The organism is Pseudomonas sp. MWU13-2100 (assembly GCF_023242365.1).
GTDB lineage: Bacteria > Pseudomonadota > Gammaproteobacteria > Pseudomonadales > Pseudomonadaceae > Aquipseudomonas.
In genome coordinates this window covers 1-56,753 of record NZ_JALLIX010000040.1, presented here as the reverse complement: position 1 = coordinate 56,753, position 56,753 = coordinate 1, and the positions used below count along the sequence as shown (strand labels likewise).

Here is a 56,753-nt window from a genome sequence, read left to right as displayed (position 1 = left end):
ATTCATGGGTAGTCCATCACAACGTTCAATGAAAGGGTTATGCCGTTACAGGCGGGCCAATATTTCCCTGATCGATCAGAAAAGTGCATACGCAATCAGCCCTCCGTCTTCTGACGAACATCAACTTTATAAAGACTGATGACTTTCAATATTTCAGAGACGAATAAAATAAAAATCATCATGAATGCCTGCTTCAGCTGAAAAAGACTGATCATCCAAGGAATGAAGGACAACGAAGGCACGGAAAAACACAAACGAAATGGAACCTGCACATAGGCAACAAAACGCGCCCACGGGTGCTGTTTAAAGAGCATCCACATCGTCATGTGAATTGAAACCGTCAGTAACATGGAACCGACAAAAAACAACGTCAGCAAATTTTCTCCAAACTGCAGATTTACTTGCGCAAATGAAAGCACATCGTCATACAGCGGAATCCGTCCACGACTAAGATTCAAATACAAAAAACCCAGCACATATAAAAAATCCATCACACCCCAAAACAAAAACACAAACTTCTTATTCATGAACACTCTCATTCCTCGACTTCGAATACTTTATTGGCGATGACGGGCTTCCAGTACCATGAGCTGCCGCTAATCGCCCATTGATCATCACCTTCGAGGTACTGCTGCCGTATACGCCGGGTTTCGCCATATGTATGCGTCATGGAGGTTTGCAACAATGACAACGGCGCATCTTCGGGAAGTGGCTGCCACTCCTGTATGACATCCCTCATGGTATTTTTCAGGTCCCTGCCATCACTGCCAAACACCCGCCCTTGATCCCCCATGGAGGTAACCCGGTTGAGCAATCCGATGGCTAAATTAGCCATCCCCAGATAATCATATTCCTGGGTTACCCAGACGCCTGGCCCTGACGCCTGCGTCGGGTATTGCACTGTTGACGGCTGCGCCTCCATCAACAAAACATAAGAAGGCCAGGGTTGATCGGGCTCAGGCTCAGGAAGTTGGTACTGCACACGCGCCGGACTTTCAGGAACCACTCTGTGTAGAGCGTGACCTTGCTCGTCCAGATGGCCTTGCAGTACTTGGCCGTTATCGAAGGTCAGGACATAAGGCACGCCTGCAATGGGTTGTGCCATTGCATCAAAAAAATTCAGCAGAAGTCGGTTAGGCTCGTCACCCAAAGGCTCGGCCATGGGAACAGGCGCTGTTTTCAACCTGGCCGCAGTCTGTATATAGTCAAAATGAGGTGACTTGATCTCAACTTCACCCGGTGAGCCGATCTCGATGCGATAGGGGTCGAGGGTTATATAGTTGCTGCCGGAATTTAGGGTGATTTTCTTTTTCGCGGTGATTCGAATTTCATCCTCGGTACTGCTGATATCCAGACCCTGCCGGGCCAGTAATTCCATACGGTCGTTCTGCGCCTGGATCGACACTGCGCCCTGATTGGCAATGAACTTCATCCCCAGCTTTTGTGCGAACAGACCAATGGCATGGCCGGCAGCCACGGTAAAGCGCTTCAATACACTGAAGTCGGTATTGTTGTTTACGGCAGAGAAGGTCTGGCCAGCCGCCAGTTGCAAATGCTCCGGTGTCACCAGGGCCATACCGGCAGGAGCGGAGACCAGAAAACCCGCTTCCTTCAATTGCCCCAGCACCCCCTTCAGGTGCTCCGGCACCGCACTGTCCGCTTCTAGAGCCCCTGTCGCTGCAGCATTACGGGCCAATCCCTGCACGCGCTGGAGTGCCTCTTCCAATTGCGCCAGGGCCTCACGCATGCTGAGCATTTCGCCCTGCGCTTTCGACTGTTTGTCAGCGCTAATGAAAATGCCGCTACCACCCCGGATGGCGGCATGACCGTCCGTGCGCAGTTCAGCGCCCTCGCCACGCTTTTGCTTCTCGGCATCCACCAAATGCCCCAAGTTGAGCTGGCTCTTGCCGGCGTATTCGGTGCTGAGTTTGACGTGCTCCTGGCCGCGCCGATCTTCCATGCGCAGCTTGTTGTTGGCCGGGGTGCGCAACACGTTGCGGGTGTAGTTGCGCTTGCCCAGGGTCACGTGATCCGGGTGTCGACTGTCGTGCAGGGCATGGGCGATATAGGGCCGGTCCGGGTCGCCCTGCTCGAAGGCCACCGCCACTTCGGTGCCGGGAATCAGCGGCAGGTGCAGGCCATGGATGTCGCCGGCGTAAGGCCGCGCCAACCGCAACCACAGACTTTCCTGCCCGGGCTTCCAGCTGTCACGATCAAACAGGAAGTTGACCTTGTAGCGCCCTTCCAGATCGATATGCCCGTAGGGATCGTTGGCCTGCGGGCTGGTGACACGGGCCGGGACGGTGCCGGCCATTTTCGGCTTGTCTAGTAACGGCGGACGGAAGCACACCGTTTCCGAGTAGGGAATCGCCTCGAAGGTGGCTTCCAAGCTGCTATCACGCGCGGCGCGGGTGGTCAATTGGATGATCACCGCTCTTGAAGCGAAGGCCCGCGGCGCGCCGCCGGTGATGTTGAGCTGTTGGCCGGGCGCCAGGGTGGCGCTGCTGCTGGCGCCACTGAGTTGGGTCTGACCATTGAGGTAACGTTCATGACGCAGACGCGCATAGAAGTAGCCGCTTTCGCTTTGCAGGTCTTCGTCCTGGAGAATCGGGTCGCCAAGGACCCGGTAGGGTTCAGCGTAGAGATAGGCCTCGCCGTAGGTGGTCTTGGCCCCTCGCGTCTGGTCCACCTCACCGTCAAGCCAGGCGCTGGCGTCGCGGTGGTGGTAGGTGCGAATATTGACGTGCCGCTCCACCACCTGATGGCTCGATTGCAGTTTCCACACGCCATCCTGCCCAGTGCTGCCCAGTCCGGATTGCGGACGATACGGCAGCTCGACAGGGGGCTTGGCGTAGTGACGCTGGTCGTCATGGAATTCGACGACATCGATACTCAGGCGTTCGTCACTGGTAAAGCGATACCAGATACCGACCTCGGCCAGCAGCCGGGCGATAAAGGCCAGGTCGCTTTCGTCGTACTGCATGACCTGTTCACGCTTGGGGTAGTCGCGCACCAGCTTGAAGAGAAAATCCTGGCCCTCGAAGTCGTGGCGACCGCGCAAAATACTCTCGACGATTTCCGGCACCGACTGGTGCTGGTAAATACGGAACTGTTTGCCTCGACCGAGCAGCGCCAGACGCGGCTCCAGGGTGACTTCGTAGCAGGCCTGGTCGTTGGAACTGGACAAACGCTTGAAAGCGGTGATCACGCCGTACAACAGCCGCAGCGGTTTGACCTCCGGCGTGGACAGGCCGGGCAACGCCACGGGTAGCTTGTGCGGTGCGGTGTGCAGGCTGAAACGGGCATCCTGGCCGAGCATCTGTTCGGCGGCGATATCACCGTCGGTGCTGGTGAGCTCCACCCTGTATTTGAATGGCCGACTCAGGCCTTCCTCGCCCTCGAAGGCCAGCACATCGAGCACGGCGCCGACATTACGGACCCAGAGTTTATGGCGGCTGTGGTCGAAGAAAGTGCGCAGTTCGTTAAGCATGGTCAAGCCTCCATGACCACCACTTGTGCCGCGTCCTCTACGTCAGTGAAATGCAGGGTGATGCCTTCAGCCTCGCTGTAACCCAGGGTCACACCCTGGGTTTTGCGCTGGGCCGCCTGGCGTTGCAGCAACTGTTGGCTGAGCACCGGCAGGATCTGCTGATTGAGCAGGCTGTCGATATTGCGCGCGCCGCTGTCGGGTAACAGGCAGGCGGCAACCAGGGCATCGTTGAGGCCCACGTCGACTTGACAGTCCAGGCCGTAGTGGCGCTGCAAGCGCTGGGTGACCTGGGCGAGCTTGATCGCAACAATGCGCTTGAGGGCGTCGGCTTGCAGCGGGCGGTAGATCAGGGTCTGGAAGCGCGCCAGCAGGGCCGGCTGGAAGTGCTCGCGCAGAATCGGTCGCAGTAACTCCTGCAGGGTGTCGTCCGGCGCGTCAGGGTGCTCGTGCAGGCAGGCTTGCAGTTCATCGCTGCCAAGATTGGAAGTCATGACAATGACCGTGTTGCGGAAGTCGATTTCACGCCCTTCGCCGTCGCGCATAAAGCCGCGATCAAACACCTGGTAAAACAGGTTGAGTACGTCGCGATGGGCCTTTTCCACTTCGTCGAGCAGCACCACGCTGTAGGGCCGTTGCCGTACCGCTTCGGTCAGCACACCGCCCTGGCCATAACCGACGTAGCCCGGCGGCGAGCCTTTGAGTTGACTGACCGTGTGGGCTTCCTGGTACTCGGAGAAGTTGAGGGTGATCAGCGACTTCTCGCCACCGAACAGGCTGTCGGCCAGGGCCAGGGCGGTTTCGGTCTTGCCGATACCGCTGCTGCCTACCAGCAGAAACACCCCCAGCGGGGCCTTTTCGTCCGTCAGCCCGGTCTTGGCGGCGCGCAGGCGCTGGGCCAGGGCGTTCAGCGCAGGGCTCTGACCGATGACGCGCTCACCCAATTGCTGCTCCAGCGCCAGCAGGTTGGCGTGTTCGTCCTTGAGCAGGCTGCCCAGCGGCACACCGGTCCAGTCGGCCACCACTTCGGCCACGCTGCAGGCGTCGACGTCGAGGGACAGCAGCGGTTGCGAGCCTTGAATCTGGACCCGTTGTTGTTGCAACGAGGCACAGGCGTCCAGCTGCACAGGTTCGGCCTGGCGAGCGTCGAGCAGTTGCCGTATCAGGTCGAGTTCGGACCGGTATTGCTGCTCCAGTTCGCGTTGCTGGTCATGCAGCTCGGCCTGCTGCACGGCAATCGTCACCAAACGCTCTTCAGCGCCGCTGCCGCCAAGCTGCTGATCCTCTTCCAGGGTCTTGCGTTCCAACTCCAGGGCGGTCTGCCGGGCCTTGAGCCGGAGCAACGCCTGGGGTTCGCAATCGAGGCTCATGCGCACCCGGGCGCTGGCGGTGTCGAGCAGGTCGACGGCCTTGTCCGGCAACTGCCGACCCGTCAGGTAGCGCCGCGACAAGCTCACCGCGGCCTGAATCGCCGCATCCTGGATATGCACGCCATGATGGCTGGCATAGCGTGCCTTGAGACCGCGCAACATGAGACTCGCGTTGACGTCGTCCGGCTCGTCGACCTTGATGATCTGGAAGCGCCGCTCCAACGCGGCATCGCGTTCGAAGTACTGTTTGTACTCGCTCCAGGTGGTGGCGGCGATGGTACGCAACTCGCCGCGAGCCAGGGCCGGCTTGAGCAGATTCGCCGCGTCGGCACCGCCCGCCTGATTGCCGGCACCAATCAGCGTATGGGCTTCGTCGATGAACAGCAGTACCGGTTTTTCTGACTGCTGCACGGCGTCGATCAGGTTTTTCAGGCGTTGTTCAAATTCGCCTTTGACGCCGGCACCCGCTTGCAGCAGGCCCAGGTCGAGGCTGCGTACGCTGACCGACTTGAGGCTGTCGGGAACGTTGCCCTCGGCGATGCGCAACGCCAGGCCTTCAACCAGGGCGGTCTTGCCCACCCCGGGTTCACCCACCAGGATCGGGTTGTTCTTGCGTCGACGGCTGAGGATATCGATCACCTGGCGGATTTCATCGTCACGCCCGAAAACCGGGTCAATCTGCCCTTCCCCGGCCTTGGCGGTCAGGTCCTGGGTGAACCTTTCCAGCACGGCTTGCGAAGCCTCGTGCCTGGGTCGGCTGGCGGGGGGCGTGGCGATTTCGTCCGTAGATACTTCTGTTCGATCGTGGTCGATGTCCCGCTGCACCTGGGGACGCTCTTCGGAAGTTTGATCGAGCAGCGCAAACAGATTCCGCAACTGAACCTGACTGAGACTGAGTAGCGGCCATGCGGCTTCGCACGTCAGTAGACCGGGGGTTTCCATCAACGCGCCGAGCAAGTGTGCCGAACGCAGGTGGTCGTTGTTGTCATCCAGCGATGCGCGCAACCAGGCGTTCCTGATCAGCTGCTGCAACTTGTCGCACAGCTGCGGCTTGCCCTGCACACTGCGCGGCAGGTTGTCGAGATGGTTGAGCAGCCCGCACCAGAGCGCGTCCATATCCCAGTCGTAGCGGCGTGCGATAACGGTCAGGTCGCCCTCGCCCTGCCCCAGCAGTTTGAGCAGCCAGTGCTCGATGCTGATCCGGGCATGGACCCGGCTTTGGCACAACGAAGCCGCCGCGCTCAATGCCTGAGCGCAGTAGGGATTGAGGCGGCGAAGCAAACGGGTGGAACTCTGTGCCATGCGGATGCGTCCTTGTTCTGGATTTTCGGCGGGGTTTGGCTGGGCAAGCGATGAGAGCTTGAAACTCGATGTGCATGGCTGGGCGCCCGCGAACGGACGCTCAACCCTGGATACCGGGAGCCGGCAGACCGAAGCCTGTCTGCCGGCCTTCTCGCGTCAGGCGCTCTGGCGCTCGCTCCAGGCGTCCGAGTGAATGATGTTGCCGTCCTTGTAGGTCCAGGTGATCTTCTCGTAACGCAGTTCGATCTCCTCCAGGTGGTTGTGCTTCTCCTTGTCCGGGTCCTTGACGTCGTGCATTTTCGGCGCGACTTTCACGACCTTCACATTTTCCAGCTTGGCAATGAAGTACTCGACTTCCTGCCCGGCATCGTCGATGCGGTACCACTTGAACTCGGCGCTATTAAGGGTCTGTCCGGAGGTCACTGCCTTGTACAGGTAGGGACTGGAGGCATCGATTTCCTTGGAGAACAGAAACGGGGCATGAACCCGCGCACCGGTCAACTTGCCGGTGTTGTTGTCGGTGGGGATGTACAAGCTGTGCTCCTGGGCGAGCACTTCGATACTGCCCTCGCGCTTTTGCACATCCACTGAACCTTTGATGTGATTGCCGCCGTCATCTGTCAGCCACAGGTAAATAGGAATGGCCATGTGAAGCTCCTTGTCTCGAAAATTAACTGCCGCCGAATGCGACAGGGGGTTGCCTGTCCGGCCCCGCGATGGGCAACGCACAGGCCCCCACCTCCGGTACCAGACGGATATCGACGCGACGGTTGGCCGCGCGCCCGACTTCGGTGTCATTACTCGCGATCGGCTGACTGGCGCCAAAACCCTGAACCGCAAAACAGCTGTCGGGGAGATCGCCCATGCGTTGCATCCAGTCGTGTACCGCCGCCGCCCTGGCACGTGACAGCTTGAGATTGTGTTCGGCGTTGCCCGTGGCATCGGTATGCCCGGCGATGACTATCAGCCAGCCTGGCTGGGCCTTGATGTCGACCAGCGCATTGATCAGGACCTTGATCGAGTCCGGCTTGAGCTCGGCGCTCCCGGCACCGAAGAGCGACAGGCTGTCCAGGCGCACCGGATTGGGGACCTGCGCCGGTCTTTGCGCGAGCGGCGGCGGCCGGTGATTGGCAATCGCCGCCAACACCGGCGCCCGCAGGTGTTCGCCGCGATACAGCCCCAGGCCCAGCATCATGGGTTCGCCGTGGCGGTAGTAGTGGTCCAGGCGTTGGGCATCCTGATGGAGCACGCTCATCGCCTGTTCACGCAGGGCGAATTCGGGCTGGCTACGATGTTCCAACAGGGAAATGGAGGAGTAGCGACGCAGGTCATCACTGACCTGGCGGGCCAGCAAGGTGTTCTGCCAGGCCGAGCTGGCCAGGGCGACCATAGCCGCCAGCGCGAACAGCCACAGCGCCAACACGCTCGCGCGTTTTGTCGAGGAATGCCGGACCTGCGTCGGGAATACCGTCAGCAATGGATCCGGGAAGGGTAACGCCCTATCCGCATCAGACCGCGCCTGGCGGGTGTCCACCAGCGCGACCCTGTCGCGCAGCCATTGCTGCCACAGGTTACCCGCCACCGCCTGGGGCAGCGCCGGGACCAGGGTAAAGGCGCAGGCCACCGGCGGACTGACGGCACGACCGGCGTCATGAACCGCGTAGTACGGGAGGACCTTTTCCGCCAGCCAACTCGCCGCACTGCTCAGTTGAATACTGGTCTGCAAACGGGCGCCGCGCGCTGCGGTGCTGGCGGCCTGCCGTTGCCAAGCGGCCAGGCTGACGCACGCACCGGCCTCGCGCACGCAAGGGCGGGGCTGGCCCGCCTCCCAACTGAACCATGGCCCTTCGCCCCGCGACGCTTGCAGGTAGCTCACCAACAGCAGCGGCAACGCCATGCCGCGCTTGCGAATGATCGTCAGTTGGTAACAGAAGGTGCGTACCTTGGCGGCCAGTACCGCGTCGTCGGTGTGCTCAACCGGATTGGTGACAAACATGACGCTGAGCTGCCCGCCCCAGTCCGCCCGCAATGCCAGCAAACCCGTAGTCACCGTCGTCAACTGCGCAAGGTCCGGTACCCGCACATAGCAACCGTGCTCGGTGACGCGCAGGGCCAGTCGCTCAGTCGCGATCGCGCCAAACAGACCCGCCAGCCCATCACCACAAACCAGGACCACGGGCTTGCGGTAGGACGCCGGCGGCAGGGACATGTTGTCGGCCAGAACCAGTGATTCACTCTGACGCGCTGCACGCCGGCCCGCCCGGATCCAGGCCACGGCGACCAGGCACACAAGGGTCAGTGCCGCCATCGCCCGTGTCCCGCCGGCCAGCGGAAGGGCCGCCAGCAGCGTCAGAACCAAGGTCCCGGCCCATAGCCAAAGGGTTCGTATCAGCTTGAGAGTCATCATCACGCCTGGCCAGACAACAGCGTGGCAATCAGACCACCCAACCAGTGGTCCAACCCCCGCCAGACACCGACAAGCAACAGCCCCACCAGAAAGAAATGCGCCAGAGGGGATCGCCACCCACGCAGGGGGTTCAACTCTTGGCGAACATTCGCCTGGGTCGTGAACCCGTGGTTGAGTGCCAAGGGAGGAACCCGTGCCGTCAGCGCCTCCAGCAATTGCTCACGCTCAGGGTCGTTCACATCGCGATAACGGCCCTGGAAGCCCAGCATCAAGACCCGTTGGAATACCGTCAGCACCCACGGATCGGGCGCGGGCTCGCGCAGTACTTCGCGCAGGTCTTCATACAAAAACTCTCCCGCCTGGTGATGACCGAAGAACTTCGCCTGCAGGGGCTCGCTGGCCCAACTTGAGTGGACGTCACCCGCGGTACAGCCGAGCACGGTTTCATCCAGCAAGGCGCATTGAGCGTGGCTGATGTGGTCGATACCGCGAGGGCCAAGGTCGGCCTGTTCGAGCTGTTGCCGAACGTGCTCGATCTGCTCCACGCAAAGCGCCCAGAGAGCCTCGCCGTCCTGCGCCTTGCTGTCCTGGCGCAACTCAACCACCAGCAGGTAGCTGTCCTGCAACAGCGCGTCGATATCCACCGCCGGGGTGGTCTGTTTCCTGGATGCGATCAGATTCATGTGCGCAGCACCGCGAATAGTTCAAGCTTCACGTCGGCCAGCGTGCTCGGCACGTAGAAGGCACAAACGGCTCCGTCCAACATGGCCTGGCCCTTGGGATGACTGAGGTCGAGAGCGAAGTACTGGTTCTCCAGACGCAATGGAATAGCCGCGGGTACATGGCTGAGCGACTGCAACGGGACACCGTCGAGGGCAGCGTTGATCAACTGATTGACCTCGTCCGGCGTACCCACTTTGCATAGGCGCGGAAACTGCTTCTGCAGTTGCGCGGCAGGCATCCGGCAACGCACCGACAGATAGAAATCGGCGCCGTCAGGCTCACGCAAGCGAGCATCGTCGAGACTCACCTGCCAACGGTTGGCACCCTTCTCCTCCAGTACGAGGGCAACGACCCGCGACGGCAGACTGGCTTCCAGCAAGGTCGAGATCATGCGCATCAAAGGTGGAAACACGTTTCCCAGGTGCTCGTGCCGATAGGCGGGAATCTTGTCGAGATCGTGTTCCAGTGAAAAAGTCAGCAGGCTCCCGGCCAACTTGACCAGTTCCAGATACACCTGCTCGGGGTGGCGCGCCGGGTATGCCTTGAGATCAGCCAACACCGGCTGATAGGTATTCAACGCATTGAGCAACCAGAACAACGACACATCGGCCACGGCAAAGTCAGCCATGCGCTGGTTGCTCTCGCGACGCATGCCCATCAATCGTTGACGCTTGGCGGACAACTGGGTCAACAGATTGTCCAGCTGTGTCAGCAATCCTGAATGAGCGGCGAAGTTGAGCAGCGGCGGCACATAGGTTGAATCCAGCCCCCAGGCCCCCTGCCCATCGCGTACCAGACGCGCGACCGGGCAGGTCAGGTAATCAGCGTTGTCGTCGCTCTCCAGCCGCAGGCTCAAGGCGTGCTCCAGCACGCCAATCGACTGCACCTCGTCTGCGTAGATGTCCTGTACCTGGCGCCAATCCTGGCGATAACGCGTCGGCCGTTCAGCCGTGCCCGCGTCAAACAGACAGTTGTTGCCGTTGGCCTGCTCCAATGGCAAGGCCAGAAGCAGGGTGGCGTCCTGGGCGTTATCGGACAGCAGTCGGGACAACTCCAACGCCGGCGGCAGTCGATCCACCTGTTCGCTATCGATCAAGGTGCCATCAGGCATGCGCAAACGCAGTTGGGTAGCCTTGAGCTTACCCAGGCTCAAGGCCTGCGGGTCAAATGCCACTGCCTGGACACCCCAAGGGTGTACCCAGGACAGATGAGCAAGATGTTGGTTGGCCCAGGCTTCCCAGCGCGCCTGCTGTTGGAATTGCTGCGGAGACAGCAGAACCCCCGCAGCCCACAAGGGGCGGTCGATCTTCATGACATCGTTTCCCTACGAGTAAATCAGGCTTTCGCTTTGGGCATCTGCGAAACCAACGACAGATTGACGTCCATGCCTTCAACCTGGAAATGCGGTACGGCGTACAATTTGACGCGGAAGAAACCGGGGTTGTCCTCGATGTCCTCGACGCTCACCTTCGCATCGCGCAACGGGTGTGAAGCCTGCAAGTCGTCGCCCGGATCGGTCATTTCAGTCACCAACCCACCGACCCACTTGTTCAACTCCAGTTCCAGCACACGCCGGTCCTTGGTGGTTCCGATGTTTTCGCGCTGAATCAGCTTCAGGTAATGGGCAATGCGCGACAGTAGAAAGATATACGGCAAACGCGCATTGATTCGGCTGTTGGCGGTGGCATCGGCAGTGTCATACAGCGCCGGCTTCTGGGTGGAGTTGGCGGAAAAGAAACAGGCGTAATCCCGGTTCTTGTAGTACGACAGGGGAATAAAACCGAGATTGGCAAATTCAAATTCGCGGGTCTCCGGAATCATCACCTCGGAGGGGATTTTTACCTGGTTACCCGTGCCGAGGTCGTATAAGTGAATCGGCAAATCGGTGACCGCGCCGCCTGACTGTGGCCCACGAATCTGCACGCACCAGCCGTTGGTGACAAAGCTCTTCACCATGTTTATCGCGAAGGCAAACGAGGCGTTGGTCCAAAGGTACTTGCCGTGATCAGGTCCCTTGACGCTCTCGATGTAGTTGAAACTGCGCACCGGGATGGTATCCGGGCCATAGGGCAAACGTCCCAGGACGCGCGGCAGAACCAGGCCGATGTAACGGGCATCGTCACTGTCGCGGAAGGCTTTCCACTTGAGGTACTCGGCGCGGTCAAAATAGTTGCCGATGTCCTTGATCGCGGCTACGTCCTCCATCGACTCCTTGCCAAAAAAAGCAGGGCCAACGGCGCCGATAAAAGGCATGTGTGCTGCCGCCGACACTTTTGAAATGTTGCGCAGCAAGGCAATATCCTGCGGACCACGATCAAACTCGTAGTTGGAAATGGCCGCTGCAATCGGCTCCCCACCCGGGGTGTCGTACTCCTGGGTATAAGTGTGCAAATAGAGGCCGCTCTGGGCTATTTCCGGAGCATCTTCGAAATCTTGTACCAGATGATCTTTACTGATATCCAAGAGTTCGATACGAACGTTCTGACGAAAGTCGGTCTGATCAATCAACGACTTTACGCCGCGCCAGGTTGACTCGACTCGTTGGAAATCCGAATGGTGCATCACGGCATCCAGTTGACGACTGATCTGCGCATCCAACGACGCGATATGCTCGTCCAACAGCGTCCGATCCAGGCGCTCGACTTTCTGCGACGACTGTTTGAGCAGCCTCAGGAACACGCTGACGGCGGCCGTCACTCGCTCATCGGCGGAAGCATCGGATAATGCCTCGGTATTTTGAAAAGCATCAATACTGCCCAACTCCGCAATCGGGCTGAGGTTGATCTTGTTGAACAGGGTGGTGTAAACGCTTTGTTTTTCTTCAGACAGCACTACAGCGCCGCCAGATTGTGCGGATGAATGTTCTACGGACATAAAGGAACTACCTATGAAGCGAACCGGAGGAAATTAACGACCTTCTTGTGGTGCCAGCGCGGCCAGTTCGGCGCGCAGTTCGTCACTCAGCGCATCATCCTTGAGGATGCGCTCCAATTCATGACGAAAGGTCACGTTATCCAACAGGTTCGACTTGAGATCGCGCAGCAGGTTGCGCATCGCCAGCAGCGCACGCAGCTGCGGTATCTGCCGCGCCACCTGCTCAGGCTCGAAATCCTTCATATTCTTGAAATTCAACACGACAGCGGTGTCGGTATCGTCGTCAACCAAAGTGTCTTGCACCGTCAGATTCAGGTGCGGAGAAAATCCCCCAAGGACGCTGTCGAAGTTGTTCTTGTTGATATCGACCTTGCTTCTTTCAGACAGCGGTCGCTGTTCCCTGCCGTTGCTGTAGTCGCCCATCAGCATTAACTTCAGCGGCAACTCCACCTTTTTCTGCGCACCGCCGGTATGCAGATCGAGCTTGATATTGACTCGAGCCTTCGGCACTTCATTCTGAAAACTATTTGCAGCCATATCCCCCCCAGAGGTCCTTCTTCTCAACAGCTAATGCCATCACAAAAAATAAAGCAAGATTGGAATTTACAACTGTAGTCACTCACAAAGCCTTGTCGACCAAATCCACAGAAAATAAACATTTTTAAATATTTTTACGTTTCTTACATGAGATATGTGTTCATCTCATGGATCCAATAGTGAATTATCTCAAGCGACTGTGCCACCCTCCTCAGCACATAAAGCAAAAGCCCACTCGATTCAGCGAAACGGACTACAACCATCTACCGATAGATGTCCTTGAATTGAGGAAAATCGAACCATTATTCGATTCTCCTGCACCCTTGGGAGGACAGATATCAATGACAGATTCTTGCGTGCCAACTGAAGGGCACTCATGCAGAAATAGCGCCTACGGTGCAGGCCTACAACTTGAAAAGGGTTATCAAAGGCGCTGGGAGCGCAAAAGCTGATGGCATTGCCGGATTGGGAGGTCGCTGTTTATTTGATGTCAGAAACGCAAATGCCCCGACAAGTCGGGGCATTTGTTTTTAGCCTGGGCAGACCGTGTTTTTACACGACCTGATCACTGCAGGCTTTTTCTTCTATCTGGCTCCACAACCTGGACTCGAACCAGGGACCCAGTGATTAACAGTCACTTGCTCTACCAACTGAGCTATTGCGGAATGGCATGTATGTTACTGATATAAAAAGAGAAGTCAAGCTTTGTATAAGTCAGCGCCGACGATCAGTTCGCCGGCCAGCCAGTTGGCAAGCAGCGCTCCGGCCTTGGCAATGCCGCTGGTTTCACCGAGGCGTTCGACGAGCCATTCGCAGAGTCCGGAAAAACTGCCGTTCTCCTGCAAGTGCAGCAGCGCCTGGTGTTCCAGCATTTCGACGGGGCGCAGGCGCACCGTCAACTGCCGACGCCAGACCAGCAGGCCCGCCGCCTCGGCCAGACGCTCAGGCGCGGGCGGCGGCAGCCCTTCGCTGAGGGCCGACCAGATCGATTCGGCGTTGCTGCTCAGGGCATGACTCCTGAGGGATGGCGCAAGCCTCAGGCAGGCCGTCTCCCAATCGACGCCCGCCAGCGCTTCCACGGACAGCGGCTCGGCATCGGCGGCCACGAACGACTCGTCGAGTGCCCGCTCGATCCAGGCCAGCTCGTGCACCTCGGGGTTATCGGGAAACCGCCTTGCCAGGGTCTGGTCGAACCCTTGCGGATAGGCATCCAGGGTCCAGGCATGGGGCGGGCACTGATCGATATGGGTAACGGCCGCCGCAAAAAAAGCCTCGGTGCCGATCCAGGCACGGACCTGGGGAAACGCCTCTTCAAGGCATCCCAGCAACTGTGTGCGGTAGTTGTTCTGATAGACGGACAACCCGGCCTTGGCACCAAGGTTGGCAGCCGTTTCCGCCGAGGCACTGACCAGCCAGTTGCGCAGCTCACGCTGCCATTGCCCCAGGTTCATAGCCCACTCCGCGTGCAGGCCCGTCCATCGAGACCGCCGAGGGTCCGGGCTATCGTCAGCTCCTTGAGCAGATCGGCCAGCGGCGGGATCCGCTCGTCGCGCTCGATCATCGTCGCCAGCGGGCCGAAGCGGGCCATCGCCAAGGTGTATAACGCCCAGACCTCGGCACAGACCGGGCTGTCATGGGTATCGATCAGCAGTTCCTTGCCCTGGCTGTGGCCGGCCAGGTGGATCTGGCGCACCCGGTCAGCCGGCAGACCATCGAGAAACGCCAGGGCATCGAAGCGGTGATTGCTCGCACTGACAAAGAGGTTGTTGACATCGAGCAGCAGCTCACAGCCGGTGCGCCTGGACATGGCCGTGATAAATTCCCACTCGCTCATCGAGGCCCCATCGAAGGCCAGGTAGCTGGAGGGATTTTCAAAGAGCATCGTGCGGCCCAGGACATCCTGGGCGCGGGAAATATTGTCGCAGACCCGATCCAGGGCCTCGTCGGTGTAGGGCACGGGCAGCAGGTCATGGGAATTGAAGTGATCGATGCGCGACCAGCTCAGGTGGTCGGACACGAACAGCGGTTCGATCTCATCGACCAGTGCCTTCAAGCGCTTCAGGTAAGCGCAGTCGAGCCCGTCCGCCGAACCGATGGACATCGAGACACCGTGCAATGCGACCGGATGACGCTCGCGGACCTGGCGCAGGATATGCCGCGGCTGACCACCGTCGACCATGAAGTTCTCCGAGATCACTTCGACAAAATCAACCGGGACCCGGGTCTCCAGGAAGTCCCGATAGTGTTCCTTGCGCAGACCCAGGCCGTAACCCGAGAAGGTGGAAGTGGACATCGCATGTACTCGGCTTGAAAGAGGAAAACCGTCTTGAAAACACCGTCTGAGCTGTAGAAGCCTGGCTTGCCTGCCAGTTGAGGAGATCTGAAGCCGGGTGCGTCCCTGTGGCGAGCGGGCTTGCCCGCGCTCGGCTGCGTAGCAGTCGTGATACCTGTGACTGCGTTCTGCCTGACACAATGAAGTCGCTGATTTCAGGGCCGCTTCGCGGCCCAGCGCGGGCAAGCCCGCTCGCCACAAAACCGTGCCTGGCTTCAGATCTCCTTAATTACCAGCAAGCCCTGGCCTTACTTCGCCTCGGTCAGGGTGCCGCCGGCCTTGAGGCACTCGCTCGGGGTCTTGACGATAACGCCCTGCCCCTTGCAACTGTTCAACCCCTTGCAGTCATTCTTGGCGGTGGCACAGAGGCTTTCGCCCTTGCAACTGTTGACGCCGTAGCAACGACCCGGCTGCTCTTTCTCGGCGGCACTGGCCGATACGGCAAACGAAGCGGACGCCAGTGCGATCAATGCGGCGGCGGTGGCAATGCTCAAACGGGATGCGGTGTTAGCCATGATATTTCTCCAGATTCAGTCAGGGGGACAGCAGTGATGCTTACGATATGGGCGAGCGTTACTTGACGCTCAACGCGGCCTGCTCGATGACTTTCGCCACCGCCTCGGCCTGAGAGATGTACAGCGTGTGACTGCCCTTGATCTCGGTGACCACGGAGCCTGCACGCTTGTACATCCAGCGCTGCAGGTCTGGATTGAGGGCCTTGTCCTCGGTGGCGACGATCCCGTAGCTCGGCTTCTGGTGCCAGGCCGCGGCCCAGGTCCGCGTGCCGAAGGTCGCGGCGGTCGCCGGCACTTGCGAAGCCGCGAGGAAATCGCTGCGATTGCTGGTCTGATCGGCGGCGAAGTCTTCGCCGAACCTCGCGCGGTCGACAAACAGGTGCCCGTCACGGGTGGCGTGGATGTCGTTGTTCGGCGTCGGCATGGAGTCCAGCAACTGGGTCAGGCTTTCGCCCACTTCCGGTTGCAGCGCGGCGACATACACCAGCGCCTTGACCTTGTCGCGCTCGCCGGCCATGCCGATGACCGCACCGCCGGAGCTGTGGCCGACCAGCACCACCGGACCGACCTGTTGGTCGAGAACCAGCCGGGCAGCGGCGATGTCCTCGTCCATACTGGTCGCTGGCTGGTGCACGACGGTGACCTTGTAGCCCTTGTGGATCAGGATGTCGTGAACGACCCGCCAGCCCGATCCGTCGACAAAGGAGCCGTGGACGATGACGATGTTTTTCGCGCCAGCAGGTGGCGTCGTACCGGCGGCGCCGGCAAACATCGGTGTTGCCAGGGCCAGTGCGGCCAGGGCCAGGGTTGGAAGCTTGCGCATGGTGTTTCCCCACAGGCCGCCAGGGCCTGATGTGATGGTGGATGATGGGTGGTGCGTTACCGGCGTTGGCGCTGCAACAGCGCATCGAGCGACCAGCGACCGCCGCCATGAGCGATCAGTGGCAACAGCAGAGCGGCCCACGTCAGATGCGTCGGCCAGGCACCGGGATAAACGAAGACCTCGATGACCAGGGTCATTCCCAGCAGTGCGGCGGCGGCCGGGCGTGTCAGCAGGCCCAGCACCAGCAGGATCGGAAACAGGTGTTCGGCATAGGTCGCCAGGTGCGCCGCCAGGTCGGACGGGATCAACGGCAACACGTACTCCGAACGGAACAGCACGTAGGTCGATGGCTTGATCGTCAACAGGCCTTGCACCTTGGTGCGCCCGGAAAGAAAGAACACCGAGGCGATGCCCAGGCGCGCCACCAGCAGCAACAGTGGCTCAGGCAGCAGCCGCGTCAGGCCGGCAGTCGCGCCGCTGTTGCCGCGACTCATGGCTGCTCCGCCAGGGAGCCGAAGCCCTTGGGCGTCTTGATCCGGGTGCAGGTGCCCTTGTCCACCAGTACCCAGGCATTGCCCTGGTAGTCGGCCTCGGCGGTGCCGGCACATGAGGTGCCTTTGCCGGCGGCACAATCGTTCTGGCCGGCCTTGGACACGCCGTAGCATTTTTCCTTGGGGCTCTCATCAGCGGCATGGGCGGCGCTGGCGAGGACCGTCAGCGAAAGTGCGAGGGTGGCGGCAAGGGCCGCGTAGGGGCGCTTCATGGACATCTCCCGGTCAACAATGGATGGCGCGAATCAGCAGCGTCGCGGGCTGCGTTGTTCGACCAGCAAAGTTAATCGCGAGCGTGTATCCCTTCTGTGTCGCGAAAGCGGGCAGGAAGTCGCGGGATGTATCAGCCGTCGCTTCGTACACACTGTGATACACGGTGTCACATGCGCGCAGAGCCAGCGTGCCGCAGAGTCGAGCCGACGGCCCAGCCAGAGACCGTCATATAAGCTTCATATTCCGCAGATAGCATTGTGCCTTCACCTCGCCCGGCGACCTCAGCATGCGCGCAGAAAATTTCCCCTTTATGCGTCCACAGCGACCTAGAGATCATCGCTGCGCCGGTGACTTGTGCATTGAGGTACCGGTGATTGATTCCAGCAGCACCAACGCCCTGGTGATGGAAACCTTCAATTCGCACAAAGAGATCGTCTGCCTGGCGGTACTCGAAGACGAGCGCCCCATCGGCCTGATCAACCGCAACATCTTCCTGTCGATGATGAGCAAACCGTTTCACCGCGAGCTGTACGACAAGAAAAGCTGCATTGCCTTCATGGACAAGGAGCCGTTGATCGTCGATGCCGGGATGAGCATTGAAGAATTGACGTTCAAGACCGTGGAGTTTGGCGAAAAGACCCTGGCGGACGGTTTTATCATCACCCGCGACGGCCAATTCGCCGGCTTGGGCAATGGCCTGCAGTTGATGGAAGTGGTCGCGGCCATGCAGGCCGAGAAAAATCGCCAGATCATGCAGAGCATCGAGTATGCGAGCGTTATCCAGCGCGCCATGCTGCGCGCCTCGCGGGATGCCCTGAAGTCGACCCTGGACGATGCCATCCTGCTGTGGGAACCGCGGGATGTGGTCGGGGGCGACTTCTATCATTTCTGCGCCTACCCCGATGGCTGGTTCGGAGCGATTGCCGACTGTACCGGTCACGGCGTTCCCGGCGCCTTCATGACCCTGATCGCCTCCTCCTCGCTGACCCAGGCGCTGGTCAAACTCGGGCCGCGTGATCCCGGCGCACTGTTATCGGCGGTGAATAAAAGCGTCAAGGAATTGTTGGGACAGGTCCAGGGCGTCGATGAAACCCCCGAGTCCGACGATGGCCTGGATGCGGCTTTCTTCTGGTTCGACAGCGCCAGCCAGACCCTGAGTTTTGCCGGCGCGCGCATGTCGCTCTACCTCTTGCCACCTGACGCCCAGCAGTTGGAAACCCTTGCCGGCCAACGGGTAGGCGTCGGCTACGTGGACAGCGACATCGACTACCAATGGCCGGTGAGCCACGTGACAGTGGCGCCGGCCAGCCTGGTGTTCATTGCCACCGATGGCTTGACCGACCAGATTGGCGGCCCACGCAATATTGCGTTCGGCAAGAGCAAGGCCTTCGACACCATACTGGAACACCGCAATCAGCCAGCGACCGTCATCTGCGAAGCCCTGCAACGCACGCTGGCCAATTGGCAGGGAGAGCAAACCCGGCGTGACGACCTCACCCTCTTCTGCGCGCGTCTTGGAAACAATCATGATTAACTCGAATACGACCCACCCCGATTGCCATTTCTTCGACCTGGCCCAGCAGCGCAATGTGATTTTCTATCACATGGGTTATTTCTCGCACACCATCATTACCGCCATGGCCGAGGTGGTCAGGCTGCAGCTGGAAATCTCGGGGGTGAACGGGCCGACGCGACGCAAGCTGTTTTCCTCCTTCGTCGAGCTTTCGCAAAACATCATTCACTATTCCTCCGACTCGTTGCCCACCGAGCCGCACGATGAATCGTCTTTGCGCCAGGGCGCGGTGTGCATCAGCGCCGAGGGTGATCGACACTTGATGCTCTGTGCCAATCCGATTGCCACCAGCGATGTCGACCGCCTGCGGGAAAAGCTCGAACCCTTGCGCAACATGTCGCTTGAAGAGATCAAGCAAGCTTACAAAGTGACCTTGCGCGCCGAAACCCCGGTGGACAGCAAGGGCGCCGGCCTGGGTTTCCTGACAATGGCGCGCGATGCCTGCGCCCCGCTGGAATTCGATTTCTACCCAAGAGCGGACGAGCCGGGAACCACGCTGTTCTGCCTTAAAGCCACTATCTAAGTAGAGTGACGCAATCGCCATGGATAATTTCTACATTGAAGCAACCGCCACATCACCGGAAGTCGACTTTCGTTTCGATCAGAATCTGCTGACGATAAAAGGCGAGTCCTACCCGGAAAATGCCGCCGCCTTCTATGCCCCCGTTCTCCAGCAACTGCGCACCTACCTCGCCGCCCGCGAGGACACCACCATCACCATTCATATTGCCCTGGCCTACTTCAACAGCTCCAGTACCAAGATGCTGTTCAGCATCTTCGACGCTCTGGACAAGGCCGCTCAATCGGGTAACGAGATGCAGGTGAACTGGTATCACGATGAAGAGGATGAAACGATCTTCGAGTTCGGTGAAGAGTTGAAGGCCGACTTTACCGCCATCATCTTCAACGACCACGCAACGACTCTCCAATGACTCCTGGAGAAGGATGATGAGCATGAGCGCTTCAGTCACTTCCGCCGGCGTACAGGATGACGCGGCACACGACCTGTTCAGAAGCGAAACTGACGCCCTTGAACACGCCCGTTCCATTCTGGCCCTGACTGAAGCTGACGCCCCGGTGTACCAGCAGGCCCTCGGCGAGTTGACCGTGCATTTCGAACGACTCATGCGCGAGACACGCCGGCTGATACGCCGCAGCGACCGCGCCGAGCGCGAAATGAACACCCTCAACGCCCAGTTGCAAACCCTGGCCCGGCAACTCGAATACCGCGCCACCCACGATGCGCTGACTGATGTGCTGAACCGTGGTGCGGTGATTGACCTGACCGTGCAAGCGCTGCGCAAAACCGGAGCGGCGATGGTGGTGCTGGACATCGACCACTTCAAGCAAGTCAACGACGAGTTCGGCCATCCGGCGGGCGACGCGGTGATTCAAGGCATCGTCGGCTGCTTGCGCCGTGCCGTGGGCAGTGCCGGATTCATTGGTCGCGTGGGCGGAGAGGAATTTACCGTACTGATTCCCGCCGGCACGCTCGAGGAAGGCCTGAGCCTGGCCGAGGCGCTGCGTGACTGCATTGCCGCACATGTGTTCGGGGCACCGGTGAACCGGCAGATCACCGCGAGTTTCGGGGTCAGCGCCAGCCCCATGGGCACCAGTTTCGACACGGCCTATGGCCTGGCGGATGCGGCCTTGTACCAGGCCAAGCGCTCGGGCAGGAATCGCGTCGAGGCGGCGCGGCCAGGCACGGATGCCTGCCCGCTGGAGCAACAGGAAGAAGAGCGCCCGAGCCCTCCTCTTCCCACCCTGTGATCAGAAGATCGAGATAGGGTAATCGGCGATCAGGCGCACTTCGTTGATGTTGCCGTCCGGCTGGTCGGCATTGGCCCGGTGGAACGACTGGCGCAGGCGCAGCGAAAGATCCCTCGCCGGACCGCTTTGCACCACGTATTTGGCTTCCAGGTCGATCTCATGGTGCGTGCCATTGGCGCCGTAGTGCAGCGCGTTATACGCACTGTTCGCCGCCATCTTGGTGCCGTTGATATCGTCACCGTAGACATAGCGAGTCATGAAGCTCAGGCCCGGCACCCCATAGGTCAACATGTTCAGGTCATAACGCGCCTGCCAGGATTTCTCGCCCGGACCGTTGAAGTCCGAGTACTGCACGGAGTTGGCCAGAAGGATCGAATCACCACCGTCACCCCGCCCGTTGGTGCCGAAGCCGACATAGTCGAACGGCGTGTCGCCGTGGATCTTCTGGAATGCCAGGGTCACGGTGTGCGCGGTCAGGAAGGTGTAGGCCGTGGCGAAGGAGAACGCGGTGTTGTTGATCGGGCCGGCCTTGGCCGCCCCTTCGTCATTGGTCTTGTACAGGTTGAAGTCGAAGTTCAGCGACTGACCCGGCGAGAGCGCCAGGGTGTAGTTGCCGTTGGTGTAGTACTGGCGCCAGACATCTTCGAACTCGGCGCCGTAGAGGCTGAAGTTCAACTTGTCGTTGACCTTGTACTTGCCGCCAAGGTAGTTGACGGCGGTGGTGCTCACGTTCGCGTAACTGGCATATAGCTCATGATCGTTGCTGGTGGTGACCACACCGGTACCACTGGTGAAATGCCCGGCGTCCAGGTCCAGATCCTTGATCTCGCTGCTCAGCAGGTTGAAGCCGGTGGCGGTTTGCGGAATCAGGCGGACACCACCGGCGGCGAAGACCGGTGCGGTGGGCTGCATATCGCCGTAGAGCAATTCGGTCTTGGAGATCCGCATCTTCACCGCGCCGCCGGCCTTGCCGTAATCGCTCTCCGGCTCACCGCTACGACTCACCGGCAAGTTACCCGTATTGCCCGTACCCGCCCCGCCATCGAGCTTGATCCCCCAGTAACCGAAGGCATCCACGCCGAAACCGACGGTGCCCTGGGTGAAACCGGAGCTGTAGTTGCCGAAGATGCCCTGGGTCCAGTCCTTCTGGTCCGCCGGGCCGTTCTTCACATCACGGTTCCAGTATTGATTCTTCAAGTGCAGTGTGAGGCTGCTGTCCTCGACGAAACCCTTGGCGTCGTTTTGATCCGTGACGGTAGTCGCCATGGCCGCCTGGGCCATGCCCAGCGAGACCGCCAGCGTCAGCAAGTTGAGTTTGGTCGACATCATTGTAATTCCCCTGGTTAATAATGTTTCACCCTCTTGTTAGTGCGAACGACGGGTACAGTCCGTCCTCCGCGCGAAGGGGTGGAAACGTAAAGCGGTAAAGGGCAGAAAGTGCCCGAAGGCAAGAACAATCTTCGTGTCAGCGAAGGAGGTGGCGGGTGCAGCATTGGCGATTCCCGGGTGTGTCGACGACACCCCGCAGCCCTTTGAACCGGGCTTTGCGTGCTATTGCCCCTGGGTTTCCCCAATAAGATCCAACGCACTTTGAACCGCCAACCCATGGCCTCTTTTGTTATTGTGATTGCCACCACCTATATATAATTTTTTACCCATCGCCTTCATGAACACTGATTTAAGTAGCGGTGAAGATTTCTTCACCGAGTTTTAAGTTGCGGTTCATGTTTCTCCAGGCGAAAAAAAACCTGCATCGCTGCAGGTTTTTTTTCAGGGGGTGCCAGGTAACACGAGGCGACTCAGATCACCTGAACGATCGCCTTCACCACCGCTTCGATATTGCGCTGGTTCAACGATGCCACGCAGATACGGCCGGTATCCAGTGCGTAGATGCCGAACTCGTTTTTCAGGCGCGCGACTTGCTCGACGGTCAGGCCGGAGTAGGAGAACATCCCGCGCTGGCGACCGACGAAGCTGAAGTCACGCTTGGCGCCGTACTGGGCCAGCAGGTCGACCATCTGCATGCGCATGCCGCGAATGCGCAGGCGCATTTCCGCCAGTTCCGCTTCCCATTGGGCGCGCAGCCCAGGGTTGTTCAACACAGCCGCGACAATGGTCGCACCGTGGGTCGGCGGGTTGGAGTAGTTGGTACGGATCACGCGCTTGACCTGGGACAGGACACGGGCGGTCTCTTCCTTCGACTCGCTGACGATCGACAGCGCACCAACCCGCTCGCCGTACAGCGAGAACGATTTGGAGAACGAGCTGGAGACGAAAAAGGTCAGGCCCGACTCGGCGAACAGACGCACGGCAGCGGCGTCTTCGTCGATACCATCGCCAAAGCCCTGGTACGCCATATCGAGGAACGGCACCAGGTCCTTGGTCTTGACGATGTTCAGCACGTCCTGCCAGTCGGCCGGGGTCAGGTCGACACCGGTCGGGTTGTGGCAGCAGGCGTGCAGCACGACGATGGACTTGGCCGGCAGCGCATTGAGGTCTTCCAGCAGGCCGGCACGGTTCACGCCGTTGCTCGCGGCATCGTAGTAGCGATAGTTCTGCACCGGAAAACCGGCGGCCTCGAACAGCGCGCGGTGGTTTTCCCAGCTCGGGTCACTGATGGCAACGGTGGCGTTCGGCAGCAGTTGCTTGAGGAAGTCGGCACCGATCTTCAGCGCGCCGGTGCCTCCGACCGCTTGGGTGGTGAGCACACGACCGGCGGCGATCAGCGGCGAATCCTGGCCGAACAACAGGGTTTGCACGGCCTTGTCATAGGCGGCAATACCGTCGATCGGCAAGTAGCCACGGGAGGCATGCTGAGCCGCGCGCTGGGTCTCGGCGTCGACAACGGCCCGCAACAGTGGAATTTTCCCACTTTCGTCACAGTAAACACCTACACCCAGATTGACTTTGTCGGTACGGGTATCGGCATTGAATGCTTCGTTGAGGCCCAGGATAGGATCGCGTGGTGCCATTTCGACAGCGGAGAACAGGCTCATTATTGCGGCGGCTCTGAATGGGGGGTGGAGGGGGTGACAACGCTCCGGCCGATTGCACTAGAGCGGTGCACAAACGGGGAGCTAGTATAGAGGCCATCACCGGTCAGGGCGACTGACTATTGTCGGAATGTGACAAGTTTTTTGATTTATTTGCGGGACGCCCGTCCAATTGCAACAAGCCGTCCGGGTAACGCCTGCCTTGAAAGCTGTCCTCCCGGGCACCATATCCAGCATTATCATGTTTTTTCCCTACGACATCGGTCGTAAGAGGTCTTTCTCATTTTCGCCGTGACCGTCAGGCGGGAATGAACCCAGAGGTAGGTTATGTCCGAATTCCAGCTCGTCACCCGCTTCCAGCCCGCTGGCGACCAGCCCGAAGCCATCCGTCAGATGGTCGAGGGCATCGAAGCCGGCCTGGCTCACCAGACCCTGCTCGGGGTGACCGGCTCGGGCAAGACCTTCAGTATCGCCAACGTGATCGCCCAGGTGCAGCGCCCGACCCTGGTGCTGGCGCCGAACAAGACCCTGGCGGCGCAGTTGTACGGCGAGTTCAAGGCGTTTTTCCCGAACAACGCCGTGGAGTATTTCGTTTCCTACTACGACTACTACCAGCCGGAAGCCTACGTACCCTCCTCCGATACCTTTATCGAGAAGGATGCGTCGATCAACGACCATATCGAACAGATGCGCCTGTCGGCGACCAAGGCGCTGCTGGAGCGCAAGGACGCCATCATCGTCACCACGGTGTCCTGCATCTATGGCCTGGGCAGCCCGGAAACCTACCTGAAGATGGTCCTGCACGTGGACCGCGGCGACAAGCTCGACCAACGCGCCCTGCTGCGCCGCCTGGCCGACCTGCAATACACCCGCAACGACATGGACTTCGCCCGTGCGACCTTCCGCGTACGCGGCGACGTGATCGACGTCTACCCGGCCGAATCCGACCTGGAAGCGATCCGTATCGAGCTGTTCGACGACGAAGTGGAAAGCCTCTCGGCCTTCGACCCGCTGACCGGCGAAGTGATCCGCAAGCTGCCGCGCTTTACCTTCTATCCAAAAAGCCACTATGTGACGCCGCGGGAAACCCTGCTCGGCGCCATCGACGGGATCAAGGAGGAACTCAAGGAGCGCCTGGACTACCTGCGCGACAACAACAAGCTGGTAGAAGCCCAGCGCCTGGAACAGCGCACCCGCTTCGACCTGGAAATGATCCTTGAGCTGGGCTACTGCAACGGCATCGAAAACTACTCGCGCTACCTCTCCGGCCGCGCTTCCGGAGAGGCGCCGCCGACCCTCTACGACTACCTCCCGGCGGACGCATTGCTGGTGATCGACGAGTCCCACGTCAGCGTTCCGCAAGTCGGCGCGATGTACAAGGGCGATCGTTCGCGCAAGGAAACCCTGGTGGAATACGGCTTCCGCCTGCCCTCGGCATTGGACAACCGACCGATGCGCTTCGACGAGTGGGAAGCAGTAAGCCCACAGACCATTTTCGTTTCCGCCACCCCCGGCAACTACGAGGCCGAACACGCCGGCCGGGTCATCGAGCAAGTGGTTCGCCCCACGGGCCTGGTGGACCCCCAGGTGGAGATTCGTCCGGCGCTGACCCAGGTCGACGACCTGCTCTCGGAAATCAGCAAACGCGTGGCCGTGGAAGAACGCGTGCTGGTCACTACCCTGACCAAGCGTATGGCCGAGGACCTCACCGACTACCTCGCCGACCATGGTGTGCGGGTGCGTTACCTGCACTCGGACATCGACACCGTGGAGCGTGTGGAAATCATCCGCGACCTGCGCCTGGGCACCTTCGATGTGCTGGTGGGTATCAACCTGCTGCGCGAGGGTCTGGACATGCCCGAGGTGTCGCTGGTGGCGATTCTCGATGCGGACAAGGAAGGTTTCCTGCGTTCCGAGCGCTCGCTGATCCAGACCATCGGACGGGCGGCGCGCAACCTCAACGGACGGGCGATCCTCTATGCGGACCGCATCACCGGTTCCATGGAACGGGCGATCGGCGAGACCGAGCGCCGGCGCGACAAGCAGATTGCCCACAACCTGGCCAACGGCATCACGCCCAAGGGCGTGTTCAAGGATGTCGCCGATATCATGGAAGGCGCCACCGTGCCCGGTTCGCGCAGCAAGAAGCGCAAAGGCATGGCCAAGGCCGCCGAGGAAAACGCCCGCTACGAAAACGAACTGCGTTCGCCGAGCGAGATCGCCAAGCGTATCCGCCAGTTGGAAGAGAAGATGTACCAGTTGGCCCGCGACCTGGAGTTCGAGGCGGCGGCGCAGATGCGCGACGAGGTCGCCAAGCTGCGCGAGCGTTTATTGACCGTGTAGATCAGGAGCACACCACAAACCCTGTGGGAGCGGAGCTTGCCCGCGAAGAGGCCCTTGAGACCGCTAAAGGCTTCGCGGGCAAGCTCCGCTCCCACACAAGCTCCGCTCCCACAAAAGGCTGGGTTTACACCCCGGGAATCGGGTCAGTTCAGTAACATCGCCAACAGCACCAACGCCAGTAAGCCGATGTAGATCCTGGCATGCGAGCGATCCGGAATGCGCCCGATCAACAGCGTCGCCAGGCGCATCCCAGCCAGCGATCCAAGCATCAGCAGCGCGAACGCCAGCAGATCCACATACCCGGCAAACCAGGGCCCCAGCCCCCGCGGACGAAACCCGGCCAGCGCGACATAGGCCAGGGTCCCCACCACCGCCACCGGTACGCTCAGCGGATTGGCCATGGCCGTCGCCAGGCTCATGCTCAGGCCGCTGCGTCGCAACAGCGGTACCGTCATGACGCTGCCACCGACACCGAGAAAGGTCGCCACGGCACCGATCAGCAGGCCACCGCCCACCGTGACCGAGGGCTTGAGCGGCTGCGCCGACAGCGTCGCGCCAGGCTGCATGAACCCGCGACGCGCCAGGCAATCGACAATGGTCAACGCCAGGTAGACGACAAAGGCCCAGCGCACCGCTTCACTGCTGACCAGGCTCGCCAGCACCGCCCCCACCACTGAACCGAGGCCGATAAACCCTGCCAGCGGCCAGATATAGGCACGCCGCAGATTACCGGCACGCCGGTGCTTGCCCGTGGCGATCAGGGCATTGACGATCATCACGCAGGTCGAGGTCGCCACGGCGATCTGCATCGCCACGGCGCTGATTGCCGGGTCCTGGCTACCGCTCAGGGTCCAGTACAACAACGGCACTACCACGAAACCGCCACCAAAACCGAACAGCACGCTGGTCACCCCAGCCAGCCCGCCAAACACTGCCAACAGCCCATAAAGCATCACGTCGGCTCCTTTCAGGAAAAGAGAAGCCCAACCTTAAGTAGCTGACACTTGGCGTGCTTGCGCAAGTCTGCCAATACTGTTTGCGTTTCGGCCAGATAAATACCCTCATGCGCAATACTTCCCTCGCCCTGTTCGATCACCTGCCCCGGGCCGTGATCGCCATCGGCACCGATTACCCTCACGGGCACCTGCTGGCCCGCCATCAGCACCGCCGGGCGCAATTACTCTATGGCGCCACGGGGGTGATGCATGTACTCACCGATGGCGGCAACTGGATCGTTCCGCCGCAGCGCGCGGTGTGGATTCCCCCGGCTGTGCCCCATCAGGTGCTGATGCTCGGTGTCAGCACCCGCAGCCTGTACGTCGAGCCCGACGCCGTCGGCCAGATGAGCCAGGCCTGCCAGGTACTGGAAGTCTCGGCCCTGCTACGGCAACTACTGATCGCCGCCGTCGACATGCCGGTGGACTACGACCAACAGGGCCGCGACGGTGCGCTGATCACCCTGTTGCTACATGAACTGGCCACTGCCAACAGCTTGCCGTTGCATATCCCGCTGCCCCAGGACCGGCGCCTGCTGCCGCTGTGCCAGGCCTTCGTCGAGCAGCCGGATATCCGCCAGTCGCCCCAGGCCTGGGCGGACCGCCTGCACCTGAGCCTGCGCAGCTTCGGGCGATTGTTCCAGGAACAGACGGCCCTGAGCTTTTCCCAATGGCGGCAACGGGTCTGCGTGGTCCTGGCCCTGGCCCGGCTGAGCCAGGGCGAATCGGTCACGCGGATTGCCCTGGACTTCGGCTACCAGAGCCCGGCGGCATTTTCGACCATGTTCCGTCGAGTTCTCGGGCGATCTCCGAGCAGTTTCCTGCAGACTTCGGATACCTTATGACGACACGTACGACAAGGAACCCGCCCATGCATATCCTCAACGCCAAGCTGCGTCACCGCGAAGGCCTGTATGACCTGCACCTGGAACACGCACGGATCGCGAGCATCACTCCGCAAAACGGCCCGTTGAGCGTCGGCCCGAACGATCTCGACGCCCGGGGCAACCTGGTGGTCCCGCCTTTCGTCGAGCCGCATATCCACCTCGACGCCACCCTCACCGCCGGCGAACCGCGCTGGAACATGAGCGGCACCCTGTTCGAAGGCATCGAGTGCTGGGGGGAACGCAAGGCGACCATCACCCATGACGACACCAAGGCCCGCGCCAAAAAAACCATCCGCAGCCTCGCCGCCCATGGCATCCAGCATGTGCGGACCCATGTCGATGTCACCGATCCAGAGCTGACCGCGCTCAAGGCCATGCTTGAGGTGCGCGAGGAAAGCCGGCACCTGATCGACCTGCAGATCGTCGCGTTTCCCCAGGAGGGCATCGAGTCCTATCGCAATGGCCGGGAGCTGATGGTCGAGGCGATCAATCTCGGCGCCGACGTGGTCGGCGGTATCCCGCATTTCGAGTACACCCGCGACCAGGGCGTGTCCTCGGTGAAATTCCTGATGGACCTGGCGGAAAAAACCGGCTGCCTGGTGGATGTGCACTGTGACGAAACCGACGACCCGCACTCGCGCTTCCTCGAAGTGCTGGCCGAAGAAGCCCGCAGCCGCGATATGGGTTCGCAGGTGACCGCCAGCCACACCACGGCCATGGGCTCCTACGACAATGCCTACTGCGCCAAGCTGTTCCGCTTGCTGAAGGCCTCGGGGATCAGCTTTGTGTCCTGCCCCACCGAAAGCATTCATTTGCAGGGGCGCTTCGATAACTTTCCGAAACGCCGGGGCGTGACCCGGGTGAACGAGCTGCTCGATGCCGGGATGAACGTCTGCTTCGGCCAGGACTCGATCGTCGACCCCTGGTATCCACTGGGCAACGGCAACATCCTGCGAGTGCTGGAGGCCGGGCTGCATATCTGCCATATGCTCGGTTATCGCAACCTGCAAAGCGCGCTGGACCTGGTCACGGACAACAGTGCCAGGGCCATGGCCCTGGGCGAACGTTACGGACTGCAAGTCGGGCGCCCGGCCAACCTGCTGATCCTCTCGGCGGACAGCGACTACGAGATGATCCGCAGCCAGGGCTTGCCGCTGTACTCGATCCGTGGCGGCAAGGTCCTGGTGAAACGCGAGCCGGCGCAGTTGCAGTGGCAGGACCCGCTATGAAATTCGACAAGGCCTATTGCATCAGTCTCGACGAAAAACTGACGATCTACGACGTCCGCGATCTGAATTTCGACGAGACGGTGGAGTTCGATTCAAGCCGGGAAAGCTTCCAGTGCCCGAACGATGCCTGCCGCGCCGCGTTCGACAGCAACAACCGGCTGACCACCTACAACGCCAGCAACCCACGCTTCAAACGGACTCCGCACTTCAAGAACATGCCCAGTACCCGGCACCTGGCGGATTGCCCGTACCTGAGCGCGGAAACCGCACCGGGCGTGCTCGATCCGGAGCACCCGCTGGACGATATCGAAGGCGAACAGAACTTCCCCGTCGAGCTGCTGCTGACCCGCCGGACTTACACGCGCAAGCCAGCGACCGCCAGCGACGCCCATCCGCCGCAGCCGGCAGCGGACCCGGCGCCAGCTCCCGGCGGTATCCATGCCGCCGAGGAAGCCAAGGCGCCCCCCAATCGCACCAGCGTGTTCGCCCATCCGGTGGAGTGCTTCGTCTCCAACCACGCCAACAAGGACCTGCTCAAACGCATGCCCTTGACCGTTGGCGACCTGACCCTGAACTACAACGCCTTCTTCAAGAAGGTCGAATACTGCCAGGACCGCGAGGGCCTGATCTACTGGGGCAGGATCAAGGAAATCAAGGACTACAAGACCAGCTTCAGCGTGGTCTTCGACAAACCGTTGTGGGCTGACAAAAAGCGCTATTCGATCAATGTCTACCTGAGCAAAAGCCTGATCGAGAACTATCGCCAGCGCACGGTGTTCCTGGCAGAGATCAACAGCGTCATCAACCACGCTGAAGACCTGTATTGCTTCTTCTACGGTGTCACGCCGCAATTGAAGCAAGTGCCGAGCAAGAAAACCCCCGACCAGACCTTCAGTGTGTTCAGTTGCGAAATCGACAACCTGGATCACTTCCTGATTCGCGAAGCGCCAGGACTCGATGCCCCTTGAGCCGGCTCAGTCGGCCACGCTGGAACGCGCGGTCGAGGCACCGGCCCACTGGTAGGTCTTGTGCGCGGCACACCGGGTATCACCGCCCACCGAGCGATCGAACACGAACTCGAAGGTCACCGCGCCCTGATAGTCCGTGCGCACGATCCGGTTGACGTCGAGCAGATGCCAGCTGCCATCCTGGCGCATCGCGTCCGGGGAACGGTATTGGTCGCTGGCGCGGACCACACCCTGCTTATTCAAGGTGTCCAGGTGAAAGTTCACATTGGCCTTGTTGCCGCCGCTCTGGCCGCTGCTGCGAACAATCCGGTAGCGCACCGCACTGACATCGAAGTAAGCCGTATTGCCGGCGGAGGCGAACACCACCCGGGCCTCCAGTTCACCGCGGAAACGGCCGACCGAGCAGGAAAAATAATCGGTGCGACTGCCCTCCAACAGTTCCGCCGGACTGGACTCAACCGCGTCGGTACTGGTGGAGGAAGCCAATTTCTTATCGCTGGCAGCCGGCTCGGGCACCAGTTGAGCGCAGGCGGAGCCGACGCTGCAAACCAGTCCGGCACACACCAGCGCGCTGAATAGACCTTTAACTGCTCTCATCGTAAATTCCCTTTAAACGAGTCGGAAATTCGGCCCCGTTGTCACGGGCCGAACGGGGCAAGGCGCTCGCCAGCCTTCAACCCCGCCGTCCCATCAAGCCAAAACCACCAAGGCCGGACAAGGGCTGAACGGGCCTGTGGAGGGGGGGTGTTTTCTGGTCTTGATGTCGGCCTCAGGCCGCTCCTCAGGATTGACGCCGAGCGGCGCCAAACAGATGGACACTCTGCAATTCACCCTCCCACGCCACCAGGCGGATCGGCGCCGTACCACCCGGCATGCTGACCCGGACTTCACCGGCCTCGACCCAACCGACCCGCCAGGCAGCACAGGCCACCGCGCTGGCGCTGGTGCCGGAGGATGCCGTCGGCCCTTCGCCGCGCTCGAACACCCGGGCCTGCAAGTGCCCCGGCGCCACCCGAGTCGCCCATTGCAGATTCACCCCTGCCGCACAGGGCTCGCCAGTTCCGACCGGTGGAGCGAAAGCAATGCGCGTCAAGCCAGACGCCACTGCCGGTTCGTCCATCTGCGCGTTGCTCGGCAGCAACGCCGCCTCGTCGACCAGGGTCACACAATGCGGATTGCCGATGCGCACGAACTGGCTGTGCCGCCAGGCCGCATTCAGGCTCGACAAGACCGCGACATGGCTCAACGGACGGCCATTCAACTCAGCCTCTCCCACACCCTGGGCCGCCACCGCCGCCGGACCGAACGCCGGTGTTCCCAGATCCAGCCAGAACCCCGGTTGCCCCTCGACCTGCGCCGGCTCGACCGCAGTCGCAAGCGGAGACAGGCCGCCCGCTTGATCATGATGAACCCGCAACAGACACGCGCCCTGAACCGGCATCAGGCCCTGCTCGGTCAGCGCCTGGGCGAAAATCGTCAAGCCGTTGCCACTGCGCTCGGCCAGGGTGCCGTCGGTATTGACGATCAACAGGTCGAATGGCGCTTGCGCCTGGAACGGCCCCACCAGCAAGCCATCGGAACGATGGTGTTTACCTTCTCGCGCAGGCGCCTGCCCTCCCCAGCCACAGAGCGCCTCCACCGCTCCAGGTGCCCAGTCCTGGCGCAGTAGCGCCGCCTGCGCGGCATCGGCCGGCACCTCCAGGCCGAGTCCGCGCACTTCAGCGGGGCTCGCCACGGCATAGATATTCCCACGGGCATCGTAAAACGTCGGCATACACCCTCTCTGCAAGCGTCCTCTCAAACCCGCCACTCTACGCGTCGACGGCGAGCAGATCATTACCGTCACGCTGTTCCAGATACGAACAGGGCTCAGCGTACCAGGCACGGGCGCTTGTTGTTGAACGACCAACCGGGAACCAGAAACTGCATCGCCACGGCGTCGTCGCGGGCGCCGAGGCCCATGTTTTTGTAGCACTCATGGGCCTTGGCCACCGCGTCCGTATCCAACTCGATACCCAACCCCGGCTTTTGCGGCACCTGGATAAAACCGTCGACGATCTGCAGCGGATCCTTGGTCAGGCCCTGGCCGTCCTGCCAGATCCAGTGAGTGTCGATGGCGGTGATCTCGCCCGGCGCGGCGGCGGCCACATGGGTGAACATCGCCAGGGAAATATCGAAATGGTTGTTGGAATGCGACCCCCAGGTCAGGCCCCATTCATGGCACATCTGCGCAACCCGCACCGAGCCCTGCATGGTCCAGAAATGCGGGTCGGCCAGGGGAATGTCGACGGCGTGCAATTGAATCGCGTGGCCCATTTCCCGCCAGTCGGTGGCGATCATATTGGTTGCCGTCGGCAGGCCCGTGGCCCGGCGGAACTCGGCCATGACTTCACGACCGGAGTAGCCGTTCTCGGCACCGCAAGGGTCCTCGGCATAGGCCAGCACATGATGCTGATCACGGCACAGGGCGATGGCTTCCTTCAGCGACCAGGCGCCGTTGGGGTCGAGGGTGATCCGCGCCAGGGGGAAGCGCTCGGCCAGGGCCGTGACCGCCTCGATTTCCGCGGCGCCACTGAGCACACCGCCCTTGAGTTTGAAGTCATTGAAGCCGTAACGCGCCTGGGCGGCTTCGGCCAGTTTGACGATGGCCTCGGGGGTCATCGCCTCTTCATGGCGCAGGCGGAACCAGGCGTCATCGGCATCGGTTTCATGACGATAGGCCAGGTCGGTCTTGCCGCGATCGCCGATATAGAACAGATAACCCAGCACCTTCACCGCCTCGCGCTGCTGCCCCTCACCCAACAGGGCCGCCACGGGCACACCGAGGAACTGGCCGAGCAGGTCCAGCAACGCGGCTTCCAGTGCGGTGACCGCATGAATGGTGATCCGCAGGTCAAAGGTCTGCTGGCCGCGACCACCGGCATCGCGCTCGGCGAAGGTGCGGCGCACCTCATTGAGCAGCTTCTGGTAGTTGCCGATGGACTGCCCCAGCAGCAACGAACGGGCATCCTCCAGAGTGGCACGGATACGCTCGCCGCCGGGCACTTCACCGACGCCGGTGTGGCCGCTGCTGTCAGTAATGATCACGATATTGCGGGTGAAAAACGGGCCATGGGCACCACTCAGATTCAGCAGCATGCTGTCGTGGCCGGCCACCGGAATGACCTGCAAGCGGGTGATGACAGGGGCCTGGCCAGCCGCGCGCAACGTGTTTGTAGTCATGATGGGTACCTGTATTCAACCGCGGTATTCAATGGGATTTGTTCAGGGCCGGGCTGACAACGCCCGGTAATGCAGGGACCGGCTTGGGCTGGGTACGGGCAAAGAACACCAGGATCGCGGCGATCACCGAGGCCGCCGCCAGGCCGTACAAGCCACCCTGGATCGAACCGGTGCGTTCCTCCAGCAAGCCGAAGGTGGCCGGCGCGACGAAGCCGCCGAGGTTGCCCGTGGAGTTGATCAGGGCGATCACCGCTGCGGCGATACGGGCATCCAGGTAAGCCTGCGGAATCGGCCAGAACAACGACGATGCAGACTTGAAGCCGATGGCCGCGAAGCACACCGCGACAAAGGCGAAGATCGGCCCGCCGGTGGTGGACATGAACATCCCCAGCGCCGCGATCAGCAGCGCCGAGGCGACCCAGGCCTGCTGGTGTTTCCACTTACCCGAGAGCGCCGCGAAGGCATACATGGCAATGATCGAGATCAGCCAGGGAATCGAGTTGAAGAAGCCGACCTGCAGGTCGCTGAGCGTGCCCATCTTCTTGATGATGCTGGGCAGCCAGAAGGTCGCGGCATAGATGGTCAGCTGGATGCAGAAATACAGCACGCAGAACAGCAGGATCTGGCGGTCCTTGAGCAAACTCCAGATCGACGGTTTGACCGGCATCGAAGCATCACGCAGCTGCTGTTCGTCTTCGATGACCTGCACCAGCAACTGTTGCTCGGCGACGCTCAACCACTTCGCATCCTTGGGCGCGGAGTCGAGCCAGAACCAGGTGAACCCGCAGAGCACCACCGACGCCAGGCCCTCGATGATGAACATCCACTGCCAGCCGTGCCAGCCGAAGCCTTCGATCTGCAGCAGGGCTCCGGACAACGGGCCGGAAACCAGCGAGGCCACGGCCGAGCCGCTGAGGAAGATGGCGATCGCCTTGCCACGCTCAATCCCCGGCAGCCAGCGGGTGAAGTAGTAGATCACCCCGGGAAAGAAGCCGGCCTCGGCCACCCCCAGCAGGAAGCGCAGGATGTAGAAGTGGGTTTCGTTCTGGGCAAAGGCCATGGCCGTGGCGACCAGCCCCCAGGTGAACATGATCCGGGTCAGCCAGAGCCGTGCGCCGACCTTCTGCAAGAGGATATTGGACGGGACTTCGAACAGCGCATAACCGATGAAGAACAACCCGGCACCAAAACCGTAGGCAGCGGCCCCGATCCCCAGGTCGTGTTCCAGGTGCGTACGCACGAAACCGATGTTCACCCGGTCGATGTAGTTGACGATAAACATGATGACGAACAGCGGCAGCACGTGGCGCTTGACCTTCGCTACGGCGATGGCCAGCAGGGAATCGCGCTCCGCTGTTGCGGACGGATCTAGGGTGTTGTTCACGACAAGTCTCCCACGGGTTATTTTTGTGTGCGGGGTGCTGGATCAGACGAACCAGTCGACAGTCATCATACAAGTAGAAAAATAGGGCAACAAGTGCCCCAGCCACGACTTGTGGGCAGAAATCGCCAAAGATGAACGAAAATATCCACTACAAAACGATTAACAATTTGATTTATAATAATTTTATTTCAATTGGAAATATCTTACGGCATCACACAAAAACGCTCGGCCAATGTCATCAGCCAGAAAGAGCCGCGTCTGGCTTCAAGTTGTCATACATGCTGACGGTCATTACTACGCCTCTTGTCATACGAGTGTTAAGCTTTCCCCTCGCCCCTGCGTGACACGCCCATGAACACTGAAACCGTCCCCTCTGCGCCGCGGCGCAAACGCAGCCCCAACCTGGCCCACGACCTGGTCGATCACCTGACCCAGCAGATTCGCCTGGGGCATTTGAAGCCGGGCGACAAGCTGCCGTCGGAAAGCGCCATCGTCTGCGAGCACAAGGTCAGCCGCACGGTGGTGCGCGAAGCGATTTCCAAATTGCAGGCCTCGGGCTGGGTGGAAACCCATCATGGTGTCGGCAGTTTCGTGCTTGAGCGCCAGGAGCCCCACGGCCTGCGCCTGAATGTGGAAACCGCGTTGAGCGTGCGCGATCTGCTGGAACTGCGCCTGGGCCTGGAAACCCAGGCGGCGGCACTGGCGGCACGCCGGCGCAGCGATGAACATCTCAAGCAGATGCGTGCGGCACTGGATGAGTATCGGAGCCTGTTGGCCAACAACGACAGTTGTGTGGCGGCCGACCAGCGTTTTCACCTGCTGATCGCCGAGGCCACTGGCAATGTCTACTTTTCCGAGATTCTGCTGCACCTGGGCAGCTCGATGATTCCGCGCACCCGGGTGCCGGGCGCGGAGCGTGGCGATGCCGACCTGGCGCAACTGGGCCAGCTCGCCAGCCTGGAGCACGAGGCGATCCTGAACGCTATCCGCCGCCAGGACCCGGATGCGGCGCGGGCGGCGATGTGGACGCACCTGAGCAACAGCCGCGAGCGGTTTTCCCGCGAATAACCCGCCCTTGAGCAGCACCGAGAGATCTGTAGGAGCTGCCGGTCGACGCTCGATTGCTCGCGATCAGCCGGCAGGCTGGAGTTCCGGCTGTGCCGCGCATACTGCGTGATCTACGCCGCTCATCTGGCAGCACAGGATGAGCACGGCCAGGTGGTCGGGACGATCACCAGCGCTAGCGTGGTCGGCCTGCTGATGGCCCAGAGTCGCCTGGCGGCGGGGTACATGCTGTTTATTCGGTGGGCAGCGCGGCAGGGTCGATCGGGGCAACGGCGATGTATGCCTGGGCGGGTTGGGGGGGTGTCTGTTGGGGGCGGGTATCAATGCAGTGGCGCTGGTTTTTTTGAGAGGGGCGCTGAGGACGGTGAGAAACCGTCAAGCCAGCGTTGTCAGAGCCGGCCTCTTCGCGGCGGTGCGGCGAAGAGGCAGGTCCGAACAACCGATTTCTTCAATCCTTACCGCGCAGCATGCTTTCCAGCACTCCATCCCGGCGAATCCAGCCATGGAACAGCGCCGCCGCCAGGTGCATCAACACTGTCAGGAACAGCAGATACGCCAGGTACCCATGAGCCTTGCGCAAAAAGGCAAAGGTCGTCGGATTGGCCGACACGATCGCCGGCAATTGCAGCGAACTGCTCAGCATCACCGGATCCCCCGCCGCCGAAATCATCGCCCAACCCAGCAGCGGCAATACCAGCATCAAGGCATACAGCAGCACATGGGACAGCTTCGCCGCCAGCACCTGCCATCCCGGCAAGTCACTCGGCAGCACTGGCTGGCGAGTGCTGAAACGCACCACCAGACGCACCACCACCAGCAACAGAATCGCAATCCCCAACGGCTTGTGCAGGTGCAGCAACCATTCATGCCGTTCGGACACCGAGGCCACCATGCCGGCCCCGATAAACAGCATCGCCAGGATCATCAGCGCCATCAACCAATGCAGCAGGCGCGCCAGGGCCGCGAAGTGATTCGAAGGGGCGCTCATGGACGGGACTCCTGTGACGAATGGGCAGCGGGCAAGGCACCGACTTCACTGGTGCGACGCCGATAGGAACTGGCATAAGCCGCCGAACGCGCCGCCAGCAAGGGATCAGTCGAGGCCTCGATGCCACTCGGCAGGATCAGCGGGTCGTAATTGATATCGCGGCAATCACCGTCGTCCTGGGGCTGGGTGCTTTCCAGCACCAGGGTACCGGCGTTGAGCACCTTGTGCTCGCCGGCCCATTGCCGGCTGGCATCGTCCGTCGGGTCGCCGGGATTGGCCAAGGTCAAGCGCAACTGCCATTTCAGCGGCCCGGCCGCCAGGCGCTGGACCAGGTCCTTGGCGAGAAAATCGGCACCGTCCGGGGCTGTCGCACCCACGGCATCCTGGCTCAGCGGCACCAGCCCCCAACGCACGGCCTGGCGCTGGCCGGCCGCGTCAACCAGGTAGAAGGCATTCAGGCCGTTGTAGCTTTCGGTGGCATAGCTGGCCGACGGCTTGGCGGTCTTGACCCATTGCAGGAACGGCGCGGTTTCTGGATGACTGGCAAAGAACGCCGCCATGGCCGCCGGATTTGGCTTGCCGGTGCTCGGGTCGGGTGAGGCCGCCTTGAGCTGCTGGAAAAACGCCTCGGGTGTCCCGACCGGAAACACCGGCATACTGTTCATCCCCGTGCGCCATTGCTGCCCGTTGGCCTGGGTGAAACGCAAGCCCAGACTGCGAATCGGCACGCTGCTGTCCGGCGCGTAAGGATTGCCACTGGGCAAGGCGAAGCGACCTTCCACCGGCACACTACCTTCGCGAAAAACCTGGGCGCTGGAATAGGCACGGGCGGCATCACTGCTTTCAAAGTACCCGGCGACACACACGCCCTTGGCATGATTACGCCTGAAGCCGGCATGCAGGCCGTTGTTTTTCTCGAACGTATTGACGATCCGCCCGGGGGTCAGGCGCGCCGGATCGAGCCGCCCGTTGACATAGGCAAAGGCCCCGACCAGGGCCGCGAGCACGGCGGCGATGCCGGCCAGGCGCAAGACCTTGCTCAAACCGCTGAGGGGCGGTGGTGTGTGATCTACCATGAAAAAACTCCAGGGCCTCAGGCGGCCACAGGGTGAGGGAGCTATAAGACGAAGGCCGGTCCGGTTTATTCCAGACCCCTGATTTATTTTTTCGGATATTTATTTTCCGGCCATTGGAATAACCTTCGAAGCCAGGCGTCTTGCTAGTCCAAGCGTAGTGACTGGTTAAGAACCTGCAGGATTCCATGAACGATCTCGATGAGCAGTTACGTGAACTGATCCCCCGGATGCGGCGCTTCGCCGTATCGCTGACGCGCAATCCCAGCAGCGCCGACGACCTGGTCCAGGCCAGCCTGGAGCGGGCGCTGTCGAGTTGGGGTAACAAACGGGTGGAAGGTGACCTGCGGGCCTGGCTGTTCTCGATCCTGTATCGACAATTCATCGACTCCCAGCGGCGCGGCAAACGCTATGCGCGGATGCTCGAGTTCTTTACCGGCCGCGACGACACCCAGCCCTCGGTGGAACGCACGGTGGTGGCCCAATCGACCCTGGAAGCCTTCGAGCTGCTGCCCACCGAACAACGGGCGTTGTTGCTCTGGGTCTCGGTGGAAGGTTTGAGTTATAAGGAAGTCGCCGAGATTCTCGACGTCCCCACCGGCACCGTGATGTCGCGTCTGTCCCGCGCCCGCCAGGCCCTGCGCCAGCTCAGCGAAGGCGAAATCACCAGCCCCTCCCTGCGGATATTGAAATGATCACTATTCCTCCAAGCGAACGCGACCTGCACGCCTACGTCGACCATCAGCTCAGCGAAGCCGATCGGCAGGTGCTGGAGGCGTACCTGGCAAGCAACCCGGAACTGGCCGAACAGGTCCGCGACTGGCAGCGCGATGCCCAACACTTGCGGGCGGCCCTGGGTGGTGCCCTGCAGATGCCAGCAAACCCGGAGCTGGACCCGAGTGTGATTCGCCGGCGCCTGCGCGGTCAGTCCCGGCGGCACCTGGCCAGCGCCGCGGTACTACTGATTGCCGTGAGCGTCGGCGGTGTCAGCGGCTGGCAGGCGCGGCAGATGACTTTCCCGCAGCCCGCGCCAATGGCCGATGCGGTGCAAGCCTATCGTATGTTCGCCACCCAGGACATCCTGCCGGCGGACTTCAAGGTCGAGCAGAACGGTGACCTGCAAGGCTGGCTCGACCGTTATTTCACCCAGGCCAACCGCTTGCCGAACTTGCAGAATGCCGGGTTCAAACCGGTCAGTGCGCGCTTGCTGAGCACCGAGCAGGGCGCGGCGGCCATGGTGTTGTATGAGAACCCGCAAGGCCAACGGATCAGCTACTACGTGCGGCCACCGGGACCGCAGAACCATCTGCTGGACCGCGGCGGGCGGCGCGATGGCGAGTTGCAGGCCGAATACTGGTCCGGCAGCGGCTACAACTACGCGATGGTGACCCCGGCGGACAGCCCGGCGGCACAGCTGTTGCAACAGACCACGCGGTTCTAGGGGCTGAGGTTTTCGCTGTTCTTGAGGGCCCTTTCGCGGGCAAGCTCCGCTCCCACAACATCGAAGTCGTACACAAACTCTGTGTACAACCGAGATCCTGTGGGAGCGGAGCTTGCCCGCGAAGAGGCCCTTGAGTTCCCCCAAGAACGTCCAAGCCGGGCCCCTTACTGCGCAGCACCAAATATCTGCGACGGCCGCCGCAGCAACGGATCAAACGGATTGATCCGCGGTCCGATCGCCGCCGCCTCGCGCTTGAGCAACTCCACCACCGTCGGCAGGCGGTCCGGCCCCAGGCGGTCGCTGATGGTGGCCACGCTCAACGCCGCCACCGCCCGCCCCTCGCGATCGAGGATCGGTACCGCCACCCCGGCCATGCCCTGCAACACCCCGGTGTTGCGCCCGGCATAGCCGAGCTTGCGCACATTCTCCACCTCGGAACGCAGCAGCACTTCGTCATACAGATGAAAATCCCGCAGCCGCGGCAGGTTGTAGCGGATCACCGTTTCGCGCTCCTCTTCCGGCAGGAAGGCGAGGATCGCCAGGCTGCCCTGTCCCACGCCCAGGGCCACGCGCCCACCGATATCGCCAGTAAAGGTGCGGATCGGAAACGGCCCCTCGCTACGGTCCAGGCAGATCGCATCGAAGCCGCTGCGAGCCAGGAGGAACAACGAATCCCCCAGCGATGCCGACAAACGCAATAACGCCGGGCGCACCAGTTCACGCAGGTTGCCGGTCTGCCCGGCCCGGGCCGCGAGGGCAAAAAAATCCAGACTCAGGCGATAGCGTTTGCTGCGCCCGTCCTGCTCCACCATGCCCTCGTCCACCAGGCTGCGCAGCAGCCGGTGGGTGGTCGGCTGGGACAAACCGACCCGTTCGGCCAACTGGGTCACCCGTTCGCCGCCCTCCGGCGTCTCCCCCAGGCTGCGCAACACGGCAAACAGCCGGGACACCGCGCTGACACCCACTTCGTTTTTCTTGTCATTCCGCTCAGTGGAATCCATTGATACTTTTCTCACCTGAAAATTTATTCAATGAATGAAAATGAAAATAATCATTCTTTCAGTGAAATTCACTCTTTCGCACATCCTAGGCTTCGTCCTACTCTGCGTCCACAAGGGGCGATTCGAACAACACCGGTAGCCGACACAAGTCGAGCACCACGCACCCCGGCAATACCCTTTCGTCTCTGCCCATGACAAAAAAGTGCGCCCCGGCGCACACAACAACACACAGGTGGAACGCAGTTATGGCCTTTCTACGACTTGATGGCGTGTGCAAGCGTTATGGCGAGATCGATGCCGTGGTCGCCACGCATCTCTCGGTGGACAAGGGCGAGTTCGTCTCGTTGCTCGGCCCCTCCGGTTGCGGCAAGACCACAACCTTGCAAATGATCGCCGGCTTCGTCGAAGTCAGCGCCGGCGCGATCATTCTCGACAACCGCGACATCACCCACGCCAAGCCCAGCAGTCGCGGTCTCGGCGTGGTGTTCCAGAGCTATGCGCTGTTTCCCCATATGAGCGTCGAAGACAACGTCGCCTTCGGCCTGCGCATGCGCAAGGTGCCGGCCGCCGAGGTGCGCAAACGGGTGGCGACGGTCTTGCAACTGGTGCGCCTGAACCAGCATGCCGAGCGTTATCCTCGCGAGCTGTCCGGCGGCCAGCGCCAGCGGGTCGCCCTCGCCCGCGCCCTGGTGATCGAACCGCCGGTGCTGTTGCTCGACGAACCGCTATCCAACCTCGATGCCAATCTGCGCGAAGAGATGCAGTTCGAGATTCGTCGCATTCAGCGCGAAGTCGGTATCACCACGCTGATGGTCACCCACGACCAGGCCGAAGCGCTGTCCATCAGCGACCGCGTGGTGGTGATGCAGGCCGGGCGCATCACCCAGATCGACGAACCCTACAAACTCTACGAACACCCGCGCACGCGCTTTATTTCCGGCTTCGTCGGCAAGGCCAACCTGCTGCCGGGAGACCGTGATGCCAGCGGCTGCCCGCAAGTCCGGCAACTGCCGGGCGAAGGCGAATTGACCCTCAGCCTGCGCCCGGAAAAGATCGACCTGCTGGCCGCCGGCAGCGGCCGTTTGCCCGGCAGGATCCTCAGCCGCTTCTTTCTCGGCAGCCAATGGCTGTACCGGATCGATACGGCTGTCGGCGAACTCACGGTGGTGCGCCGCAATGACGGTTCGGCGCCGCTGAACGAAGGCACGACGGTGGGCCTGGATTGGCCGGCCGAGCTGTTGCGGGTGCTGGAGCACGGCGAGGTGCCGGCATGAGCCTGCTCGCGCGGATGCGCCAGGGACGGCACGGTTACCTGTTGTCGGCGCCGGCGCTGCTGCTCTACCTCGGCCTGCTGATCCTGCCGCTGGGGCTGACTGCCGTGCTGTCGTTCAACGTCTTCGATTACCAGACCGGGGTCAAAAACGACGCCTACACCCTGGAACACTACGGCGTGCTATTCAGCGATCCGTACTTCTATGAAATTTTCCTGCGGACCTTCTGGATCAGCGGCCTGACCACCCTGCTCTGCGTGCTGATCGGGGTGCCCGAAGCCTACATCCTCAGCCGCATGGGCACGCCCTGGCGCTCGATCTTCCTGATCCTGATTCTCACCCCGTTGCTGATTTCGGTGGTGGTCCGGGCTTTCGGCTGGAGCCTCCTGCTCGGTGCCGACGGCCTGGTCAACCAGAGCCTGCACGCCTTCGGCCTGGCGCCGATGAAGCTGCTCTACACACCGTTCGCGGTAGTGGTCGCCCTGGTCCACGTGATGTTGCCGTTCATGATCATCCCGGTCTGGACCTCGTTGCAAAAACTCGATCCGGCCGCCGAGCAGGCCGCGCTGTCCCTTGGCGCCAGCCATGCCAAGGTGATGCGCCTGGTGGTATTGCCGCAGGTGATGCCCGGGGTGCTGTCCGGCACGCTGATCGTGTTCGGCCTGTCCGCCAGCTCCTTCGCAATTCCCGGCCTGCTCGGCGGACGCCGCCTGAAGATGGTCGCGACCCTGGTCTACGACCAGTACCTCTCGGAGCTCAACTGGCCGATGGGCGCGGCGATTGCCGTGGTGCTGTTGCTGCTCAACCTGCTGATCATGCTGTCGTGGAACCGGATGATCGAGCGTCGCTACAAAAAATCCCTGGGGGCCGCGTAAATGTCCAGAAACGGCCCGTTGGCCCTGCTGTTCCATAGCCTGATCGTGGTGTTCATGCTGGCGCCGCTGGTGGTGGTGTGCCTGGTGGCCTTCACTCCGGAAAACACCCTCAGCCTGCCGACCACGGACTTCTCGTTGCGTTGGTTCCGCGCGGTGTTCGAACGCGCGGACTTTGTCCAGGCGTTCTACAACAGCCTGATCCTGGCCTTCAGCGCCGCCAGCCTGGCGACCTTGATCGCGGTCCCGGCGGCCCTGGCGATGACCCGCCACCCATTTCCCGGGCGGGACTTTCTCAATGGCCTGTTTCTCTCGCCGATCATCATTCCGCACCTGGTGCTCGGGGTCGCCTTGTTGCGCCTGTTCGCCCTGATGAAGGTCAATGGCAGCTTCGCCTGGCTGATCGGCGCCCATGTGCTGGTGATCACGCCTTATGTTCTGCGCCTGGTACTGGCTGCCGCCATCGGCATGGACCGCAGCGCCGAGCAGGCCGCCGAATCCCTCGGTGCCGGGCGCTTCACCCTGTTCCGCCAGATCACCCTGCCGATGATCCTGCCCGGCGTGGCCGGCGGTTGGCTGCTGGCCTTTATCAACAGCTTCGACGAAGTGACGCTGTCGATCTTCGTCACCTCCCCTTCGACCCAGACCCTGCCGGTACGCATGTACGTGTACGCCACCGAATCCATCGACCCGATGATGGCGGCGGTCTCGGCCCTGGTGATCGCGCTGACCGCGCTGACGATGATTCTGCTCGACCGGGTCTACGGCCTGGACCGGGTACTGGTAGGCAAACAATGAGGCCGACATGGCGCTGCTGACACGACTGGCCGAAGGCGACCGCCCGGCCCTGGACTTTACCCTCGACGGCGAACCGGCCAGCGGTTTGCAGGGCGATACCCTGCTGACCGCGCTGCTCACCGCCGGTGAATACCTGCGCCACAGCGACTTCAGCGGCGAGCCCCGCGCCGGGTTCTGCCTGATGGGTGCCTGCCAGGATTGCTGGGTCAGGCTGGCCGACGGGCGCCGGGTGCGCGCCTGCTCGACAATGCTCGAAGCCGGCCAGCAGGTGAGTCGGGAAGGGAGAACACCAGCATGACGTACGTACCGGTAAAAGACCGCGGTACTTATTCCGGAAGGCGGCCGGCCACCCATGTCTGAGATCGTCATCGTCGGGGCCGGACCGGCCGGTATTCGTGCCGCACAAACCCTGGTTGCCCATGGCCTGCGCCCCTGCCTGCTGGATGAAGCCGCGCGCGGCGGCGGGCAGATCTATCGACGCCAGCCGGAGAACTTCCGCCGTTCGCCGGTGAAGCTCTACGGTTTCGAAGCCCGCAAGGCGGCGGCGATTCATCAGACTCTGGACCATCTGCGCGACCAACTCGACTACCGGCCCGACACCTTGGTGTGGAACGCCGAGGACGGTGCCCTCGACACCTTGCAGCAAGGTCGTGCCGGGCGCCTGGAGTACTCGAAGGTGATCGTCGCCACCGGCGCTACCGACCGGGTGCTGCCGATCCCCGGCTGGACCCTGCCCGGAGTCTACAGTCTCGGTGCCGCGCAGATTGCCCTGAAGTACCAGGGCTGTGCCATCGGCCAAAGGGTGGTGTTCGCCGGCAGCGGGCCGCTGTTGTACCTGGTGGCCTATCAATACGCCAAGGCCGGGGCGAAGGTGTTGGCGCTGCTCGACAGCTCGACCTTCAGTGCCCAGTGCCGCGCCCTGCCCGCTTTGCTCAGGCAACCGCTGACCCTCGCCAAGGGCCTGTATTACCGCAGCTGGCTGACAACCCATGGCATCCCGGTACACCAGAACGCCCATCTGCAACAGGTCGACGGCGAGCACCGCATACAGTCATTGCGTTGGCGCCAGGGCGGCGTCCTGCGGTCTATCGACTGCGATGCGCTGGCCTTCGCCCACGGGCTGCGCAGCGAAACCCAATTGGCCGATCTGCTGGGCTGCCGTTTCAGTTGGAACCCCTTGAACCGCGCCTGGCTACCGGAGCGCGACAGCGCCGGGCGCAGCAGCGTGGCCGGGGTCTACCTGGCCGGCGATGGCGCCGGAATCATGGGTGCCGATGCGGCGGAAATGGCCGGCGAACGCGCCGCCCTGGCCCTGCTGGAAGACCTGGGACGCGCCGTCGATCGGCCTCGAACAGTGTTTCTGCAGAGTCGCCTGCAGCGGATCGATGGCTTCCGCCAAGGCTTGGAACAGGCCTTCCCCTTCCCCGAGCGCTGGGCCGCGGACGCGCCGGACACACTGATGCTGTGCCGTTGCGAGGAAGTCAGCGTCGGCGAGGTGCGGGCGGTGGTCCGCGAGGGCCACTGGGAAATCAATCGGGTCAAGGCCCATTGCCGGGTCGGCATGGGTCGCTGCCAGGGCCGGATCTGCGGCGCGGCGGCGGCGGAAATCATTGCCCGTGAAAGCGGCCTGGGCCTGGACAGCATTGGCCGTTTGCGCGCCCAGGCGCCGATCAAGCCGCTGCCGTTCGGCGTGGAGGTCGCACCATGATCGAAGTCGACGTAGTGATTCTCGGTGGCGGCATTGTCGGCGCTTCGGCGGCCCTGGCCCTGAGTCGCCAAGGCCGGAGCGTGGCGCTGCTGGAGCGGGACTTCTGCGGCTCGCACTCCAGCGGTGTGAACTACGGCGGCGTGCGCCGTCAGGGCCGACCGCTGTCGCAGTTGCCGCTGTCCCAGCGCGCCCACGGGATCTGGGCCCGCCTGCCTGAATTGATCGGTATCGATGGCGAATACCAGCGTTCGGGACATCTCAAGCTGGCCCGCAGCCTCGACGACCTGGCCGCCCTGCAAGCCTATGCCGACAGCAGCCAGGGCTTCGGGCTCAACCTGCAAGTGCTTGATCGCGAGCAGCTACGCCAGCGTTTTCCATGGGTAGGCCAGGTCGCCGAAGGCGCCTCCTTCTGCCCCGACGACGGTCACGCCAATCCCCGACTGGTCTCTCCGGCGTTTGCCCGGGCCGCGCGCCTGCTTGGCGCGACGGTGCTGGAGCAGAGCGAGGTGACCCAGGTCGAGCATGACGGCCGACGCTTTGCCCTGCACACGCAAAAGGGCCTCGAAGTTCGCGCCCACTGGCTGCTCAATTGCGCCGGTGCCTGGGCCGGCAGCCTGGCCGCGCAGTTCGGTGAAGCGGTGCCGATGCACTCCGGCCATCCGGCGATGTTGGTGACCGAACCCTTGCCCCTGGTGATGGACGCCAGCACCGGCGTCGAGGGCGGTGGTATCTATGCCCGCCAGGTCAGTCGCGGCAACTGCGTTTTGGGGGGTGGCCAGGGTTTTGCCCTTGACCACGCCCGTGCCCGACCGGGGCAGAGCGCCGTGCTGGAGATTCTGCGCCAGGCCGTCGAGCTCTATCCGTTCCTGCAAGGGGCCCAGGCGATTCGCACCTGGAGCGGCACCGAAGGCTATCTGCCCGACCGCCAACCGGTGATCGGCCCGAGCAGTACCCAACCCGGCCTGCTGCACGCCTTCGGCTTTGCCGGGGCGGGCTTCCAGATCGGCCCGGCAGTGGGCGAAGTCCTCGCCGAACTGGTATGCCAGGGCCGGTCATCGACGCCGATCGAAGCTTTTTCCATTACCCGTTTCCACGCCACTCCCGCCGTTTGAGCGGGCCGTCAGAACCCAGAGGAAGATCGCGCCATGAAGAAGACTCCACGCAATGCCCTGATCGGTTTGTCCTGCCTGCCTCTCATGGCCCTGCTCGGCGCCGCGCCGGCCCAGGCCGAGCCCACGCTGTACCTGGGCATGAACGGCGGGACCATGGAGCGATTGTACAGCGACAAGGTGCTGCCGCCCTTCGAAAAGGCCAATCACGTCAAGGTGGTCATTGTACCGGGCACGTCCGCCGACATCCTCGCCAAGGTCCAGGCGAGCAAGGACAACCCGCAGTTGCACGTGATCTTCCTCGATGACGGGATCATGTACCGGGCGATCTCCATGGGCCTGTGCAGCAAGCTCGAAGACAGCCCGACCCTGGCGCAGATCCCGGCCAAGGGCCGGATCAAGGACCAGGCCGTGGCGGTCAGCCTGGGGGTGACCGGGCTGGCCTACAACACCCGGCTGTTCAAGGAAAAAGGCTGGGCCGCGCCGACCTCGTGGATGGACATGGCGGACAGCAAGTACAAGGACAAGCTGGTGTTCCAGTCGTTGTCGTCCTCGACCTTCGGCCTGCACGGTTTCCTGATGTTCAACCGGATCCAGGGCGGCAGCGAGACCAATGTCGAGCCGGGTTTCAAGGCCTGGCCGGGCAGCGTCGGACGTAATGTGCTGGAGTACATCCCGAGTTCGGCCAAGCTCTCGGAGATGGTCCAGACCGACGAGGCGGCGCTGTTTCCGCTGACTCCGACCCAGGTCACCGCGCTCAAACTCAAGGGCATTCCGGTGGAGTACGCGCAACCCAAGGAAGGCGCGGTGGTTCTGAACGTCGCCGAATGTGCGATCGCCAACAACACCGAGCCGGCATTGGCGCAGAAACTCGCCGAGTTCCTCCTGACTCCCGAGGCCCAGGCGGCGGCACTGGAGGATGGCGACCAGATTCCGTCCAACCCCAACACCCCGACCACCGACAAGACCCGCGGCCAGGTCGAGGCCATGAAGCAATACCTGGACACCGCGGTGGCGATCGACTGGGATCAGGTCAACCTGCTGCGGCCGGAGTGGAATGCCCGCTGGAACCGTAGTATCGAGCGCTAGAGGCCGCAATCACTCACCTGAGAGGGCCATCACGGGGTGGCCTGCTCACACACTCCAATCCGGTATCACGTTGTCGATAGGGGACCGGCTGGCGGCGTGGCCTGGCCGACGCACCGGGGATTGGTTAAATTAGCGCGACCATCTGCAAGATAGCGTTGACCTTCGCGGAGTGCGATGCTTGTCACGCCACCATGGCCCAGACGCTCTGGTTTTTTACACAAGGGGATCTTCTCCGTTGGCCGCTCCACCCCCTCATCGCCCTGGCGTGAAATCCCGCTGGCCAGCCTTGCGCCGCTTCTTCGGCAAGTCTCTCGCCAGTAAGGCCAGCGTCGTAACGCCGACCCACGACGTGCACGAGTATTTCCAGCGCAAGGCCAACCAGCAAGGCTATACCCTGAGCCCGAGCCAGCAGCGGGTCATCGAACGCATGGCGCAACAGGCCAGCGCGCTGCTGCACAGCGCACCCCAGGGCCGCCAGCGCAGCCTGTACCTGCACGGCGCCGTCGGACGAGGCAAGAGTTGGTTGCTGGACGGTTTTTTCCAGGCCGTGCCGATCGCCGAAAAGCAGCGGGTGCACTTCCACGACTTCTTTACCCACCTGCACCAGGGCATGTTCCGCCATCGGGAAACCCCGGATGCCCTGGGCCGAACCCTGGATGAGCTGCTCACGGACTGTCGACTGCTGTGCTTCGACGAGTTCCATGTCCATGATATCGGCGATGCCATGCTCATCAGTCGGCTGTTCAAGGCCCTGTTCCAGCGGGGCCTGCTGCTCTTGGTGACCTCCAATTACCCGCCCGAAGGCTTGCTGCCCAACCCGCTCTATCACGCCCGCTTCAAGCCGGTAATCGACCTGATCAACGCCCGTATGGAAGTCATGGAGGTCGGTGGCCCGCATGACTACCGCAGCCAGCCGCGCAGTCATGAGCAACAGCAATTCAGCCTGGGCCAGTACGTCTGGCCGGGCAGCCCGGCACAACGCCAGGCCCTGCAATTGCCGCAACGCCAGGCCCCGGCCTTTGCCCTGCAGGTCGGCACCCGACAACTGAAGGTGCGCCTGCGTGCCGAGCGCACCGTGCGTTTCGAGTTCGCCGACCTGTGCGACCAGCCCACGGCCGTGATGGACTATCTGGAACTGTGCCGACGCTTCGACACCTGGATCGTCGATGAACTGCCCAACCTGGAAGACTGCTCGATCGCGGCCCAGCAGCGTTTCATCAACCTGATCGACGTGCTGTACGACCAGGACAAGCGCCTGTTGCTGGTCGGTGAGCGGCCGTTGCGCGACAGCCTGGGCGGCAACGCCATCGACCTGGCGCGCACCCGCAGCCGGCTGGGGCAGTTGCTCGAAGTCGGGCCCGAGACCATCAACCGGGGCTGACCCCGCCTCGCACTCGCTCATCACAGCGCCGGAGCTGAACAACATTGCTATCATGGCGATCTTTTTTCGATGATCGCGACGAGTACTCACGCCCGCTTATGGATACCCTTGCCCAACTGCGCGCCGGCCAACTGACCGGTATCAAGCGACTCGACCTGTCCTGCGGGTTGACCGAGTTCCCCCGGGAAATTTTCCAGCTGGCCGACTCCCTGGAAATCCTCAATCTGAGCGGCAACGCCCTGAGCAGCCTGCCGGACGACCTGCACCGGCTGCCACACCTGCGCATCCTGTTCTGCTCGGACAACCTGTTCACCGAATTGCCGACCTGCCTGGGCCAGTGCGCCAAACTGAGCATGGTCGCCTTCAAGGCCAACCGCATCGAGCAGGTTCCGCCCGCCGCCCTGCCGCCCCTGCTGCGCTGGCTGATCCTGACCGACAACCGGATCACCGAGCTACCGGAGGAGTTGGGGCGCCGGCCCCTGCTGCAGAAGCTCATGCTCGCCGGCAATCGCCTGCGCGCCCTGCCCGCCAGCCTGGCGGACTGTCATCGGCTGGAACTGATCCGCATCGCCGCCAACCAGCTGGACGAGTTGCCCGAGTGGCTGCTGACCTTGCCGGGACTGGCCTGGATCGCCTATGCCGGTAACCCGAAGCTCGATCACACCGGTGAAGTGCTGGTCGGCGACAGCACCCCGAGCATCGACTGGAACCAGCTGCAACTTGCACAGCGACTGGGCGAAGGCGCCTCGGGGGTAATCAGCCAGGCCTGCTGGAGCCGTCCGGCGGCGCCGGCCTTGCCGGTGGCGGTCAAGCTGTACAAGGGCAGCATGACCAGCGACGGTTCGCCCCTGAATGAAATGAATGCCTGCATCGCGGCGGGCCTGCATCCGAACCTGATCAAGGTCGAAGGACGCATCAGCGGCCATCCCGATGCCCAGGCCGGCCTGGTGATGGAACTGATCGACCCGCAGTTCGCCAACCTTGCGGCGCTGCCGAGCCTCGACTCGTGCAGCCGTGATGTGTACCTGGACGGGACCCGTTTCAGTGCCGGGCAGGCCTTGCGCATGGCACGCGGGATCGCCTCGGTGGGTGCGCACCTGCATCGCCTGGGGCTCTGCCATGGCGACCTGTACGCACACAACATTCTCTACAACGAAGCCGGGGATTGCCTGCTCGGGGACTTTGGCGCCGCATCGTTCCATGCACCGGCCGACAGCCTGGAAACCCGTGCGCTGCAACGGATCGAGGTGCGTGCGTTCGGGATTCTGCTCGGCGAGTTGCTGGAGCGGATCGACGGGGAGATGGAGGCGCGCGTGCTGGAGTCGCTCAAGGACCTGCAGTCGCGCTGCATCCAGCCGGATGTGCTGGCTCGGCCGGGGTTCGAGGCGATCTGCGCAACCCTGGCGTAACCGATCAGGTAGCGGGCAGGCTTGCCCATCCCCGTCAGATAAGGGTGTGGGATACTGAAAGCGCCACCTGACTAATGTGGGAGCGGAGCTTGCCCGCGAAGCTTTTAGCGGCCTCAAGGGCCTCTTCGCGAGCACGCTCTGCTCCCACAGGGAGCGCATCAGACCTCAACCGAATGGCACCAGGGCTTTGCCGCTCGCCACGAGGGGGCCAGGATCAGCCCGCCAGGCCGACAAACATGTCCTGCACGTCGTCGTGGTTGTCCAGGCCTTCGAGGAAGGCTTCGACTTCGGCCATCTGCTCGTCGCTCAGGCCGCTGACCGGGTTCTTCGCCTGGTAACCCAGCTTGGCCGACAACACGGTGAAGCCTTGCTCCGGCAGGGCTTTCTGGACCGCATCGAGGTCGGTCGGCTCGGTGAGGAACAGGGTCGCGCCCTCTTCGCCCGGCTCGAAATCCTGGGCGCCCGCTTCAATCGCCGCCATTTCCGGGTCGGCATCCGGGCTGTCCGGGGAAGCTTCGATCAGGCCGACATGGTTGAAGTCCCAGGACACCGAACCCGACGCACCCAACTGGCCCTTGCGGAACGCCACACGGATTTCCGCCACGGTGCGGTTGATGTTGTCAGTGACACATTCAACGATCAGCGGCACCTGGTGCGGGGCGAAGCCTTCGTAGGTCACGCGGTGATACTGCACGGTTTCGCCCAACTGGCCCGAGCCTTTCTTGATGGCGCGTTCCAGGGTCTCACGGGGCATCGAGGCTTTTTTCGCCTGCTCGACCACCAGACGCAGGTGTGCGTTGGTGGCGACGTCCGCGCCGTTGCGCGCGGCGATGGTGATTTCCTTGACCAGTTTGCCAAAAATCTTGCCCTTGGCGTTGGCCGCCGCTTCTTTGTGTTTAACCTTCCACTGTGCGCCCATTACTCACTCTCTCGATCAGAGGCGTCGTGACATTTATTGGCCGACGCTTTGCCGCCCAGTTTATACGGCCAGTCCCCGCCAATCGACCAAAACCTGACGAAGATTACGACTCTACCCTGATGTTCGTAGGCAATTTCCCAAACATCGTTTTGCAGTGTCCAGGTACCCGCGGCTTTTCGTACCCTCTGCCGCAAAATCCGTGGAGAAGAGACGAAATGCCTCAGGACAAGGAACGCCAGATCTCACTGACCATCGGCCTGCTCCCTGACCCCTTGCCGGTCATCCGCTTCAAGGGCCGCGAGGCCTTGAACGAACCCTTTCGCTTCGAAATGGAACTGCTGGGCGACACCGCCCTGGACCTGGAAACCCTGCTGCATCGCCCGGCCCTACTGAGTCTGGGCCGTGGGCAAGCCAGCTGGCATGGGATCATTCAGGAAATCAGCAGCCGCTACCTGGAGCCACGGCTCTATCATTACCAGGTGGTGTTGGTGCCACGCCTGCAAGCCCTGGCACGTTGCCCGCGACGCCGGGCCTTTTGCAACCTGAGTGTCCCGGCGATTCTCCTGCGGCTCCTTGAAGCCCACGATCTGGAAAGCGCCGATTACCGCTTCGAACTCGAGCATGGCCTCTATCCGCGCCGGGCTCTGTGCCTGCAGCAGGATGAAAACGACCTGCAGCTGCTGAACCGGCTGTGTGAGGAAGAAGGCATCCACTATCACTTCGAACAGGCACCGCAACGACATGTCCTGGTGTTCGCCGAAGACCCGCAAAGCTTTCCCGATCGGGCCGGTGTAGTGCCTTGTCACGACAGTGCCTCGGGACTGGAACAGCCCTTTATCAGCCAACTCTACGAGCGTCACCAGATGCTCGCCAGTCATGACCGCCGAGTGCCCGGCCATACGCTTGCGTGGCCAACCCCGGCGCCCGACGATGGCGCCGCCAACCAGGCCAACGCCTATGGCCTGCACACCACCCCCCCCACACCGCGCCAGCGCCACGAACAGCAACGCAGCCAGCGCACCCTCGAGCGGCTGCGCTGCGAACAACGCCAGATCCAGGGCTACAGCAATCTGGACAGCCTGCGCAGCGGCGAAGTCCGGCGGATCGGCGGCCATCCACGCCAGGCGCTCAATGATCAATGGCTGATCACCGAGGTGCAGCATCTGGGCGAACAGTGCCTGGACCGATATCCCGTCGACGCCTTCTGTATCGAGGATGAGGAACGCCTGCATGACGAGTGTTTCAGCGACGGCTACAGCAATCACTTCAGGGCCATCCCCTGGGCAACGCCGTTTCGTCCCTCCTTACGGGAAAAACAACCGGCCGCGTTGGGCTACCAGGTCGGCACGGTACTCGGTGCTCAGGCCGGTACCGCCCGCCCGGATGCCCAGGGACGCCTGCGGGTACAATTGCCGGACAGCATCCAGCCCGCGGACTGCGCGCCGGGTTGCTGGGTCTCGCCCGGGGTCGCGCAAGGCCGGGCCCCCCGGGTCGGCAGCCAGGTGCTGATCGACTTTGTCGAGAATGAGCCGGACCAACCGCTGATCTGTGGTTTTCTCACCGATCGGGACCTGCACGCCGCCTTTGACCCGCCGCCCCTGGCCGACAGGCCGCCCGGCGCTGCGGCCCCCTGGGAGGGGCAAGAGAGCGATGCCGCACCGGGCGATGATCCCGGAGAGTTCTATCTGTACGAGCAACCCTATGAACTGCCGACTGCCGCCGCCCACTGTCTGTGCGAAAACATCTGGTACTTCGTACGAATGCCCCGACCCGGGCTCAAGGAACTGGCGCGCCTGAGTCGCGATGACATTCTTCTGGAAGGCCGCAGTGACAGCCGTGGCGCCGCCTTGCTGAGTCCGGCAGGCAGACGGCGACTGGCCCTGGAGTTGGCGGCCACGCCGGAGCAACTGTGGCTGCTCTACCCCGGACAATGCGTGGCCGTGCACGAGTATATCCAGCGACACTGGAGCCTGCGCCAGCGCCAGGCCTTTCTTCAGGACGGGCTGAATGCACCGAATGTTTCCGGTACCAGCCCAAGGAATGCCTGAATCAGCCGCAGTTCCTTGCGGCGCTCCAGGCACCCGATCTGGTGTCGGTTGCCCAGGCCATCACCGCTGATCGGCAGCGCCCGTACCCGGGGGTCGGGGCTGACTTCCAACGACGAAACGATACCCACCCCCAGCTCCGCGGCCACCGCTTCGGTCACTGCCTCGCGGCTGTCCAGCTCCAGCAGCACTCGCGGACTCACAGCGGCCTGGGCACAGGCCTGGTCAAAGGTGCGCCGGGTGATCGAACTCGGCTCGCGCAGCACCATGATCACCTGGTCCAGTTGCTCCAGGGCAATGCCCCGCGGTTCAGCCAGCCACGGATGGCCCTGGGGCACCAGCGCACAGACCCGCGACTCGCTGAGGGCTTGCAGGTACAGGCCCTTGCGCGGCTCGACCTCGGTCAGCACCGCCACATCGGCATGCTCGGACAACAACGCCGCCAGGGTTTCCTGGGCATTCCCCAGTCTCAGGTTGACGGTGATCCCCGGGTAGCGCGCCCGGAGCCGGGCGAGCATCGGCATGACCATATGCGGCCCGTCCGCGGCAATTTCCAGGCGCCCGGTCAACAGCTGTCGATTGGCTTCGAGCATGGCCTGGGCTTCCTCGACCAGGCCGAACATCGCCCGGGTAATCGCCGCCAGCCGCGTACCCTCGGCGGTCAGTTCCACCCGCCGCGCCGTGCGCCTGAGCAGGGTGATCTGGTAGTGCTCTTCCAGGGCCTTGATATGTCCGGTCACGGCCGGCTGGCTGATGAACAACCGGGCCGCGGCACGGGTAAAACTGCCCTCGCGGGCCACGGCATCGAATGCGCGCAGTTGGAACAGGTTCATAACTATCGGCCTCACTGATAGCTCGCATAACAACAAACAATTTGATTGATGACAAGCCAAACTGCAATTTATGCCCTGTATCCCGTCAACGATCCCCGCCGCGAGAAACCAGCATGCGTACTGCCGCCCACATCCTGCTCACCCCGGGCCCACTGACCACCTCGGCCCGCACTCGCCAGGCGATGAGCCTGGACTGGGGCTCCTGGGATGAAGGGTTCAACCAACTGACGGCGAGCCTTTGCGAACAACTGCTGGCAATTGTCAACGCTGCCGACAGCCATCACTGCGTGCCCTTGCAAGGCAGCGGCACCTTTGCCGTGGAAGCCGCCATCGGCACCCTGGTGCCACGGGACGGGAAAGTCCTGGTGCTGATCAATGGCGCCTATGGCAAGCGCCTGGCGAAGATCTGCGAAGTGCTGGGCCGTTCATTCAGCACCTTCGAAACCGCCGAGGACCAGCCAAGCACCGCCGTTGATGTCGAGCGTCTGCTGCTCGCCGACCCGACCCTCAGCCATGTCGCGCTGATCCACTGCGAAACCAGTACCGGCATCCTCAATCCGTTGGCGGAGATCGCCGAGGTGGTCGCGCGCTACGGCAAACGCCTGATCATCGACGCCATGAGCTCGTTCGGCGCCTTGCCCATCGACGCCCGCCGGGTGCCGTTCGAGGCGCTGATCGCCGCATCCGGCAAATGCCTGGAGGGCGTGCCCGGGATGGGGTTTGTCTTTGCCCGCAAGGACGCGCTGGCCGCGGCCGCCGGCAACTCCCATTCGCTGGCGATGGATTTGCACGATCAGCACGCTTATATGACCAAGACCGGTCAATGGCGCTTCACCCCGCCGACCCATGTGGTCGCGGCGCTGCACGAGGCACTGTTGCAGTACCACGAGGAAGGGGGCCTGCCCGCCCGTCTCGGCCGTTATGCCGACAACTGCCAGGTACTGCTGGAGGAAATGGCCCGGCTCGGCTTGCGCAGTTTCCTGCCGGCGGCGATCCAGGCGCCGATCATCGTGACCTTCCATGCACCGCAAGATCCGCGTTACCAGTTCAAGGCGTTCTACGAACGGGTCAAGGCCAAGGGCTTCATTCTTTATCCGGGCAAGCTGACCCGGGTCGAGACGTTTCGCGTGGGCTGCATCGGCCAGGTCGGGCGCCGGGATATGCAGGCGGCGGTCGCCGCTATCGCGCAGGTCCTGCGGGAAATGGAAGTGCTGGATATCTAGAGGCTCCTACAGGTCTGTATTCCAATTTTTTATCATCGTATTCAAGGCTGATCGACATGAACTATCGCAACCCCGCCCAACTGCAAGCCGCGATCCTCGACTGGGCCGGTACCGTCGTCGATTTCGGTTCGTTCGCTCCGACCCAGATCTTCGTCGAGGCCTTCGCCGAGTTCGACGTGCAAGTCTCCATCGAAGAAGCCCGCGGCCCCATGGGCATGGGCAAATGGGAGCATATCCGCACGCTGTGCGACCAGCCGGCGATCACCGAACGCTACCGCAAGGCGTTCGGCCGCGCCCCGGGCGATGACGACGTCACGGCCATCTACGAACGCTTCATGCCCCTGCAGATCGAGAAAATCGCCGAACACTCGGCACTGATTCCCGGTGCCCTGGAGACCATCGCCGAACTGCGCCGGCAGGGCCTGAAGATCGGTTCGTGCTCGGGTTATCCGGCCCGGGTCATGGAAAAGGTCGTGGCCCTGGCAGCCAGCAACGGCTATGTCGCCGACCACGTGGTGGCCACCGACGAAGTGCCGAACGGTCGCCCCTGGCCGGCCCAGGCCCTGGCCAACGTAATTGCGCTGGGCATCGACGATGTGGCCGCCTGCGTCAAGGTCGACGACACCGTCCCGGGGATCCTCGAAGGTCGTCGGGCCGGCATGTGGACCGTCGCCCTGGTATGTTCGGGCAATGCGCTGGGGCTGACCTACGAGCAGTACCGCAACCTCGACCGGGCAACCCTGGACGCCGAGCGCCAACGTATCCACCAACTGTTCACCGGCTCCCGGCCGCACTACCTGATCGACACCCTCAACGATCTGCCGCAGGTGATCGTCGATATCAACAAACGCCTGGCGAAAGGGGAAATGCCGCAGGGCAACTGATGTGGAATAGGTGCTTGTGTGGGAGCGGCTGCTTTTGTGGGAGCGGCTGCTTTTGTGGGAGCGGCTGCTTTTGTGGGAGCGGCTGCTTTTGTGGGAGCGGAGCTTGCCCGCGAAGCTTTTGGCGGCCTCATGGGCACCTTCGCGGGCAAGCTCCGCTCCCACACACAAGCTCCCCGCCCACATCAGGCCTGTGTTCGGGTCAAGTGCACAGCATCGCACCACACCGGGGTTTCAGAGCTTGATGATATTGCCCTGGGCCGGCGGCACCTGCCCGTGATAGAGCCGTGCGATCAGTTGCCGGGCGGCCTCGTAACCTTCATCGACAACCACCTCCAGCAACGGAGTCGGCCCTTCGCTCACCGTCCGGTAGAAACGTTGCAGGCCCTCGCCGATATAGCGGCTCACCCGCTCCGGTCCCCATTCGGCGTTACGCTTGCGAATCTGGATCGGCGCAAAGAAAAATACCGGCTGCGGTCCTTCGATCGCCGTGAGCCGGGCCTCGCCCGTGGTTTGCGCGGAACCGGCGAAGCAGCTGTAGACCAGCTGTCGGCCCAGGCGCTGATGCACCCGATCCCGCAGCGCCAGATCACCGGAAAAATCCACATACAGCGTCGGCTGGTCGGTGTCCAACAGCTCCAGTTCACCATAAGCCAAGGTCTGTTCATAACAGCCCAGCTCGGCGACAAACGCTCGGTTGGCCGAGGACGTCAACGCGACACGGGTCAGTTCTGGCCGGTCCTCCAGGCACACCGCCGTACCAAAGGCGGTCTTGCTCGACGCACTGGAGAACACCAGGCGCGTGGCACCGAAGAACTGGTTGTCCTGGAGGAAGTCGGCGAGCATCGCCGAGGTCAGGAACAACGGCTTGAGCAGGATCTGCAGGTCCTCGGTGCCCGCACTGTAGTAAGGGTCCCAACTGCAACGGGTGTACTGGTTGTAGGCCGAGGTCAGGTCCTGGCGCTGCTCCGCGGCATCATAAAAGCCCCGCTCGGTCACCCGCTCCGGTTTCATCCACAGATGGCTGGCCAGCGGAAAGTAGCCGTAGAAGCGCTCTCCCACCACCACCCCGTCGACATTCGAGACCAGCACATCGGCAAAGCCCCATACCGGTATATGGCCCCACTCCGCCTGCCCGGTAGGAAAAAA

Annotated in this window: 52 protein-coding genes, 1 tRNA gene and 1 pseudogene (1 of these 54 running past the window's edge); 24 read left to right on the top strand and 30 right to left on the bottom strand. The window is 62.1% G+C overall.

Annotated features, from left to right (window positions below):
* The 17 genes from M5B99_RS23365 to M5B99_RS23285 all read right to left on the bottom strand — a co-directional run.
* Positions 1–6 carry the start of a hypothetical protein gene (locus tag M5B99_RS23365; RefSeq protein ID WP_248806283.1) on the bottom strand. The gene continues 1,461 nt to the left of window position 1, outside the view, so 6 of the gene's 1,467 nt are visible here — the first part of the coding sequence; it begins with the start codon at positions 4–6; the stop codon falls past the left edge of the window.
* An 89-nt stretch (positions 7–95) separates the two neighbouring features.
* The gene (locus M5B99_RS23360) at positions 96–527 is read right to left on the bottom strand and encodes a hypothetical protein (RefSeq protein WP_248806282.1); all 432 of its coding nucleotides are present in this window, start codon (positions 525–527) and stop codon (positions 96–98) included.
* A gap of 8 nt (positions 528–535) precedes the next feature.
* Positions 536–3,490 (bottom strand): type VI secretion system Vgr family protein, encoded by a 2,955-nt coding sequence (locus M5B99_RS23355; RefSeq protein ID WP_248806281.1) that lies wholly within the window; start codon positions 3,488–3,490, stop codon positions 536–538.
* A gap of 2 nt (positions 3,491–3,492) precedes the next feature.
* Positions 3,493–6,159, bottom strand: coding sequence for a type VI secretion system ATPase TssH (gene tssH / locus M5B99_RS23350; protein ID WP_248806280.1), 2,667 nt, complete (start codon positions 6,157–6,159; stop codon positions 3,493–3,495).
* A gap of 156 nt (positions 6,160–6,315) precedes the next feature.
* Entirely contained in the window at positions 6,316–6,807 is a 492-nt protein-coding gene (locus M5B99_RS23345) for an Hcp family type VI secretion system effector (protein WP_248806279.1), read from the bottom strand.
* 22 nt (positions 6,808–6,829) lie between these two features.
* Positions 6,830–8,566: an OmpA family protein gene (locus M5B99_RS23340; RefSeq protein WP_248806278.1), complete on the bottom strand. Its 1,737-nt coding sequence runs from the start codon at positions 8,564–8,566 to the stop codon at positions 6,830–6,832.
* Positions 8,566–9,249 carry a type VI secretion system protein TssL, short form gene (gene tssL, locus M5B99_RS23335; RefSeq protein ID WP_248806277.1) on the bottom strand — a complete coding sequence of 228 codons (684 nt, stop codon included), beginning with the start codon at positions 9,247–9,249 and terminating at the stop codon, positions 8,566–8,568. The genes M5B99_RS23340 and tssL overlap by 1 nt, the downstream gene beginning before the upstream one ends.
* Entirely contained in the window at positions 9,246–10,601 is a 1,356-nt protein-coding gene (gene tssK, locus M5B99_RS23330) for a type VI secretion system baseplate subunit TssK (protein ID WP_248806276.1), read from the bottom strand. Before tssK ends, tssL begins: the two co-directional genes overlap by 4 nt.
* Before the next feature lie 23 nt (positions 10,602–10,624).
* On the bottom strand, positions 10,625–12,163 hold the full coding sequence (gene tssC, locus M5B99_RS23325) for a type VI secretion system contractile sheath large subunit (protein ID WP_248806275.1): 1,539 nt from the start codon (positions 12,161–12,163) through the stop codon (positions 10,625–10,627).
* A gap of 33 nt (positions 12,164–12,196) precedes the next feature.
* A complete protein-coding gene (tssB, locus tag M5B99_RS23320; protein ID WP_248806274.1) occupies positions 12,197–12,700 on the bottom strand; it encodes a type VI secretion system contractile sheath small subunit in 504 nt (167 codons plus the stop codon).
* 589 nt (positions 12,701–13,289) lie between these two features.
* Positions 13,290–13,365, bottom strand: a tRNA-Asn gene (locus M5B99_RS23315).
* 33 nt (positions 13,366–13,398) lie between these two features.
* The gene (locus tag M5B99_RS23310; protein ID WP_248806273.1) at positions 13,399–14,151 is read right to left on the bottom strand and encodes a DNA-binding domain-containing protein; all 753 of its coding nucleotides are present in this window, start codon (positions 14,149–14,151) and stop codon (positions 13,399–13,401) included.
* Entirely contained in the window at positions 14,148–14,993 is an 846-nt protein-coding gene (locus M5B99_RS23305; RefSeq protein ID WP_248806272.1) for a DUF692 domain-containing protein, read from the bottom strand. The genes M5B99_RS23310 and M5B99_RS23305 overlap by 4 nt, the downstream gene beginning before the upstream one ends.
* A 287-nt stretch (positions 14,994–15,280) precedes the next feature.
* On the bottom strand, positions 15,281–15,547 hold the full coding sequence (locus tag M5B99_RS23300) for a hypothetical protein (RefSeq protein WP_248806271.1): 267 nt from the start codon (positions 15,545–15,547) through the stop codon (positions 15,281–15,283).
* Positions 15,548–15,605: 58 nt separating this feature from the next.
* A complete protein-coding gene (locus tag M5B99_RS23295; protein ID WP_248806270.1) occupies positions 15,606–16,370 on the bottom strand; it encodes an alpha/beta fold hydrolase in 765 nt (254 codons plus the stop codon).
* Positions 16,371–16,426: 56 nt separating this feature from the next.
* Complete coding sequence (locus M5B99_RS23290; RefSeq protein ID WP_248806269.1) at positions 16,427–16,864, bottom strand: DoxX family protein; 438 nt, start codon at positions 16,862–16,864, stop codon at positions 16,427–16,429.
* Positions 16,861–17,133 carry a DUF2282 domain-containing protein gene (locus tag M5B99_RS23285; RefSeq protein ID WP_248806268.1) on the bottom strand — a complete coding sequence of 91 codons (273 nt, stop codon included), beginning with the start codon at positions 17,131–17,133 and terminating at the stop codon, positions 16,861–16,863. Before M5B99_RS23285 ends, M5B99_RS23290 begins: the two co-directional genes overlap by 4 nt.
* Before the next feature lie 311 nt (positions 17,134–17,444).
* Between M5B99_RS23285 and M5B99_RS23280 the strand changes: the two genes are divergently transcribed.
* From M5B99_RS23280 to M5B99_RS23265, 4 genes are read left to right on the top strand one after another with little or no spacing between them, the layout of a single operon-like run.
* Entirely contained in the window at positions 17,445–18,668 is a 1,224-nt protein-coding gene (locus tag M5B99_RS23280; RefSeq protein WP_248806288.1) for a SpoIIE family protein phosphatase, read from the top strand.
* A complete protein-coding gene (locus M5B99_RS23275) occupies positions 18,661–19,230 on the top strand; it encodes a SiaB family protein kinase (protein WP_248806267.1) in 570 nt (189 codons plus the stop codon). The genes M5B99_RS23280 and M5B99_RS23275 overlap by 8 nt, the downstream gene beginning before the upstream one ends.
* 19 nt (positions 19,231–19,249) lie before the next feature.
* Complete coding sequence (locus M5B99_RS23270) at positions 19,250–19,639, top strand: DUF1987 domain-containing protein (RefSeq protein ID WP_248806266.1); 390 nt, start codon at positions 19,250–19,252, stop codon at positions 19,637–19,639.
* A gap of 22 nt (positions 19,640–19,661) precedes the next feature.
* Positions 19,662–20,477, top strand: coding sequence for a GGDEF domain-containing protein (locus M5B99_RS23265; protein WP_248806265.1), 816 nt, complete (start codon positions 19,662–19,664; stop codon positions 20,475–20,477).
* Here the strand turns inward: M5B99_RS23265 and M5B99_RS23260 are convergent, their stop codons facing one another.
* Together M5B99_RS23260 and M5B99_RS23255 are read right to left on the bottom strand one after the other, a co-directional pair.
* Positions 20,478–21,806, bottom strand: coding sequence for an OprD family porin (locus M5B99_RS23260; protein WP_248806264.1), 1,329 nt, complete (start codon positions 21,804–21,806; stop codon positions 20,478–20,480).
* Between the two features lie 470 nt (positions 21,807–22,276).
* Complete coding sequence (locus M5B99_RS23255; protein WP_248806263.1) at positions 22,277–23,473, bottom strand: amino acid aminotransferase; 1,197 nt, start codon at positions 23,471–23,473, stop codon at positions 22,277–22,279.
* A gap of 324 nt (positions 23,474–23,797) precedes the next feature.
* On the opposite strand from M5B99_RS23255, the gene uvrB reads away from it, so the two are divergent.
* Positions 23,798–25,813 (top strand): excinuclease ABC subunit UvrB, encoded by a 2,016-nt coding sequence (uvrB, locus tag M5B99_RS23250; protein ID WP_248806262.1) that lies wholly within the window; start codon positions 23,798–23,800, stop codon positions 25,811–25,813.
* Positions 25,814–25,956: 143 nt separating this feature from the next.
* Here the strand turns inward: uvrB and M5B99_RS23245 are convergent, their stop codons facing one another.
* Entirely contained in the window at positions 25,957–26,766 is an 810-nt protein-coding gene (locus tag M5B99_RS23245) for a sulfite exporter TauE/SafE family protein (RefSeq protein ID WP_248806261.1), read from the bottom strand.
* A gap of 110 nt (positions 26,767–26,876) precedes the next feature.
* Here M5B99_RS23245 and M5B99_RS23240 point away from each other — a divergent pair, with 110 nt between their 5' ends.
* From M5B99_RS23240 to M5B99_RS23230, 3 genes are read left to right on the top strand one after another with little or no spacing between them, the layout of a single operon-like run.
* Positions 26,877–27,653, top strand: a complete 777-nt coding sequence (locus M5B99_RS23240) for an AraC family transcriptional regulator (RefSeq protein WP_248806260.1) — start codon at positions 26,877–26,879, stop codon at positions 27,651–27,653.
* Positions 27,654–27,679: 26 nt separating this feature from the next.
* A complete protein-coding gene (gene codA / locus M5B99_RS23235) occupies positions 27,680–28,924 on the top strand; it encodes a cytosine deaminase (RefSeq protein WP_248806259.1) in 1,245 nt (414 codons plus the stop codon).
* Positions 28,921–29,892 carry a hypothetical protein gene (locus M5B99_RS23230; RefSeq protein WP_248806258.1) on the top strand — a complete coding sequence of 324 codons (972 nt, stop codon included), beginning with the start codon at positions 28,921–28,923 and terminating at the stop codon, positions 29,890–29,892. Before codA ends, M5B99_RS23230 begins: the two co-directional genes overlap by 4 nt.
* A gap of 6 nt (positions 29,893–29,898) precedes the next feature.
* On the opposite strand, the gene M5B99_RS23225 is transcribed toward M5B99_RS23230, so the two are convergent.
* The 4 genes from M5B99_RS23225 to M5B99_RS23210 form a co-directional block, all read right to left on the bottom strand.
* Positions 29,899–30,489: a hypothetical protein gene (locus M5B99_RS23225; protein ID WP_248806257.1), complete on the bottom strand. Its 591-nt coding sequence runs from the start codon at positions 30,487–30,489 to the stop codon at positions 29,899–29,901.
* Positions 30,490–30,673: 184 nt separating this feature from the next.
* Positions 30,674–31,666 carry a diaminopimelate epimerase gene (locus tag M5B99_RS23220; protein WP_248806256.1) on the bottom strand — a complete coding sequence of 331 codons (993 nt, stop codon included), beginning with the start codon at positions 31,664–31,666 and terminating at the stop codon, positions 30,674–30,676.
* A 95-nt stretch (positions 31,667–31,761) separates the two neighbouring features.
* Positions 31,762–33,114, bottom strand: a complete 1,353-nt coding sequence (gudD, locus tag M5B99_RS23215) for a glucarate dehydratase (RefSeq protein ID WP_248806255.1) — start codon at positions 33,112–33,114, stop codon at positions 31,762–31,764.
* Positions 33,115–33,142: 28 nt separating this feature from the next.
* The gene (locus M5B99_RS23210) at positions 33,143–34,498 is read right to left on the bottom strand and encodes an MFS transporter (protein ID WP_248806254.1); all 1,356 of its coding nucleotides are present in this window, start codon (positions 34,496–34,498) and stop codon (positions 33,143–33,145) included.
* 351 nt (positions 34,499–34,849) lie between these two features.
* Between M5B99_RS23210 and M5B99_RS23205 the strand changes: the two genes are divergently transcribed.
* Both M5B99_RS23205 and M5B99_RS23200 read left to right on the top strand, forming a co-directional pair.
* Complete coding sequence (locus M5B99_RS23205) at positions 34,850–35,566, top strand: FadR/GntR family transcriptional regulator (protein WP_248806253.1); 717 nt, start codon at positions 34,850–34,852, stop codon at positions 35,564–35,566.
* A gap of 195 nt (positions 35,567–35,761) precedes the next feature.
* Positions 35,762–35,921 (top strand): annotated as a pseudogene (locus M5B99_RS23200) (MFS transporter); the annotation flags it as partial.
* Between the two features lie 90 nt (positions 35,922–36,011).
* Here the strand turns inward: M5B99_RS23200 and M5B99_RS23195 are convergent.
* Positions 36,012–36,551, bottom strand: a complete 540-nt coding sequence (locus M5B99_RS23195; RefSeq protein WP_248806252.1) for a cytochrome b — start codon at positions 36,549–36,551, stop codon at positions 36,012–36,014.
* Positions 36,548–37,627: a catalase family peroxidase gene (locus tag M5B99_RS23190; protein WP_248806251.1), complete on the bottom strand. Its 1,080-nt coding sequence runs from the start codon at positions 37,625–37,627 to the stop codon at positions 36,548–36,550. Before M5B99_RS23190 ends, M5B99_RS23195 begins: the two co-directional genes overlap by 4 nt.
* 185 nt (positions 37,628–37,812) lie before the next feature.
* On the opposite strand from M5B99_RS23190, the gene M5B99_RS23185 reads away from it, so the two are divergent.
* Both M5B99_RS23185 and M5B99_RS23180 read left to right on the top strand, forming a co-directional pair.
* Positions 37,813–38,319 carry a sigma-70 family RNA polymerase sigma factor gene (locus M5B99_RS23185; RefSeq protein ID WP_248806250.1) on the top strand — a complete coding sequence of 169 codons (507 nt, stop codon included), beginning with the start codon at positions 37,813–37,815 and terminating at the stop codon, positions 38,317–38,319.
* Positions 38,316–39,065 carry an anti-sigma factor family protein gene (locus M5B99_RS23180; RefSeq protein WP_248806249.1) on the top strand — a complete coding sequence of 250 codons (750 nt, stop codon included), beginning with the start codon at positions 38,316–38,318 and terminating at the stop codon, positions 39,063–39,065. The genes M5B99_RS23185 and M5B99_RS23180 overlap by 4 nt, the downstream gene beginning before the upstream one ends.
* Positions 39,066–39,229: 164 nt before the next feature.
* Here M5B99_RS23180 and M5B99_RS23175 read toward each other — a convergent pair whose 3' ends face one another.
* The gene (locus tag M5B99_RS23175; RefSeq protein ID WP_248806248.1) at positions 39,230–40,066 is read right to left on the bottom strand and encodes an IclR family transcriptional regulator; all 837 of its coding nucleotides are present in this window, start codon (positions 40,064–40,066) and stop codon (positions 39,230–39,232) included.
* Between the two features lie 245 nt (positions 40,067–40,311).
* On the opposite strand from M5B99_RS23175, the gene M5B99_RS23170 reads away from it, so the two are divergent.
* From M5B99_RS23170 to M5B99_RS23130, 9 genes are all read left to right on the top strand, one after another.
* A complete protein-coding gene (locus M5B99_RS23170; protein WP_248806247.1) occupies positions 40,312–41,340 on the top strand; it encodes an ABC transporter ATP-binding protein in 1,029 nt (342 codons plus the stop codon).
* A complete protein-coding gene (locus tag M5B99_RS23165; protein ID WP_248806246.1) occupies positions 41,337–42,212 on the top strand; it encodes an ABC transporter permease in 876 nt (291 codons plus the stop codon). Before M5B99_RS23170 ends, M5B99_RS23165 begins: the two co-directional genes overlap by 4 nt.
* A complete protein-coding gene (locus M5B99_RS23160) occupies positions 42,213–43,007 on the top strand; it encodes an ABC transporter permease (protein WP_248806245.1) in 795 nt (264 codons plus the stop codon).
* Between the two features lie 7 nt (positions 43,008–43,014).
* Positions 43,015–43,305 carry a (2Fe-2S)-binding protein gene (locus M5B99_RS23155; RefSeq protein WP_248806244.1) on the top strand — a complete coding sequence of 97 codons (291 nt, stop codon included), beginning with the start codon at positions 43,015–43,017 and terminating at the stop codon, positions 43,303–43,305.
* A gap of 54 nt (positions 43,306–43,359) precedes the next feature.
* Entirely contained in the window at positions 43,360–44,715 is a 1,356-nt protein-coding gene (locus tag M5B99_RS23150) for an NAD(P)/FAD-dependent oxidoreductase (RefSeq protein ID WP_248806243.1), read from the top strand.
* Positions 44,712–45,827 (top strand): NAD(P)/FAD-dependent oxidoreductase, encoded by a 1,116-nt coding sequence (locus tag M5B99_RS23145; protein ID WP_248806242.1) that lies wholly within the window; start codon positions 44,712–44,714, stop codon positions 45,825–45,827. The genes M5B99_RS23150 and M5B99_RS23145 overlap by 4 nt, the downstream gene beginning before the upstream one ends.
* 33 nt (positions 45,828–45,860) lie before the next feature.
* The gene (locus M5B99_RS23140; protein ID WP_248806241.1) at positions 45,861–46,913 is read left to right on the top strand and encodes an ABC transporter substrate-binding protein; all 1,053 of its coding nucleotides are present in this window, start codon (positions 45,861–45,863) and stop codon (positions 46,911–46,913) included.
* A 235-nt stretch (positions 46,914–47,148) separates the two neighbouring features.
* Positions 47,149–48,294 carry a cell division protein ZapE gene (gene zapE, locus M5B99_RS23135; RefSeq protein ID WP_248806240.1) on the top strand — a complete coding sequence of 382 codons (1,146 nt, stop codon included), beginning with the start codon at positions 47,149–47,151 and terminating at the stop codon, positions 48,292–48,294.
* A 98-nt stretch (positions 48,295–48,392) separates the two neighbouring features.
* On the top strand, positions 48,393–49,703 hold the full coding sequence (locus tag M5B99_RS23130) for a leucine-rich repeat-containing protein kinase family protein (protein ID WP_248806239.1): 1,311 nt from the start codon (positions 48,393–48,395) through the stop codon (positions 49,701–49,703).
* Between the two features lie 214 nt (positions 49,704–49,917).
* On the opposite strand, the gene M5B99_RS23125 is transcribed toward M5B99_RS23130, so the two are convergent.
* Entirely contained in the window at positions 49,918–50,622 is a 705-nt protein-coding gene (locus tag M5B99_RS23125; RefSeq protein ID WP_248806238.1) for a YebC/PmpR family DNA-binding transcriptional regulator, read from the bottom strand.
* Between the two features lie 215 nt (positions 50,623–50,837).
* Here M5B99_RS23125 and M5B99_RS23120 point away from each other — a divergent pair, with 215 nt between their 5' ends.
* The gene (locus M5B99_RS23120) at positions 50,838–52,670 is read left to right on the top strand and encodes a type VI secretion system Vgr family protein (protein ID WP_248806237.1); all 1,833 of its coding nucleotides are present in this window, start codon (positions 50,838–50,840) and stop codon (positions 52,668–52,670) included.
* Here M5B99_RS23120 and M5B99_RS23115 read toward each other — a convergent pair.
* Positions 52,616–53,500 carry a LysR substrate-binding domain-containing protein gene (locus M5B99_RS23115; protein ID WP_248806236.1) on the bottom strand — a complete coding sequence of 295 codons (885 nt, stop codon included), beginning with the start codon at positions 53,498–53,500 and terminating at the stop codon, positions 52,616–52,618. The genes M5B99_RS23120 and M5B99_RS23115 overlap by 55 nt on opposite strands.
* Positions 53,501–53,613: 113 nt before the next feature.
* On the opposite strand from M5B99_RS23115, the gene M5B99_RS23110 reads away from it, so the two are divergent.
* Positions 53,614–54,723, top strand: coding sequence for a 2-aminoethylphosphonate--pyruvate transaminase (locus M5B99_RS23110; protein ID WP_248806235.1), 1,110 nt, complete (start codon positions 53,614–53,616; stop codon positions 54,721–54,723).
* A 56-nt stretch (positions 54,724–54,779) separates the two neighbouring features.
* Positions 54,780–55,607 carry a phosphonoacetaldehyde hydrolase gene (gene phnX / locus M5B99_RS23105; RefSeq protein ID WP_248806234.1) on the top strand — a complete coding sequence of 276 codons (828 nt, stop codon included), beginning with the start codon at positions 54,780–54,782 and terminating at the stop codon, positions 55,605–55,607.
* A 231-nt stretch (positions 55,608–55,838) separates the two neighbouring features.
* Here the strand turns inward: phnX and M5B99_RS23100 are convergent.
* Positions 55,839–56,753, bottom strand: a 915-nt coding sequence (locus tag M5B99_RS23100) for a DUF2855 family protein (RefSeq protein WP_248806233.1), incomplete at its 5' end; no start/stop codon positions are given.

What these genes read in the sequence shown, in the direction of transcription:
- M5B99_RS23305 (WP_248806272.1), bottom strand. Translation starts at nt 14,993, where the DNA reads ATGTCCACTTCCACCTTCTCGGGTTACGGCCTGGGTCTGCGCAAGGAA.
- M5B99_RS23160 (WP_248806245.1), top strand. Translation starts at nt 42,213, where the DNA reads ATGTCCAGAAACGGCCCGTTGGCCCTGCTGTTCCATAGCCTGATCGTG.
- phnX (WP_248806234.1), top strand. Translation starts at nt 54,780, where the DNA reads ATGAACTATCGCAACCCCGCCCAACTGCAAGCCGCGATCCTCGACTGG.
- M5B99_RS23130 (WP_248806239.1), top strand. Translation starts at nt 48,393, where the DNA reads ATGGATACCCTTGCCCAACTGCGCGCCGGCCAACTGACCGGTATCAAG.
- tssB (WP_248806274.1), bottom strand. Translation starts at nt 12,700, where the DNA reads ATGGCTGCAAATAGTTTTCAGAATGAAGTGCCGAAGGCTCGAGTCAAT.
- M5B99_RS23195 (WP_248806252.1), bottom strand. Translation starts at nt 36,551, where the DNA reads ATGAGCGCCCCTTCGAATCACTTCGCGGCCCTGGCGCGCCTGCTGCAT.
- M5B99_RS23300 (WP_248806271.1), bottom strand. Translation starts at nt 15,547, where the DNA reads ATGGCTAACACCGCATCCCGTTTGAGCATTGCCACCGCCGCCGCATTG.
- M5B99_RS23175 (WP_248806248.1), bottom strand. Translation starts at nt 40,066, where the DNA reads ATGGATTCCACTGAGCGGAATGACAAGAAAAACGAAGTGGGTGTCAGC.
- M5B99_RS23110 (WP_248806235.1), top strand. Translation starts at nt 53,614, where the DNA reads ATGCGTACTGCCGCCCACATCCTGCTCACCCCGGGCCCACTGACCACC.
- M5B99_RS23150 (WP_248806243.1), top strand. Translation starts at nt 43,360, where the DNA reads ATGTCTGAGATCGTCATCGTCGGGGCCGGACCGGCCGGTATTCGTGCC.
- M5B99_RS23170 (WP_248806247.1), top strand. Translation starts at nt 40,312, where the DNA reads ATGGCCTTTCTACGACTTGATGGCGTGTGCAAGCGTTATGGCGAGATC.
- M5B99_RS23260 (WP_248806264.1), bottom strand. Translation starts at nt 21,806, where the DNA reads ATGATGTCGACCAAACTCAACTTGCTGACGCTGGCGGTCTCGCTGGGC.
- M5B99_RS23220 (WP_248806256.1), bottom strand. Translation starts at nt 31,666, where the DNA reads ATGCCGACGTTTTACGATGCCCGTGGGAATATCTATGCCGTGGCGAGC.
- M5B99_RS23185 (WP_248806250.1), top strand. Translation starts at nt 37,813, where the DNA reads ATGAACGATCTCGATGAGCAGTTACGTGAACTGATCCCCCGGATGCGG.
- M5B99_RS23140 (WP_248806241.1), top strand. Translation starts at nt 45,861, where the DNA reads ATGAAGAAGACTCCACGCAATGCCCTGATCGGTTTGTCCTGCCTGCCT.
- gudD (WP_248806255.1), bottom strand. Translation starts at nt 33,114, where the DNA reads ATGACTACAAACACGTTGCGCGCGGCTGGCCAGGCCCCTGTCATCACC.
- tssC (WP_248806275.1), bottom strand. Translation starts at nt 12,163, where the DNA reads ATGTCCGTAGAACATTCATCCGCACAATCTGGCGGCGCTGTAGTGCTG.
- M5B99_RS23280 (WP_248806288.1), top strand. Translation starts at nt 17,445, where the DNA reads ATGCGTCCACAGCGACCTAGAGATCATCGCTGCGCCGGTGACTTGTGC.
- M5B99_RS23240 (WP_248806260.1), top strand. Translation starts at nt 26,877, where the DNA reads ATGCGCAATACTTCCCTCGCCCTGTTCGATCACCTGCCCCGGGCCGTG.
- M5B99_RS23290 (WP_248806269.1), bottom strand. Translation starts at nt 16,864, where the DNA reads ATGAGTCGCGGCAACAGCGGCGCGACTGCCGGCCTGACGCGGCTGCTG.
- M5B99_RS23190 (WP_248806251.1), bottom strand. Translation starts at nt 37,627, where the DNA reads ATGGTAGATCACACACCACCGCCCCTCAGCGGTTTGAGCAAGGTCTTG.
- M5B99_RS23295 (WP_248806270.1), bottom strand. Translation starts at nt 16,370, where the DNA reads ATGCGCAAGCTTCCAACCCTGGCCCTGGCCGCACTGGCCCTGGCAACA.
- tssH (WP_248806280.1), bottom strand. Translation starts at nt 6,159, where the DNA reads ATGGCACAGAGTTCCACCCGTTTGCTTCGCCGCCTCAATCCCTACTGC.
- M5B99_RS23340 (WP_248806278.1), bottom strand. Translation starts at nt 8,566, where the DNA reads ATGATGACTCTCAAGCTGATACGAACCCTTTGGCTATGGGCCGGGACC.
- M5B99_RS23275 (WP_248806267.1), top strand. Translation starts at nt 18,661, where the DNA reads ATGATTAACTCGAATACGACCCACCCCGATTGCCATTTCTTCGACCTG.
- M5B99_RS23145 (WP_248806242.1), top strand. Translation starts at nt 44,712, where the DNA reads ATGATCGAAGTCGACGTAGTGATTCTCGGTGGCGGCATTGTCGGCGCT.
- codA (WP_248806259.1), top strand. Translation starts at nt 27,680, where the DNA reads ATGCATATCCTCAACGCCAAGCTGCGTCACCGCGAAGGCCTGTATGAC.
- M5B99_RS23345 (WP_248806279.1), bottom strand. Translation starts at nt 6,807, where the DNA reads ATGGCCATTCCTATTTACCTGTGGCTGACAGATGACGGCGGCAATCAC.
- uvrB (WP_248806262.1), top strand. Translation starts at nt 23,798, where the DNA reads ATGTCCGAATTCCAGCTCGTCACCCGCTTCCAGCCCGCTGGCGACCAG.
- M5B99_RS23265 (WP_248806265.1), top strand. Translation starts at nt 19,662, where the DNA reads ATGAGCGCTTCAGTCACTTCCGCCGGCGTACAGGATGACGCGGCACAC.
- tssK (WP_248806276.1), bottom strand. Translation starts at nt 10,601, where the DNA reads ATGAAGATCGACCGCCCCTTGTGGGCTGCGGGGGTTCTGCTGTCTCCG.
- tssL (WP_248806277.1), bottom strand. Translation starts at nt 9,249, where the DNA reads ATGAATCTGATCGCATCCAGGAAACAGACCACCCCGGCGGTGGATATC.
- M5B99_RS23255 (WP_248806263.1), bottom strand. Translation starts at nt 23,473, where the DNA reads ATGAGCCTGTTCTCCGCTGTCGAAATGGCACCACGCGATCCTATCCTG.
- M5B99_RS23225 (WP_248806257.1), bottom strand. Translation starts at nt 30,489, where the DNA reads ATGAGAGCAGTTAAAGGTCTATTCAGCGCGCTGGTGTGTGCCGGACTG.
- M5B99_RS23360 (WP_248806282.1), bottom strand. Translation starts at nt 527, where the DNA reads ATGAATAAGAAGTTTGTGTTTTTGTTTTGGGGTGTGATGGATTTTTTA.
- M5B99_RS23230 (WP_248806258.1), top strand. Translation starts at nt 28,921, where the DNA reads ATGAAATTCGACAAGGCCTATTGCATCAGTCTCGACGAAAAACTGACG.
- M5B99_RS23120 (WP_248806237.1), top strand. Translation starts at nt 50,838, where the DNA reads ATGCCTCAGGACAAGGAACGCCAGATCTCACTGACCATCGGCCTGCTC.
- M5B99_RS23245 (WP_248806261.1), bottom strand. Translation starts at nt 26,766, where the DNA reads ATGCTTTATGGGCTGTTGGCAGTGTTTGGCGGGCTGGCTGGGGTGACC.
- M5B99_RS23125 (WP_248806238.1), bottom strand. Translation starts at nt 50,622, where the DNA reads ATGGGCGCACAGTGGAAGGTTAAACACAAAGAAGCGGCGGCCAACGCC.
- M5B99_RS23285 (WP_248806268.1), bottom strand. Translation starts at nt 17,133, where the DNA reads ATGAAGCGCCCCTACGCGGCCCTTGCCGCCACCCTCGCACTTTCGCTG.
- M5B99_RS23180 (WP_248806249.1), top strand. Translation starts at nt 38,316, where the DNA reads ATGATCACTATTCCTCCAAGCGAACGCGACCTGCACGCCTACGTCGAC.
- M5B99_RS23270 (WP_248806266.1), top strand. Translation starts at nt 19,250, where the DNA reads ATGGATAATTTCTACATTGAAGCAACCGCCACATCACCGGAAGTCGAC.
- M5B99_RS23310 (WP_248806273.1), bottom strand. Translation starts at nt 14,151, where the DNA reads ATGAACCTGGGGCAATGGCAGCGTGAGCTGCGCAACTGGCTGGTCAGT.
- M5B99_RS23355 (WP_248806281.1), bottom strand. Translation starts at nt 3,490, where the DNA reads ATGCTTAACGAACTGCGCACTTTCTTCGACCACAGCCGCCATAAACTC.
- M5B99_RS23115 (WP_248806236.1), bottom strand. Translation starts at nt 53,500, where the DNA reads ATGAACCTGTTCCAACTGCGCGCATTCGATGCCGTGGCCCGCGAGGGC.
- M5B99_RS23205 (WP_248806253.1), top strand. Translation starts at nt 34,850, where the DNA reads ATGAACACTGAAACCGTCCCCTCTGCGCCGCGGCGCAAACGCAGCCCC.
- M5B99_RS23155 (WP_248806244.1), top strand. Translation starts at nt 43,015, where the DNA reads ATGGCGCTGCTGACACGACTGGCCGAAGGCGACCGCCCGGCCCTGGAC.
- M5B99_RS23165 (WP_248806246.1), top strand. Translation starts at nt 41,337, where the DNA reads ATGAGCCTGCTCGCGCGGATGCGCCAGGGACGGCACGGTTACCTGTTG.